This window comes from Chitinimonas lacunae (assembly GCF_042650885.1).
In the GTDB taxonomy this organism is placed as follows: domain Bacteria; phylum Pseudomonadota; class Gammaproteobacteria; order Burkholderiales; family Chitinimonadaceae; genus Chitinimonas_A; species Chitinimonas_A lacunae.
Map to the genome: position 1 here is coordinate 2125896 of NZ_JBHSBU010000001.1, position 57671 is coordinate 2183566.

49 protein-coding genes (2 of these 49 cut by a window edge) are annotated in these 57671 nt (G+C 62.2%); 17 read left to right on the forward strand and 32 right to left on the reverse strand.

The features are described from left to right. The 6 genes from ccoP to ACFOW7_RS08695 all read left to right on the forward strand — a co-directional run. Positions 1-522, forward strand: the 3' portion of a protein-coding gene (gene ccoP, locus ACFOW7_RS08670; RefSeq protein WP_378163160.1) for a cytochrome-c oxidase, cbb3-type subunit III. The gene continues 408 nt to the left of window position 1, outside the view; the window shows 522 of its 930 coding nt (coding positions 409-930); its start codon lies off the left edge, out of view; its stop codon occupies positions 520-522. A gap of 82 nt (positions 523-604) precedes the next feature. After that, positions 605-2092, forward strand: coding sequence for a cytochrome c oxidase accessory protein CcoG (gene ccoG / locus ACFOW7_RS08675; RefSeq protein ID WP_378163162.1), 1488 nt, complete (start codon positions 605-607; stop codon positions 2090-2092). A gap of 4 nt (positions 2093-2096) precedes the next feature. Next, positions 2097-2591 (forward strand): FixH family protein, encoded by a 495-nt coding sequence (locus ACFOW7_RS08680; RefSeq protein WP_378163164.1) that lies wholly within the window; start codon positions 2097-2099, stop codon positions 2589-2591. 475 nt (positions 2592-3066) lie between these two features. Then, complete coding sequence (locus ACFOW7_RS08685; RefSeq protein ID WP_378163166.1) at positions 3067-3468, forward strand: hypothetical protein; 402 nt, start codon at positions 3067-3069, stop codon at positions 3466-3468. 54 nt (positions 3469-3522) lie between these two features. Next, a complete protein-coding gene (locus ACFOW7_RS08690) occupies positions 3523-5052 on the forward strand; it encodes a methyl-accepting chemotaxis protein (RefSeq protein WP_378163168.1) in 1530 nt (509 codons plus the stop codon). A gap of 255 nt (positions 5053-5307) precedes the next feature. Next, on the forward strand, positions 5308-5787 hold the full coding sequence (locus ACFOW7_RS08695; RefSeq protein ID WP_378163170.1) for a YegJ family protein: 480 nt from the start codon (positions 5308-5310) through the stop codon (positions 5785-5787). 140 nt (positions 5788-5927) lie between these two features. Here ACFOW7_RS08695 and ACFOW7_RS08700 read toward each other — a convergent pair whose 3' ends face one another. The 12 genes from ACFOW7_RS08700 to ald all read right to left on the reverse strand — a co-directional run bounded on the left by ACFOW7_RS08700 (position 5928) and on the right by ald (position 24057). After that, a complete protein-coding gene (locus ACFOW7_RS08700) occupies positions 5928-9152 on the reverse strand; it encodes an EAL domain-containing protein (RefSeq protein ID WP_378163172.1) in 3225 nt (1074 codons plus the stop codon). Then, positions 9130-9969, reverse strand: coding sequence for a response regulator (locus tag ACFOW7_RS08705; RefSeq protein WP_378163174.1), 840 nt, complete (start codon positions 9967-9969; stop codon positions 9130-9132). Before ACFOW7_RS08705 ends, ACFOW7_RS08700 begins: the two co-directional genes overlap by 23 nt. Before the next feature lie 14 nt (positions 9970-9983). Then, the gene (locus ACFOW7_RS08710) at positions 9984-11828 is read right to left on the reverse strand and encodes a PAS domain S-box protein (RefSeq protein ID WP_378163176.1); all 1845 of its coding nucleotides are present in this window, start codon (positions 11826-11828) and stop codon (positions 9984-9986) included. Positions 11829-11845: 17 nt separating this feature from the next. Further along, positions 11846-14284 (reverse strand): CHASE domain-containing protein, encoded by a 2439-nt coding sequence (locus tag ACFOW7_RS08715; RefSeq protein WP_378163178.1) that lies wholly within the window; start codon positions 14282-14284, stop codon positions 11846-11848. Positions 14285-14585: 301 nt separating this feature from the next. After that, entirely contained in the window at positions 14586-15488 is a 903-nt protein-coding gene (locus tag ACFOW7_RS08720) for an ABC transporter permease subunit (RefSeq protein ID WP_378163180.1), read from the reverse strand. Continuing rightward, positions 15485-16429, reverse strand: a complete 945-nt coding sequence (locus tag ACFOW7_RS08725; protein ID WP_378163182.1) for an ABC transporter permease subunit — start codon at positions 16427-16429, stop codon at positions 15485-15487. The genes ACFOW7_RS08720 and ACFOW7_RS08725 overlap by 4 nt, the downstream gene beginning before the upstream one ends. Further along, a complete protein-coding gene (locus ACFOW7_RS08730; RefSeq protein WP_378167994.1) occupies positions 16426-17526 on the reverse strand; it encodes an ABC transporter ATP-binding protein in 1101 nt (366 codons plus the stop codon). Before ACFOW7_RS08730 ends, ACFOW7_RS08725 begins: the two co-directional genes overlap by 4 nt. A 92-nt stretch (positions 17527-17618) precedes the next feature. After that, positions 17619-18698: an extracellular solute-binding protein gene (locus ACFOW7_RS08735; protein WP_378163184.1), complete on the reverse strand. Its 1080-nt coding sequence runs from the start codon at positions 18696-18698 to the stop codon at positions 17619-17621. Positions 18699-19197: 499 nt separating this feature from the next. Continuing rightward, on the reverse strand, positions 19198-20634 hold the full coding sequence (locus ACFOW7_RS08740) for an aspartate aminotransferase family protein (RefSeq protein ID WP_378163186.1): 1437 nt from the start codon (positions 20632-20634) through the stop codon (positions 19198-19200). 74 nt (positions 20635-20708) lie between these two features. Then, the gene (locus tag ACFOW7_RS08745) at positions 20709-22037 is read right to left on the reverse strand and encodes a glutamine synthetase family protein (protein ID WP_378163188.1); all 1329 of its coding nucleotides are present in this window, start codon (positions 22035-22037) and stop codon (positions 20709-20711) included. Between the two features lie 93 nt (positions 22038-22130). Next, positions 22131-22883, reverse strand: a complete 753-nt coding sequence (locus ACFOW7_RS08750; RefSeq protein ID WP_378163190.1) for a gamma-glutamyl-gamma-aminobutyrate hydrolase family protein — start codon at positions 22881-22883, stop codon at positions 22131-22133. A 58-nt stretch (positions 22884-22941) separates the two neighbouring features. Next, complete coding sequence (ald, locus tag ACFOW7_RS08755) at positions 22942-24057, reverse strand: alanine dehydrogenase (RefSeq protein WP_378163193.1); 1116 nt, start codon at positions 24055-24057, stop codon at positions 22942-22944. Positions 24058-24350: 293 nt separating this feature from the next. Here ald and ACFOW7_RS08760 point away from each other — a divergent pair, with 293 nt between their 5' ends. Next, positions 24351-24905 carry a cupin domain-containing protein gene (locus ACFOW7_RS08760; protein WP_378163195.1) on the forward strand — a complete coding sequence of 185 codons (555 nt, stop codon included), beginning with the start codon at positions 24351-24353 and terminating at the stop codon, positions 24903-24905. 46 nt (positions 24906-24951) lie between these two features. Further along, positions 24952-26442, forward strand: coding sequence for an aldehyde dehydrogenase (locus tag ACFOW7_RS08765; protein ID WP_378163197.1), 1491 nt, complete (start codon positions 24952-24954; stop codon positions 26440-26442). Positions 26443-26843: 401 nt separating this feature from the next. On the opposite strand, the gene ACFOW7_RS08770 is transcribed toward ACFOW7_RS08765, so the two are convergent. Then, entirely contained in the window at positions 26844-27260 is a 417-nt protein-coding gene (locus ACFOW7_RS08770; RefSeq protein ID WP_378163199.1) for an ester cyclase, read from the reverse strand. Then, positions 27257-28237, reverse strand: coding sequence for an alcohol dehydrogenase catalytic domain-containing protein (locus ACFOW7_RS08775; RefSeq protein ID WP_378163201.1), 981 nt, complete (start codon positions 28235-28237; stop codon positions 27257-27259). The genes ACFOW7_RS08770 and ACFOW7_RS08775 overlap by 4 nt, the downstream gene beginning before the upstream one ends. Positions 28238-28334: 97 nt before the next feature. Between ACFOW7_RS08775 and ACFOW7_RS08780 the strand changes: the two genes are divergently transcribed. Further along, complete coding sequence (locus ACFOW7_RS08780) at positions 28335-29273, forward strand: LysR substrate-binding domain-containing protein (protein WP_378163203.1); 939 nt, start codon at positions 28335-28337, stop codon at positions 29271-29273. Positions 29274-29393: 120 nt separating this feature from the next. Here the strand turns inward: ACFOW7_RS08780 and ACFOW7_RS08785 are convergent, their stop codons facing one another. The 4 genes from ACFOW7_RS08785 to ACFOW7_RS08800 form a co-directional block, all read right to left on the reverse strand. Beyond that, positions 29394-29972 (reverse strand): YiiX/YebB-like N1pC/P60 family cysteine hydrolase, encoded by a 579-nt coding sequence (locus tag ACFOW7_RS08785; RefSeq protein WP_378163205.1) that lies wholly within the window; start codon positions 29970-29972, stop codon positions 29394-29396. 55 nt (positions 29973-30027) lie between these two features. Continuing rightward, positions 30028-30249 (reverse strand): YgaP family membrane protein, encoded by a 222-nt coding sequence (locus tag ACFOW7_RS08790; RefSeq protein ID WP_378163207.1) that lies wholly within the window; start codon positions 30247-30249, stop codon positions 30028-30030. Positions 30250-30494: 245 nt separating this feature from the next. Next, a complete protein-coding gene (locus ACFOW7_RS08795; protein ID WP_378163210.1) occupies positions 30495-31994 on the reverse strand; it encodes a CoA-acylating methylmalonate-semialdehyde dehydrogenase in 1500 nt (499 codons plus the stop codon). 346 nt (positions 31995-32340) lie between these two features. Further along, positions 32341-33660: an aspartate aminotransferase family protein gene (locus tag ACFOW7_RS08800; RefSeq protein ID WP_378163213.1), complete on the reverse strand. Its 1320-nt coding sequence runs from the start codon at positions 33658-33660 to the stop codon at positions 32341-32343. Between the two features lie 211 nt (positions 33661-33871). On the opposite strand from ACFOW7_RS08800, the gene ACFOW7_RS08805 reads away from it, so the two are divergent. Continuing rightward, positions 33872-35251 (forward strand): aminotransferase-like domain-containing protein, encoded by a 1380-nt coding sequence (locus tag ACFOW7_RS08805; protein ID WP_378163215.1) that lies wholly within the window; start codon positions 33872-33874, stop codon positions 35249-35251. 232 nt (positions 35252-35483) lie between these two features. Here ACFOW7_RS08805 and ACFOW7_RS08810 read toward each other — a convergent pair whose 3' ends face one another. The 5 genes from ACFOW7_RS08810 to rpsT form a co-directional block, all read right to left on the reverse strand. Beyond that, positions 35484-36308, reverse strand: coding sequence for a phosphate/phosphite/phosphonate ABC transporter substrate-binding protein (locus ACFOW7_RS08810; RefSeq protein ID WP_378163217.1), 825 nt, complete (start codon positions 36306-36308; stop codon positions 35484-35486). A gap of 44 nt (positions 36309-36352) precedes the next feature. Beyond that, positions 36353-37057, reverse strand: a complete 705-nt coding sequence (locus tag ACFOW7_RS08815; RefSeq protein WP_378163219.1) for a type 1 glutamine amidotransferase — start codon at positions 37055-37057, stop codon at positions 36353-36355. A 228-nt stretch (positions 37058-37285) separates the two neighbouring features. After that, complete coding sequence (locus ACFOW7_RS08820) at positions 37286-38875, reverse strand: sensor histidine kinase (RefSeq protein ID WP_378163221.1); 1590 nt, start codon at positions 38873-38875, stop codon at positions 37286-37288. Positions 38876-38879: 4 nt separating this feature from the next. Continuing rightward, entirely contained in the window at positions 38880-40025 is a 1146-nt protein-coding gene (locus tag ACFOW7_RS08825; protein ID WP_378163224.1) for an FIST signal transduction protein, read from the reverse strand. A 149-nt stretch (positions 40026-40174) separates the two neighbouring features. Beyond that, positions 40175-40453 (reverse strand): 30S ribosomal protein S20, encoded by a 279-nt coding sequence (gene rpsT, locus ACFOW7_RS08830; protein ID WP_378163227.1) that lies wholly within the window; start codon positions 40451-40453, stop codon positions 40175-40177. A 117-nt stretch (positions 40454-40570) separates the two neighbouring features. Here rpsT and murJ point away from each other — a divergent pair, with 117 nt between their 5' ends. Next, a complete protein-coding gene (gene murJ / locus ACFOW7_RS08835; RefSeq protein WP_378163229.1) occupies positions 40571-42121 on the forward strand; it encodes a murein biosynthesis integral membrane protein MurJ in 1551 nt (516 codons plus the stop codon). Between the two features lie 61 nt (positions 42122-42182). Next, positions 42183-42686 carry a GNAT family N-acetyltransferase gene (locus tag ACFOW7_RS08840; protein WP_378163231.1) on the forward strand — a complete coding sequence of 168 codons (504 nt, stop codon included), beginning with the start codon at positions 42183-42185 and terminating at the stop codon, positions 42684-42686. A gap of 125 nt (positions 42687-42811) precedes the next feature. On the opposite strand, the gene ACFOW7_RS08845 is transcribed toward ACFOW7_RS08840, so the two are convergent. The 8 genes from ACFOW7_RS08845 to ACFOW7_RS08880 form a co-directional block, all read right to left on the reverse strand. Continuing rightward, positions 42812-43324: a pyridoxamine 5'-phosphate oxidase family protein gene (locus tag ACFOW7_RS08845; RefSeq protein WP_378163233.1), complete on the reverse strand. Its 513-nt coding sequence runs from the start codon at positions 43322-43324 to the stop codon at positions 42812-42814. Between the two features lie 781 nt (positions 43325-44105). Continuing rightward, positions 44106-46046, reverse strand: a complete 1941-nt coding sequence (rpoD, locus tag ACFOW7_RS08850) for an RNA polymerase sigma factor RpoD (RefSeq protein ID WP_378163235.1) — start codon at positions 46044-46046, stop codon at positions 44106-44108. A gap of 224 nt (positions 46047-46270) precedes the next feature. Then, positions 46271-48067: a DNA primase gene (dnaG, locus tag ACFOW7_RS08855; protein WP_378163237.1), complete on the reverse strand. Its 1797-nt coding sequence runs from the start codon at positions 48065-48067 to the stop codon at positions 46271-46273. Between the two features lie 230 nt (positions 48068-48297). Continuing rightward, the gene (locus ACFOW7_RS08860; RefSeq protein ID WP_378163239.1) at positions 48298-48738 is read right to left on the reverse strand and encodes a GatB/YqeY domain-containing protein; all 441 of its coding nucleotides are present in this window, start codon (positions 48736-48738) and stop codon (positions 48298-48300) included. 125 nt (positions 48739-48863) lie between these two features. After that, complete coding sequence (gene rpsU / locus ACFOW7_RS08865; protein WP_378163241.1) at positions 48864-49076, reverse strand: 30S ribosomal protein S21; 213 nt, start codon at positions 49074-49076, stop codon at positions 48864-48866. Between the two features lie 161 nt (positions 49077-49237). Beyond that, complete coding sequence (rsgA, locus tag ACFOW7_RS08870) at positions 49238-50104, reverse strand: ribosome small subunit-dependent GTPase A (protein ID WP_378163243.1); 867 nt, start codon at positions 50102-50104, stop codon at positions 49238-49240. Beyond that, complete coding sequence (locus ACFOW7_RS08875; RefSeq protein ID WP_378163245.1) at positions 50101-50409, reverse strand: 4a-hydroxytetrahydrobiopterin dehydratase; 309 nt, start codon at positions 50407-50409, stop codon at positions 50101-50103. Before ACFOW7_RS08875 ends, rsgA begins: the two co-directional genes overlap by 4 nt. Positions 50410-50430: 21 nt before the next feature. Beyond that, a complete protein-coding gene (locus ACFOW7_RS08880; RefSeq protein WP_378163247.1) occupies positions 50431-51675 on the reverse strand; it encodes a M48 family metallopeptidase in 1245 nt (414 codons plus the stop codon). Positions 51676-51745: 70 nt separating this feature from the next. On the opposite strand from ACFOW7_RS08880, the gene orn reads away from it, so the two are divergent. The 4 genes from orn to hslO are packed head-to-tail and all read left to right on the forward strand — an operon-like array spanning position 51746 to position 54321. Then, a complete protein-coding gene (gene orn / locus ACFOW7_RS08885) occupies positions 51746-52291 on the forward strand; it encodes an oligoribonuclease (RefSeq protein WP_378163249.1) in 546 nt (181 codons plus the stop codon). 19 nt (positions 52292-52310) lie between these two features. Further along, positions 52311-52817, forward strand: coding sequence for a CinA family protein (locus tag ACFOW7_RS08890; RefSeq protein WP_378163251.1), 507 nt, complete (start codon positions 52311-52313; stop codon positions 52815-52817). Between the two features lie 24 nt (positions 52818-52841). Then, positions 52842-53420, forward strand: coding sequence for an MFS transporter (locus tag ACFOW7_RS08895; protein ID WP_378163253.1), 579 nt, complete (start codon positions 52842-52844; stop codon positions 53418-53420). A gap of 25 nt (positions 53421-53445) precedes the next feature. Then, positions 53446-54321 (forward strand): Hsp33 family molecular chaperone HslO, encoded by an 876-nt coding sequence (hslO, locus tag ACFOW7_RS08900; RefSeq protein WP_378163255.1) that lies wholly within the window; start codon positions 53446-53448, stop codon positions 54319-54321. Positions 54322-54815: 494 nt separating this feature from the next. Here the strand turns inward: hslO and ACFOW7_RS08905 are convergent, their stop codons facing one another. Next, entirely contained in the window at positions 54816-56699 is a 1884-nt protein-coding gene (locus ACFOW7_RS08905) for a DUF3857 domain-containing transglutaminase family protein (RefSeq protein ID WP_378163258.1), read from the reverse strand. Between the two features lie 287 nt (positions 56700-56986). Between ACFOW7_RS08905 and ACFOW7_RS08910 the strand changes: the two genes are divergently transcribed. Further along, positions 56987-57671, forward strand: the 5' end (the start) of a protein-coding gene (locus ACFOW7_RS08910; RefSeq protein ID WP_378163260.1) for an exo-alpha-sialidase. 770 nt of this gene lie beyond the right edge of the window; 685 of the gene's 1455 nt are visible here — the first part of the coding sequence; its start codon is at positions 56987-56989; the stop codon falls past the right edge of the window.

A 57671-nucleotide genomic window follows, 5' to 3' on the forward strand; every position in this document is an offset into this window, starting at 1 on the left:
CTGACCTACTGCATGCAGTGCCACGGCTCGGATGCCCGCGGTGCCAAGGGCTTTCCCAACCTGACCGACCACGACTGGCTCTACGGCGGCACGCCGGAAAAGATCCAGGAGACCATCAACGCCGGTCGGCAGGGTCAGATGCCGGCATTCGGCGCAGCCTTCGGTGAAGAGAAGGTCAAGGACGTGGCCAACTATGTGCTCAAGATCGCCGGCCGCAAGGAAGGCGTGGGCCCGGGTGAGTTCGACGCCCAGCGTGCCGTGCGCGGCAAGGCGACCTTCGACCAGGTCTGCGTCGCCTGCCACGGTACCGAGGGCAAGGGCAGCCAGGCACTCGGCGCCCCCAACCTGACCGACAAGGTCTGGCTCTACGGCGGCACCAAGACCACCATCGTCGAGACGATTACCAACGGCCGCAAGAACTATATGCCGGCCTGGAAGGAATTCCTCGGCGAAGGCAAGGTCCACCTGCTGGCCGGTTACGTCTACGGTCTGTCGCAGCGCAGCGGCGATACGCAGCCCTAAGCTGATCACGGCCATGCCTCACGGCATGGCCGTTTTTCCAGACAGATGTTTTCCGCCAACCCGTGCGGTTGCCGAAAAATCTTTGTCCTCCCCCTCCCCGATCATGACCCAGTCATTCAAAAACATCCCGATCAAGGTGGTGCCGGCTGCCCCTGCGCCGGATCCGGCTGTACCGGCCAGTGAAGAGGTCGAGCTGGTCAAGCTGTATGCGGCGGCCAAGAAGGTCTATCCGCGCTGGATCAACGGCCGCTTCACCCAGTGGCGCTGGTTCTGGGTGGTGGCGACCCAGCTGTTCTTCTATGGCGTGCCGTGGTTGCAGTGGAACGAGCGCCAGATGATGCTGTTCGATCTGGTCGAGCGGAAATTCTACGTTTTTGGCCTGGTGTTCCTGCCGCAGGACTTTATCTATCTGACCGCGCTGCTGCTGATGAGCGCGCTTGGCCTGTTCGTCTGGACCTCGATCGGCGGCCGCCTGTGGTGTGGCTATTCCTGTCCGCAGACCGTCTATACCGAGATCTTTCTGTGGATCGAGAAGCTGGTCGAGGGTGACCGCAATGCCCGCATCAAGCTCGATGCCGCCCCGCTGTCGCCACGCAAGTTCCGTCTCAAGCTCACCAAGCATGCGCTGTGGATCGCGCTCGCCCTGTGGACCGGCTTCACCTTCGTGGGCTACTTCACCCCGATCCGTGAACTGGCCGACAAGCTGCCGTCGCTGAGCTACGGGCCGTGGGAGACCTTCTGGATCCTGTTCTACGGCTTTGCCACCTACGGCAACGCCGGCTGGATGCGCGAGCAGGTGTGCAAATATATGTGCCCCTATGCCCGCTTCCAGAGCGTGATGTTCGACCCCGACACGCTGCTGATCAGCTACGACGCCGAACGCGGCGACCCGCGCGGCAGCCGGCGCAAGGACGCCGACTACAAGTCCGAAGGGCTGGGCGACTGTATCGACTGCAAGGTGTGTGTGCAGGTCTGTCCGGTCGGCATCGATATCCGTGACGGTCTGCAATACGAGTGCATCGCCTGCGGCGCCTGCATCGACGCCTGCGACTCGATCATGGACAAGATGAATTACCCGCGCGGCCTGATTCGCTATACCACCGAGAATGCGCTGGCACACAAATATCCCGACAGCCAGATCGTCAACCATATCGTGCGGCCTCGGGTGGTGATGTACTCGGCGGCGCTGCTGATCGTGACGGCCGGGGTGGTCTTCTCACTGCTGACCAAGTCGCCGATCGTGGTCAATGTGACGCGCGACCGCAATACCCTGACCCGCGAGACCGACGAGGGGCTATACGAGAACAGCTACCGTATCCAGATCCAGAATACCGACGAGCTGCCGCACCGCTTTGCCATCCGCGCCGATGGTCTGCCCGATCTGCGGGTGATCACCGACCATGGCGAAGTGATCAGCGTGCCGGCCAATGGCACGGCGGTGGTCGGGGTGCGGGTGCAGGCCGAACCCCAGCATGTGTCGCGCGGCTCGAAGAAGATCTATTTCGAAGTTCAATCGGCCGATGACTTGACCCTCAAGGTCAAGGAGAAGGCCAGCTTTATCGGCAGGTGATCTGATGCAAGACAAGTCGCAGGGCTGGCAGCGCCAGCCCATGGTGTGGCTGTTTCTCGGTGTGCTGGCGCTCAGCCTCGTTGGCTGCGCCGTGATGCTGTGGCTGGCGCTGCGCAGCAATGACGGGCTGGTGGCCGACGACTACTACAAGCGTGGCCAGGAAATCGGCATGGAACTCAAACGCGACCATGCCGCGCGCGAGCTGGGGCTGTCGGCCCAACTGCTGCTGGGCGAAGACGGCCAGACGCTGCGGCTACAGATGCCGGGCAAGGAAACCCAGTTGCAACTGCGGCTGGTCCATCCGACCCGGGCCGGTCTGGACCGCCAGGTCGAGCTGCGCCCCGAAGCACCGGGCCTCTATCTCGGCCGCCTGAACGAGCCTTTGCCGCACCAGCGCTGGCTGGTGCAACTCGAGGACCCGAGCGGTCACTGGCGGCTGCGTAGCGAGGCACTGCTCGGCCCCGGACGGACCGCCTTGCTGCAACCGCCGCCGCGCTGAGGGCGGGCGAAACTTGTCTAGCGAAGAGTTGCGCTGTGTTCTAGACAGGTTTCGCGCAAAGCGGGCCGGGACAGTAGCGCATGCATTGCCAGCAATTTCGTCCTTTATATTTCCTTTTCTTAAAAATACATCATCTAATCTTGCAAGTTTTTTGCTTAATTTTTTCTAAATCCCCTCTTCCCTGAACAGGGTCTTGTGCTGGCTGCTGCACGGATCGGGTGCTAGCGCTTTGGCAGGATTTTGCCAATCGGGGGAAATCCCTAAGCCAACGACACTGGTCTTGCCGAGCCCAAAAAATTAGAATTCTCTTGTTTTCTAATTAATATATTTTTTCGGGCCCACGCCAAAGCCGCCGATAGGTTCTATCCTTCGGGCTGACCCTCTATCTTCCGGCCAGGTGTGGTGCATTCCGGAGCCTGCGCCCATGCAAGCCAGACAGCACAAAACCCATACGCCGGGACTGGATCTGTCGTCCATGTTCAAGTCGCATCAGCCCACCCAGGAACTGGTCCAGCCACGCGCCACGCGTTACCCGGCGCATTGGCGGGTCGCCGTCCTGCTCGATGAGGAGCGGGTGATCGAAGCGCGTAGCGTCAATATTTCGCGTACCGGTATTGCGCTGCATTGCCAGCAGACCTTACCGGGGAATTTTCATGGTTGGCTGTATATCGAAATCCCGCCACGCTTTCCCCTCTCGGCCGGTGGGGTCCGCCAGATCGTGCAAACCCGGGCCCAGATAATCTATACCGTACACGACAGCAAGGCGCAGTGTTTCCGCAGCGGGATGCAGTTCAGTGCTTTTATCGGCGACGCTGAAAAAATCCTGGCACGGGAGCTGGAGCAGCATTTCTCCGGCTACCGCGACCGCAGCGCCTGATTCGTCGGCAGCAAGCTGCCGGGGTTTCCCATCCATCTTTACTGGGAGTTTGCGATGCACTTCTTTCACAGCATCCAGGGGCGTCTCAATCTTCTGTTTGTGGTGATCGTCACGACGGTTCTGGCGCTGCTGGGAGCCTATAACGGCGCCGTCACCCGCGACCGGCTGGAGAAAGGGTTGGCCGAGCAGCAGCGGGCGCTGGCCGGCCGGCTGCAACTGAGCCTGCCCGAGGCAATCTGGAACTTCAATGAAGGCCAGATCGGCAAAATCCTCGAAGCGGAAATGGGCGAATCCATCGTGCATGGCATTCTGCTTGAGATGGACGGCAAATTCCTGGGCGGCCGCAAGCGCGGCAGCGACGGCAAACCCACCCCGGCGGCCAAGGACGACCAACTCAGCGGCACGCCCTTTAAGGTCGATCTGATGTTCGACGACAGCGGCACCATGAAGAAGGTGGCCACCGCCCATGTCTATGTGTCGCGCGACGAAGTCGAGGAAGCGGTGCGCGACAACTGGATCGCCCTGCTGATCCAGATTGTGGTGCTCGATGTGGTGCTGCTGGTAGCGCTGTCGCTCAGTCTGTCGGCGGTGGTGCTCAAACCGCTGAGCCGGCTCAACCATGCGCTTCATGCTATCGCCTCGGGCGATGCCGACCTGACCCGCCGGCTCGAAGTCCAGGGCAAGAACGAATTCGCCGAAGTCTCGCGCTCCTTCAATCTATTTGTCGCCCGCTTGCAAGGCGTGATGCAGCAAGTGGCCGAAACCGCTATCCAACTGGCTGCGGCCGCCGAGCAGACTACCCGGATCACCGAACAGGCCAACGTCGGTATCCAGGCACAGCAACAGCAGACCGACGAAGTGGTCAGCGTGGTATCGGAGCTGGGCCACCAGATCCATGAAATCTCCAACAGCACCGCCAAGGCTTCCGAAGCCGCCGCCTACGCCGACGAAGAGGCCAAGCGCGGTCATAGCGTGGTGGCCGATGCGATTCAGACCATCAGCGAAGCCACCAGCGAGGTACAGAACGCAGCCGAAGTGATCGAGCAGTTGTCGCGCAATAGCAAGAAAATCGGCACGGTGCTGCTGGTGATCAACGATATCGCCAAGCAGACCAATCTGCTGGCACTCAACGCCGCCATCGAGGCTGCACGGGCGGGCGAGGCAGGCCGTGGCTTTGCGGTGGTGGCCGACGAGGTACGCACGCTTGCCAACCGCACCCACGAATCCACCACCGAAATCCAGGAGGTGATCAGCGAGCTGCAACAGGGCACCGAAGACGCGGTAATGGCAATGAAAAACAGTCGCGGCAAGGCCGATCTTGGCTTGAAGCGCGCCCATGAAGCCGGTTCGGCCATCGAGCGGCTGGCCGATTCGGCCCGGCAGATCGCCCAGCTCGACGACGAAATCGCGCTGGCCAGCGCCCGCCAGGACAAGATGGTCGATGAAATGACCGGCAATATCCGACAGATTCGCAATATCGTCGGCGAAGCCGCCAGCGGCGCCCAGCAGACCGCCATCGCCAGCGAGGAAGTGGCCCGACTGGCGACCCGGCTACAGATCGCCGTCGAGCAGTTCAAGATTTAAGCGGAGGGAATCGGAACGGGGAAAACTGCCAAACTTGTCTTTAGGAAAATTTCCAGACAGATGGCTTCTAGATCTATAGCCATAAGAAAATAGAAATTAATCTTTTTTCAAGCAAACTTCTACAGACTGCGCTGGCAGTTTTTCTCTTGGCGCGCCGCCGGGGTCCGGTTAGGCTGTGCCCGCTTTGTTAGCAAGACGTCCACCCTATCAAAATGTCCGCCACCCAGGCGACACCGCTCAATCGGAAAATTCCCCATGTTCAAGCTCGCCGCTTCGCTGCTGCTGACCCTGCCACTTCTGGCCCAGGCTGCCGATGCCCGTACCTTTATCAAGGTGCAGGAAAAAGACCCCGAGATGGTCGCCGCCATCGAGCGCGCCCGCGCCTCGCTCGACGAATTCCTGGCCATCAACGCCAAGCCGCCCAAGGAAGCCAGTGATTTCCGGCTCAAGGTGATGGTGCAAGACGAAAACGGCACCGAACATCTGTGGGTCACACCGTTCAAGTCGCTGGGCCAGGACCGCTTCAAAGGCATCATCTCCAACCAGCCACGTATCGTCGATAGCGTCGAAGGTGGCCAGGAATACGAATTCAGCCGCGCCCAGATCTCCGACTGGGGCTATGTCAAAGACGGCCGCCAGATCGGCAGCTATACCGTCTGCGCCCTGTTCAAGCAGATGTCCAAAGCCGAAGTGAAGTTCTACCGCGAAAAGCATGGCTTCGAGTGTAAGGACTGATCCGCCCCTCTCCCCTCTTGCCACCGACGGCGTTAATGCCGGCAAGGTGGGTTAGTGCATTTCCGCGTCAGATCGTCCGGACACCCAGCGTCAGGTTCCAGTCTGATCCCGGAAATGCCCTAGCCACCCAGCACGGCCCGCTATGCCTCTCCAGACAAGGCGGTCAGCGTGAGCTTGCAACCGCTGCACAATAGCGGGCTGAAATCCTCGGCCTCCAGAGGCCGGCTGAAATAGAAGCCCTGCATCTCGTCACAGCCATGCCGGCGCAGGAAATTGAGCTGTGCTTCGGTCTCCACCCCTTCGGCGACGGTACGCAACTTCAATTGATGGGCCAGGGCGATAATCGCCGTGGCAATGGCGGCGTCGTCGGCGTTGCGGGTCAGATCGGTGACGAATGCCCGGTCGATCTTGAGGCAATCGAAGGGAAAGCGCTTGAGATAGGCCAGTGAGGAATAGCCCGTGCCGAAGTCGTCGAGCGACAGTTTGAATCCCAACTCGCGAAAAGCGTAGAGCAGACGGATCGCCCGGTCTGGATCGCGCATAACGGCCGACTCGGTCAGCTCAAGCTCCAGGTAATCCGACGGCAGCTTATGGCGCTCCAGCGCCGCCTGGAGCGTCTGCGGCAGATGGACATCGTTGAACTGCACCGCCGACAGATTGAGCGCCACCGGCACTATCGGCAGCCCTTGTGCCAACCAGATCGCTTGCTGGGCACAGACGGCATCGATGACCCATTCGCCCAGGGGCACGATCAGTCCGGTTTCCTCGGCCAGCGGAATAAAGCGGGCGGGTGAAATCTGCCCGTGGGCGGGATCATTCCAGCGCAGCAGCGCCTCGGCACCGACCATCTCGCCTCGCACCAGATCGATCCTGGGCTGGTAGTACATCTCGAAACGACGCTGTTCCAGCGCAAGCCGCATCGCCTCTTCCAGCGCCAGCTTCTCCGTCATCACCGCATGGGTAGCCAAGTCGTAGTAGAGATAACGCTCGCCGATCAACTTAGCCTGCTTGACCGCGCTCTCGGCATTGCGCAGCAGGGTGGGCGCATCGTCAGCATCGTCGGGAAACAGCGCCACGCCAGCCCGGGCATCGAGTCGTAAGGCGCGCTCTCCGGTCTCGAAAGGTTGAGCCAGCGCTGCGATCAATTGCTGCCCTAGCAAGGAGGCAGCCTCGGCCTTATGGTTCAGATCGGTCAGCACCACCGCAAACACATCGGCCTCCAAGCGGGCCAGACAGGCCGGTTCGGCCAATACGGCACGCCAGCGCTGCGCCACCTCCTGCAATAGCTGGTCGCCGATATGCCGGCCGCTGTGGTCATTGATCTGGCGGAAATGGTCGAGATCGAGCACCAGCACCGCCAACTGACGCTGTTCGTGTCGGGCGGCGCCAAGCAGCAGGGTGAGTTGATCGAGCAGCAGCTTGCGGTTGGGCAGACCGGTCAGCGGATCGTACAGCGCCAGATAAGCGAGCTGCCTTTCCCGCTCGATATAGTCGAGGCCGAAACACAGATCGCCGACCAGTTCACCGAGCAAGCGCAGTTCATCGGCATCGAAAAAGCCGGGTTCGCCGGCATACAGCACCATCACCGCCCCACCATGGCCCTCCTGCCGCCACGGCAAGGCCGCAATCGCCCGAAAACCGTGTTGCAGCTCACGCCCGCAGAACGGCAACAGCTGCGGGTCGAGCGTCAGATCATTGCAGATCACCGGCCGTTGCAGCCGCAGCGCCTGATTGGCCGGATAGTAGGCATCGGGGCTGTCGGGCGCGCTGCTGAGCAGCAGCCGGTCGGTCGGATCGCACTGACCGCCGCGCCAGGCCACTACCCGGCCGGTATTGCCTTCATCAAGTTCGCCGATCCAGGCCAGCAGGAACTCGCCTTTATGCACGGCGATATCACAGGCTTCCTGCAACAGCTCCTGGCGGTCGCGGATACGCACGATGGCCGAATTGATCCCCGACAACACGGCCAGAATCCGGCTCAGCCGCGAGATACGGACATTGCGCTCATGGCGCTCGGTAATGTCTTCGCAGATGCCGGCCAGCCGGTAGACCTTTCCCTGGGTGTCATAGACCGGAAAAGACCGGTTCTGCACCCAGCGACAGCTTCCATCAGGCCGGATTAGCCGGTATTCCATCTGCAAAGGCTGTGGCAGGGAATCAGGCCCGATGGCCGCGATCACCCGGGACACATCATCGGGATGGATGGCACTGAACCAACTCTCGGGCTCCTGGTAGAGCTGCTGACAAGGAATCCCCCAGATCGCTTCGAAGGCCGGGCTGATATACAGAATCTGGCTCAGATCGGCTGTCACCAGATAGAACATCTCGCGGATATTGCCGGCGACCTGTCGAAAGCGCGATTCGCTCTCTTGCAGTGCCACCAGCGCCAACTGACGCTCGGATACCTCGATTTCCAGCTGCTCGGCATGACGCTGCACCTGCTCCAGCACTTCGAGATTCTCGTAGCACTGGGCCAACTGCGCCGCCAGCGCCAGCGCAAGCTGTTCGTCGGCGTCGTCAAAGCCGGCTCCATTGAGCCTATCGGCCAGATAGAGCCAGCCATAGCAGCGCTGACTGGTGTGCAGCGGCACCACCAGCATATGCCGCACCGGCGGATGACCCGGCGGCAATCCGGCAGCGGCGGTCTCCGCTTCATCAAGCCGCACCAGCCTGCCGCTGCGCAGCGCCATGCCCCACGGGCCGGCGCAGGGGTCGATGGCCTGCAACAGGCGGCGGTCGGCCAAACCTTGCGTCGCGTGCCGCTGCAATTGGCCCGTTTCACCCACGATGGCGACGCCGCTGCAGCGTACGGTCAGGATGTCCTGCGCCGCCCGGCAACACAGCTCGATCAATTGTTGCGGGTCACGTTGCAGATTGAGTTCGAGTCCGAGTTCCAGCAAGGCCGACAGCCGCAGGCTCAGGCCCTCGGTATCGTGCGGGGTCGGGGCCAGCTCGGTCGGCGCAGCGTCTTGCAGTGGTTCGGACGGCCATCTGGCCCGGTCGCCCAGCACCTCGGCCACCGTGTCGAGGATCACTTTCGGTTCGGCAGGCTTGGCGAGCACCCGGGCGGCGCCGCAGGTGGCGGCCAGTTCCTGGGCATCACGCAGCCGGTAGGTCGCGGTGTAGAAGATGATGGGCAGATGGGCCAGGCGCGGATCGGCCCGCAGACAGCGGGCCATTTCAAGGCCATTCATCCTCGGCATCAGAATATCGGCGATCAGCAGATCGGGCCGCTCGGTCCACACCTTCTCAAGCGCCACATCGCCATCGTCGGCTTCGATGGTCTGATAACCGCCATAGCCAAGCAGTGTGCGCAGAAACTGCCGGTTGATGGCCCGGTCGTCAACGATCAGGACGGTCGCCATAGGCATCCTCGTCGCTTGCTTGCAGACAGGCGGCAATCTCATCGAGCAGACGCTGCGGTTCGATCGGCCGCTCGATAAAGCGGGCAGCGCCCAGACTCAGGGCAGCCTGGCGGTCGCGGCTACCCCAACAGGAAGAACTGAGCAGCACCACTGGAATCGCCGCCAGCGCCGGCTCAGCCTTGACCTGGCGAATCAACTCGAAACCATCCTGACTTGGCATCTGTTGATCGGACAGAATCAGATCGGGCCGGATCTGCCATATCAGCACCAGCCCTTCGACCACCTCGCCAGCCAGCCAGACCTGATAGCCCGAAGGCTCCAGCGTCTGACGCAATAGCTCGCGATTGACCGGGTTATCGTCTACCGCCACGATGCGCGCCCCATCCTGCCGTAGCTTGCCCGGCTGCGCCGATAGCTGCCAAGCGGGCGATGGTGGCGGCAGTGATGGCACGCTATGCCACAGATGGCTCTCCAGTTGGCCGACAAAGGCTTGCGGATCGATCGGCTTGGTCAGATAGCCATCAAAGCCCCCGGCCAGCACCCGCTCACGATCACCGACCATGGCCAGCGCCGTCACGGCAATCAGGGGAATCGACGCCAGCGATGGATTGCGCTTCAGTCGCTTGGCCACCGCATAACCGTCGGCGTGCGGCAGGTGAATATCACAAACGATCAGATCGGGCGGCGACTCGGCTGCCATCTGTATGCCCTTTTCGCCATCGCAGGCAGTCAGGGTCTGATGGCCGAAGGCCTTGAGCAGATAGGTCATCAACTCCAGATTGTCGGGGTTGTCCTCGATCACCAGAATGCGTGCCATCGTCGCTCCTTCCGCTAGCGTTCGCCGCAGTCATCGGGCAAGGTCAGCACGAAGGTACTGCCCCGGCCCGGCTCACTGTCGCAGGTAATCAGGCCGCCCAGCAGCCGTGCCAGCTTCTGCGACAGATAAAGCCCCAGCCCGGTCCCTTCGTGATCGCGCCCATCAAGCCGGGAGAAGGCCTTGAACAGCGTCTCGCGCTGCTCGGTGGCGATACCGCAGCCGGTGTCGCGCACGCTGACCTCATGATAGAGACGACCCTTGTCCGCATACTGATGCAGGCTCAGCGTGACCTGGCCACCAGTTGCGGTGAATTTGATCGCGTTATTGGCCAGATTGAGGATGATCTGGCTCAGGGCACGCTGGTCGGTATAGGCGGGCTGCACGGTCCGCGGCAATTGCACCGTGAAGTCAACCCCTTTCTCCTGGGCAAGCGGGCGCAGCACCGACATCGCTTGTTCGAGCACCGCTCGATAGCACAGCCGCTCCAGCCGCAGCTCGACCTTGCCCGACTCGATCTTGGCCAGGTCAAGCAGGTCGTTGATCAGGGACAGGAGATGCTTGGCGCTGCCCGACACGGTGTGTAGCTGCTTTTCCTGCTCGGCCGTAAGCGGGCCGGGCAGACGCATCAGCAAGGTGCCGGTAAAGCCGATGATGGCGTTGAGCGGCGTGCGCAGCTCATGCGACATATTGGCCAGGAAACGGTCCTTGGCCTCGGCTGCCGCTTCGAGTTCGAGATTCTTTTCCCGCAGCATCTGCTCGAAATCGCGCCGCTCGCTGATATCACGAATCGCACTCGATACCAGCATCCCCTCTTCGGTATCGATAGGGCTGAGGCTGATTTCGACCGGGAATTCGCTGCCATCCTGGCGCAGCCCGTACAGCTCCAGTCCGGCTCCCATGGCACGGGGACGTGGGTTGGCAAAAAATCCCTGCCGAAAGCCCGGATGACCACGGCGGAAACGGTTCGGTATCAGCAATTCGACCGGCTGCCCCAACAGGGCTTCGCGCCGGTAGCCGAACAGCCGCTCGGCCTGTGAGTTCACCAACACGATAATGCCTGCCTGGTCAACGATCACCATGGCGTCGGGGGCCGATTCGAGCAGACCACGGAATTTGCGCTCGGCCTTGAGCCGATCGCTGATATCGCGTACCGCGCTGATCACCAGCAGCCCCTCGTCGGTTTCAAGCGGTCTCAGGCTGATCTCGACCGGAAATTCGCTGCCATCCTGGCGCAGCCCGAACAGTTCGAGCCCGGCCCCCATCGAGCGCGGCCGTGGTTGGGCGAAATAACCGCCGCGATAGTCGATATGGCGGCGCCGGTAACGCTCGGGTAGCAGCAGCTCAAGCGGCAGGCCACGCAGACCGCCAGGCGGATAGCCGAACATCTGCTCGGCCTGGGTATTGACGCTGATAATCCGCCCGGTCGGGCCAGAGACCATGATGCCGTCGGGTATCGATTCAAGCAGATCGCCAAAACGCGCATCGATCAGCTTGGCCAGCCGCAGCACCTTGAGTTCGGTGACATCCTTTTCACTGCACAGCAGATAGCTCTGCCCAGCCTGCACCACCGTGCGACAGGAACTCAGCACATAGACCAGACTGCCGTCCTCGCGCCGTCGCAGCACTTCACGGGTCAGATCGCCCCGGGTAAAGGCCGTGGCAAGCAGCTGGCGCTCGCTAGCGCAGCGTTCAGGCGGCACCAGCAGCTCGACAAAGCTGCGGCCCAGCGCAGCAGCCGGCTCATAGCCATACAGTACGGAGGCCCCGCCGCTCCAGTGGGCCACCGTCCCATCCTCAGCAAGCAACACCACTGCGTCGGGTTGCTGATCCCGATATAACTGGACGATATCGATCTCCATCGATTGCCGCCTTCATCTCAAAGCGCCGGCAGCGTGACGGTAAATACGCTGCCTTGGCCGTATTCGCTCGAAAAGGTGATCTGCCCGCCCAATAGCTGAGCGAACTTTTGCGATAGATAAAGCCCCAGTCCGGTCCCGTCGTGGCGCCGGGTGGTCGAGTCATCAAGCTGACCGAAGGCTTGAAACAGCCGGGCCTGGTCCTCGGGGCGGATGCCACAGCCGGTATCACTGACCCGGATCTCCGCCAGCTTCGTGCCTGCCACTTCACTTTGTCTGACCTCGACCCGGACTTCGCCCTGCTCGGTATATTTGATCGCGTTGCTGATCAGATTGATGACGATCTGCGCCAGCGCCCGCCGGTCGGTATGCACGCTGACCGCTTCCCCACCGGGCAGCAGCGCCAGCTGCAGGCCCTTCTCCTCGGCCAGTGGCCGCAGGGTTGGCAATACTTCTTCCAGTACGTCGCAGCACCGTACCTTCTCCAGCGCCAGTTGCACCTTGCCCGATTCGATCCTGGCCAGGTCGAGCAGATCGTTGATCAGCGACAGCAGATAGCGCGCGCTGTGCTGGATCGTCTGCAACTGCCTTTGCTGCGCCTCGTTGAGCGGACCGGGCAGGCGCATCAGCAAGGTGCCGGTAAAGCCGATGATGGCGTTGAGCGGGGTGCGCAGCTCATGCGACATGCTGGCCAGAAAACGGTCCTTGGCCGCATTGGCGTGTTCGAGTTCGAGATTCTTCTGCTGTAGATCGCGCTCGCTCTCGCTGCGCCGGCTGATTTCCTCGGTCAGGCGCTGGTTGCTCAGCGCCAGCTCCTCGGTACGCTGCTCGACCAGCGAGGCCACCCGGCTGGCGCGGCCGGTCAGCACCATCATGAAGGCGCCGACGATCCCGGTGAACAATAGCCCGCTCGCCAGTACCGCCCAGGCATGCCAGCTTCGGTTGGCCGCCAGATAGCCTGGGGTCGGCCAGGCCTGCAAATCCCATTGCCGCCCGGCCACTTCGACCGTCAGCGAGGCGCCAAACAGCTTGCGTACTTCGTTGAGCGGCGGCGAATACCAGTGCGGCCGGCCGCCGACACTGAAGAAATGCAGGGCGCTCGATTGCGGCAGCGCACGGTCGTGCAGACGGAATTCGATCTGCTCGAACCGCTGATCCTCAACGGCCGCCGCCACCAGATCGGTCAGACGGAAGCCTCCAGCCAGATAGCCCTGTAGAGGGCGGGGATTTTCCGCCGCAGTCGCCGGTGTTCGGTAGATCGGCACATAGATGATCACCCCCACCTCATCAGGCCGGCTAAGCAGCGGCACCCAGGCCGTCGCCGTCGATTGCCCGCTTCTTGCTGCCTGTCGCAGGGTTTCGGCCCGGGCGGGCTCGGTCAGGAGATCAAAACCACGCATGGGCCGGGACGACCCGCTACGGTTAAGCATCAGGTCAAGCGGCACATAGGCCTCGCGCATGGTTGCCTTGACCATCTGACCGTCCTTCTGCCTTTCGAGAATCTGTAGCGGTTGCCCCATTTCTTCACTGAGCAGGCGCTCAAACTCGGCCCGCCCGGCTGCCGGCACCCAGGGCACCCACGACAGGCTCAACATGTCCGACTCGCGTGCCAGCAGGTTTTCCGCTAGCGGCAGAAAGATCGCCCGATCGAAGCGGGGCCTGAGCTGCTGAACATCGCGGATCAATTCAAGCTCGGCGATATAGCGGCTGATCCGGCTCTGCATCATGTCCTGGAAGTCCTCGGACCGTTCGATGAACCACTGGCGCTGCCGCACCACTTCCCAATGATTGACCTGGAAGAACACCCAGACCGTCAGCGCAAAACACACCGCCAACGGCAAAGTGATCAATAGCCGGCGCCGCCGCCATACCCGGGCCGAGCCCGGGTGCCAGATCAGGGTCAGCGGCGCGAAGATCAGTACGCCGATGGTGTCGCCGACCCACCAGGTCCACCAGCTATAGCCGTAGGCGCTCGGCGAGATCGAGCCTGCCGCCACCAGAACGGTCACGCTCCAACTGGCATTGATCATGCAGGCCAGCGGCCCGCCCAGCACCAATAGACCGGCCACCGCCCGCTCGTCGTCAAGCCTAGCCGGCTGCCCCAACAGCCGTCGCGTCAATATCGCCCCCACCAGTGCTTGCACGGCGGCACCGAGCGAGATGCTGACGGCGATCAGTCCTGATTCGTGCCAGTCCTGTTGAGCGCTGCTATCGACTGCCACACCGAAATTCAGCAGCAGCGAGCCCACCAGCACAGCCGGCCAGTAGCGGTAGCCGCCCAGCAGCAGCGCCGCCAGCGCAATGCCCGACGGCGGCCAGACGGCCGTGGCATAACCGGGCGGAATCGCCAGCAGCAGCCCAAGACGACCGGTCAGATAGTAGGCTGCGGCGATCAGCACAAAACCGGGCAGATAGCCACCGACGCGACGCCGGAATGGAAGCGGACTGGAATGAGGCATGGGCTCGCTTTGTTTGAAGACACGACCCTTAGCCGCCCCTGCTACCCGGCTGCGGCGGCGCGGTGTTCCCGACTTATCGCTTCAGTATGGTCAGGCTTTGGGCACCTATCATCCTCCATCAGGATGATGGGGCTGACCATTTGTCCGAGGCGGACAGGCAACCAGGTGTCCGCTGTCGATGAATTCAGGGTAGCTATGCATTTTTTATATAGCTATCGGCGCATATGCCAGATACAGTCTCGAATTAAAATAAAAAAGCCATGCATAAAATGCATGGCTTATTACTCAGGCCAGGTCGGGCTTATTCCTGCTTATCGGTCCCTGCGGCCGCGGCCTGGATGGCACGGTCACGTTTGGCCTGGGCCGACAGCATCAGCCGGTTGGAAATCACCACAAAGCTGGTGACGATCACGATCACGATGGTGGCCAGTGCATTGATCTCGGGCGTGAGACCCAGCCGGATCGAGGAGAAGATCCACTGTGGCATGGTGGTTGACCCCGGGCCGGACAGGAAGGCGGTCAGCACATAGTCGTCGAGCGACAGGGTAAAGCTGAGCAGCCAGCCCGCCACCAGCGCCTGCGAAATCACCGGCAGGGTGATCACGAAGAACACCTTGAACGGATGGCAACCCAGGTCCATCGCCGCGTCTTCGAGCGACTGGTCCATTTCCTTCAGTCGCGACTGCACCAGCACCGCCACATAGGCCATGCAGAGCGTGGTGTGGCCGATCCAGATCGTGATCATGCCGCGCTCGCCGAACAGCCAGCAGCCCAGCCGCTGCAACAGCCCCATCTGAGCCGGATCGCCGCAGGCCAGGCCCGTCTGCAAGGCCACGAACAGCAGGAGCATCGACAGGCCGACGATCACCTCGGGCATCACCATCGGTGCCGTGGTCATCCCGGCAAACAGCGAATGTCCGCGGAAACGGGTAAAGCGCGCCAGTACGAAACCGGCGATCGTCCCCAGCACCACGGCCAGCGTGGCCGACAGGAAGGCAATCTGGAACGACAGTTTGGCGGCCGCCAGCAGCACATCGTCGTTGAGCAGCACCTCGTACCATTTGAGCGAGAAGCCGCCCCAGACCGTGACCAGGCGCGATTCGTTGAACGAATAGATCACCAGGCTCAGGATCGGCGCATACAGGAACAGAAAGCCCAGCCACATATAGAGCTTGTTGCTGAGCGGCATACGACGGGCGCTCATTTGCCGGCCTCCTGCTGCTTCATCTCGAAACGATGGAACCAGATGATCGGTGCGATCAGCAGCGCCAGCATGGTGACCGCCACGGCAGACGCCTGCGGCCAGTCGAGGTTGGCGCCGAAGTCGTCCATCAGCTTGTTGCCGATAAACACCACATCGCCACCGCCCAGCAGGGCCGGGATCACGTACTCGCCCACGGCCGGAATGAACACCATCATCGAGCCGGCGATAATGCCGGCTTTCGACAGCGGTAGCGTGATCGAGACAAAGGTGGTCCAGGGCTTGGCACCCAGATCGGCCGCCGCTTCGAACAGCCGACCGTCGAGTTTGGTCAGATGGGCATAAAGCGGCAGGATCATGAACGGCAGATAGTTGTACACCATGCCCAGCAGCACCGAGAACGGGGTATAGAGCAGTTGCAGCGGCTCATCGATCAGCCCCAGCCCCAGCAGCAGATTATTGAGCACCCCGTTGTCCTTGAGGATGCCGATCCAGGCGTAGACCCGTAACAGGAACGAGGTCCAGAACGGGATCATCACCATCATCAGCAGGGTATTGCGGGTGGCCTCGTCGGCGCGGGCGATATTGTAGGCCAGCGGATAACCGATCAGCAGACAGCAGACAGTGGTCAGGAAGGCGAGTTTGAGCGCATTCCAGTAGGCCACCACATACTGGCTCTGGGTCTTGGCCTCCTCCCAGTCGCCCGTGGCAAACGCCTTGATCTCGTCGCTGATGGTCTGATACTTGGTGGTATCGAGCGTCAGGGTGATCTTGTTGTCGACCTGCTGCACCAGCGGGGTATAGGGCGGCTGGGTGATGTCGGGCTCGGCAAAGCTGATCTTCAGCACGAACAGAAACGGCAGCACAAAGAAGAACAGCAGCCACACATAAGGCACCGCGATCACCGCAAAGCGCCCTGACGGCAGAAAGCGGCGCAGCTTCATGATGTCAGCACCACCCCGGCGTCGTTACGCCAGCGCAGGAAGATCGGCTCGCCCCAGCTGGCCGGGCTCTGGTCGCCCCAGTGGCTCGACGGCACGCTGACGATCACCACCCGACCCGACGGCAGCTTGATATGGTAGGTCGAGTGGCTGCCCATATAGGCAATATCGTGGACTTCGCCCTTGAACCAGTTGTAGCGGCCTTCGGGCTGCTGGCGGCACAGCACGATGTCCTCGGGCCGCACCGAGTACCACAGCTGCATGCCCTGCGGCCCGGTCACGCCATGATCGACATAGACCTGGTTATGCAGCTCGGGACAATCGATGATGATATGGCCCGGCTCATCGACGGCCAGCGAACCTTCGAAGATATTGGTCGAACCGATGAATTCGGCGGTAAAGCGGCAATTGGGAAACTCGTAGATCTCGCGCGGACTGCCGACCTGCTTGAGCTTGCCCTCCGACATCACGGCGATGCGCTTGGACATCGTCATCGCCTCTTCCTGGTCGTGCGTCACCATGATGCAGGTGACGCCGACCGACTCGATCACATTGACCAGTTCAAGCTGGGTCTGCACCCGCAGCTTCTTGTCGAGCGCGCCGAGCGGCTCGTCGAGCAGCAGCAGCTTGGGGCGCTTGGCCAGCGAACGAGCCAGCGCCACACGCTGCTGCTGGCCGCCCGACAGTTGATGCGGCTTGCGTTGGCCATACTGGCGCATCTGTACCAAATCGAGCATCTTTTCGACCCGCGCCTCGATCTCGTCGCGCGGCAGCTTGTCCTGCTTCAGGCCAAACGCCACGTTCTGGGCCACGGTCATATGCGGAAACAGGGCATAGGACTGGAACATCATATTGACCGGGCGCCGATACGGCGGCAGATCGGTGATATCTTCGCCATCGAGCAGAATGCGCCCGTCGGTCGGCGTCTCCATCCCGGCCAGCATGCGCAGCAGGGTCGATTTGCCCGAGCCGGAGCTGCCGAGCAAGGCGAAGATTTCATTCTTCGGAATCACCAGATCGACATCGTCGACCGCGTAGAAGGCGCCAAACTTCTTAGTGACGCCCTTGATCTGCAAATAATTTTGTCGACCGGCGTCCAGGCCGGCCGGGGTCGGTTCCACCGCCACGATCACAACTCCCTCACTGAGGCCCGAGGAAACAATCGGCCGGTCTGATAACCGGCCGACAGCGCTTACTTCGATGCTTTGAATTTATTGAAATAGCTGATGATCAGCTTCTGATCCTTGGGTGCCAGCGGTTTTCTCGGCTGTAGCGTAGCCAGCGCCTTGGGCGTCAGGTAGATCTTGGGATCGGCCGCGATCCTCTTGTCGACAAAGGGCGTCGCCTTGAGGTTGGGATTCGCGTAATTGACCTTGTTGGATATCTCGGCCGCCACCCGGGGTTCGAGGATATGGTTGATCCACTTGTGCGCCCATTCGGCATTCTGCGCATCCCGGGGAATCGCCATGCTGTCGATCCACACCACCGTTCCCTTGGATGGCACCACATAATCGATATTTTGCCCGTTCTTCGCCTCGATGGCACGGTTCCTGGCGATATAGACGTCGCCGCTGTAGGCCATCGCCACACAGACGTCGCCATTGGCAAGCAGATCGATCGGGGAATTATTGAACAGCCGGATATCGGCTCGGACCTTTTTCAGCACTTCGTTATTGTGCTTGAGCGCCGCTTCGGAGAAATCGTTGGCGTCGCGCCCCAGGTGGATATTGAGCATGGCGTAGGCGTCGCTGCCGCCATCCATCCAGGCGATGCCGCACTGGCGCAGCCGCGAGGTGTAGCGGGGATTGAACAGCAGCTCCCACTCGTCGCTGGGCAACGGCTCGTTGCCCAGTGCCTTCTTGACCTTGTCGACATTGATGCCGAAGGCCGTGGTGCCCCACATATACGGCACCAGATACTGATTGCCCGGGTCGGCCACTTCGACCTTTCTGAGGATTTCCGGGTCGAGATTGGGCCAGTTGGGCAGCTTGCTGCGGTCGAGCTTGAGATAGACGCCCGAGGCCACTTGCTTGGCGGCGAATTCCAGCGTCGGCACCACGATGTCGTAGCCCGATTTGCCGGTCATCAACTTGGCCTGCAACACCTCGTTGCTGTCGTAGACATCGTATTTGACCCGCACCCCGTGCTGCTTCTCGAACTCGGCCACCGTGTTGTCGCCGATATAGTCGCTCCAGTTGTAGATATTGAGCCGGCCTGCGGCCTCGGCGGTGGTGGCCAGCGCAAGCGAAGCGGCCAGTAGACTGCGCAACATAGAAGACTCCCTGGGCTGGACCGGCAGGGCGACGCCCTGCCCGGTCGCCGCAGCCGCCATCGGCGGCCGGCGGGCGGGTTGACGGGTGTTGCTACGGCAATCCTACAGGGCAGGCGGAAGGTTACGACAGAAAATATTTAATATTCAATAATCATCGCAATATATCTTGCAATGAGTTAGACATATTATTTTCCATATAAGTCACCCCCACCCATTTGCCAGCCAAACCGGCAGGCTGATACCGATCCGCTTCCCTTCAGCGTCCCAGCGCCCTGGCTTGCAGGGAAAGCCGGCTCGAAGCCGTCATCCGGTCTTGCTCTCACGGCCATGACAGCAGGACCACCTGGCATGACGCTGCGGGTGACAGCAAGTCAGACAATGGACGCCTGCCGGTCCCTCCGGCCGCTCCGGAACGTTGTCAGGTTCCGGACCGCCCGTGATCAGGCCCGATCGACCGGTTGGTCGGGGGCCGGGACGCCATGGCTGGCGCAAAGCGGTATCAGGCCTTGCCCAGCTCGCGGGCGGTGAGGCCGATACAGCGGGCGGCTTTTTCCACCAGCTCGTCGATTTCGCTGCGGTTGATCACCAGCGGCGGCGACAGCAACATCCGGTCGGCGGTGGCCCGCATGATCAGGTTGTTCTTGAAGCAGAAGTCGCGGCACAGCGTACCGATCTCCCAGGCATTCTCGAACCGGCCACGGCTGGCCTTGTCGCTGGTGAGCTGGATACCGGCCACCAGACCTGCGCCGTCCACGCCACCGACCAGCGGCGAATCGGCCAGCGCTTCGCGCAGTGCCTGCTGGAAGTACGGACCGGTGTCGGTCTTGACCCGCTCGATGATGCCTTCGTCACGCAGCAGCTTGATATTGGCGATGGCAATGGCGGCAGCGACCGGATGGCCCGAATAGGTCAGGCCGTGGTTGAAGTCGCCGGCGGCGATCAGCACATCGGCCACATGGCGCTTGAGCGCCACCGCCCCCATCGGCACATAGCCCGAAGTGAGGCCCTTGGCCAGCGTCATGGTGTCGGGGGTGAAGCCGAAATGCTGATGGGCGAACCATTCGCCGGTACGGCCAAAGCCGCCGATCACTTCGTCGGCGCACAGCAAGATGTCGTACTTGCGGCAGATCCGTTCGATCTCGGGCCAGTAGTTGGCCGGCGGGAAGATCACCCCACCCGCGCCCTGGAACGGCTCGCCGATAAAGGCGGCCACCTTGTCGGCGCCGAGTTCGAGAATCTTGGCTTCGAGCTCACGGGCGCGGGCGAGGCCGAATTCCTCCAGCGTCTGCTCGCCGCCTTCGGCATACCAGTAGGGCTGGTTGATATGCACGATATATGGCACCTGGGCCGGCATCTGCTCATGCATATAGCCCATGCCGCCCAGGGTGGCACCGGCGATGGTCGAGCCGTGGTAGCCGTTGCGGCGCGAGATCACATACTTCTTGTCGGGCTGACCCTTGGCGCGCCAGTACTGGTGGACGATGCGCAGCGTGGTGTCGTTGCCTTCGGAACCCGAGTTGCAATAGAAGAAGTGTTCGAAACCTTCGGGCGCCACCTCGGACAGCAGCTGCGACAGCTCGATCACCGGCGGGTGGGTGGTCTTGAAAAAGGTATTGTAATAAGGCAGTTCCAGCATCTGCCGATAGGCGATCTCGGCCAGATCGGTGCGGCCGTAGCCGACGTTGACGCACCACAGCCCGGCCATGCCATCGATAATCTTATTGCCGTCGGAATCCCACAGATAAACGCCCTGGGCGCGGGTGATCACCCGGCTGCCGGCCTGGTTGAGCGCGCCCATATCGGAGAACGGGTGCAGATGGTGGGCGGCATCCATGGTCTGCCATTCGCGGGTCTCGCGGGCGGCGTAAAGGCCGGCGGCCTGCTGCCGCGACTCGGCGACAATGGCGGGACGACGGTTGTCGAAAAGCGGATTCATTATTTTCTCCTATACCCGGCCGTCTGTAGCGGACGGCCGTAACACGACTCGGCGCCGGCGCGGCGCGCCGAGCATCATACGTGCAACAGCAGGTGCTGACGTTCCCACGAGCTGATCACCCGGAAGAACGTGTCGTATTCCTTTTCCTTGACCGCACAGTAGGCATTGACGAAGTCGCGGCCCAGCACGCTGGCGATATCGGTCGAGTCGCGCATCATTTCGATCGCGTCCTCCAGATGGCGTGGCAATTCGTAGTCGAGGTCATAGCCCGAGGTCGACATCGGCTCGGTCGGCTTGAGGCCCTGCACCATGCCCAGATAACCGCAGGCCAGGGTGGCGGCCATGGCGAGATAGGGGTTGACGTCGACGCCAGGCACGCGGTTTTCGATCCGCCGGGCCTCGGGGCTCGAATTGGGCACCCGGATGCCCACGGTGCGGTTGTCGTAGCCCCATTGCAGATTGATCGGCGCAGCGGTGAAGCGGCTCAGGCGCCGGTAGGAATTCACAAACGGCGCAAAGATCGGCATCAGCTGCGGCATATAGGTCTGCAAGCCGGCGATATAGCTATGGAACAGGTCGGACGGGCTGCCGTCGGCATTGGAGAAGATATTGCGGCCGCTGGCGTCGACGATGCTCTGGTGCACATGCATGGCGCTGCCGGGCTCTTCCTGCATCGGCTTGGCCATGAAGGTGGCGTAGATGTTGTGGCGCAGGGCCGTTTCGCGCACCACGCGCTTGAACAGGAACACCCGGTCGGCCAGATCGAGCGCATCGCCATGGACGAAGTTGATCTCCATCTGCGCCGCGCCGACTTCGTGGATCAGGGTGTCGATATCGAGCTGCATGGCGTCACAGTACTCGTAGACATCTTCAAAGAACGGGTCGAACTCGTTGACCGCGTCGATGCTGTACGACATGCGTCCGCTCTCGGCCCGGCCGGTACGGCCGATCGGTGGCCGCAAGGGCTCGTTGGGGTCGGTATTGCGCTCGATCAGGTAGAACTCGAGTTCGGGTGCCACCACCGGCTGCCAGCCGCGCGCCTCGAACAGCTTGAGGATCTTGCGCAGCACATAGCGGGGCGAGATTTCGACCGGGCTGCCGTCGAAATGGATGCAGTCATGGATCACCAGCGCAGTCGGGTCTTCGGCCCAGGGCACCATCCGCACGGTGGCGGGGTCGGGCACACACACCATGTCGGGGTCGGTCGGGCCGGTGATATTGTCGTCGTCGGGCCAGTCGCCGGTGACGGTCTGAATGATCACCACCTTGGGCAGACGCATATTGCCCGAGTTGAACTGGGATTTCGGCAAGATCTTGCCGCGTGCCATCCCGGTCATATCGGGGATGATGCACTCGACTTCGGTAATGCCGTGGTCTCGGAAGAATTCCTGGAACTTGTCCATATCGCAAACGCCGCCGGGGGGCGGCCCTCCGCTAAGCCACTTGGCAAGCCCGCCGGGACACGGCGGGTTTGCCGAGTCGCTCGGTTGATGGCGCTAGCGCGCCGCCTGATGACGCCGACAGGCCTCGCCGAATGCCGCAAACAAGGCAGTGGACAAGGGGTTGTCAGCGTACTTCCATTCGGGATGCCACTGGGTCGCGAGGGTAAAGCCTGAGGCATTGCCGACCGAGAATGCCTCGACCAGGCCATCGGGCGCCACCGCTTCGGCCACAAGGCCGGCACCCAGGCGCTCGACGCCCTGGTTATGGATCGAATTCACCGAATATTCGCGCAGGCCCGTCAGCCGCTCGACCAGACCACCTTCCGGGAAACGTACCGGATGGGCCGGGCCGTACTGGATGTCGAGATCGGCCGCCTCGTCTTCGCGATGGTCGAGCATGCCGGGCGTTTCATGCACCTTCTGGAGCAGGCTGCCGCCGTAGGCCACGTTCATTTCCTGAAAGCCGCGGCAGATCGCAAACAGCGGCACGCCGCGCGCCACGGCCGCCCGGATCAGCGGCAAGGTGGTGGCGTCGCGGTCGGTATCGAGCGTCTGGCCTTCGGGCAGCAGCGGGCCGCCGTAATGGCGCGGCTCGACCATCGAAACGCTGCCGGTCAGCAGCAGGCCGTCCACCATCTCCAGCGTCTGCTCGAGGTCGAGCCGGTCGCCAAAGGCGGGCAGCAAGATGGCGTGACAACCGGCACCGCCTACCACCGCATCGATATATTTATGGCCGACGCAGTGGAAAGGATGGGCGCCGAGCATCTTGCGATCAGCGACCAGGGCGACTACCGGTTTGCGCGACATGGTGAATTCTCTCTTTCTGGAAATCGCCGCGACAGGCCCCGCCCGTCGCGGCCGGGGGTCAGTTCAGGATTTGCTCGGCCGGGACATAGACGTAGCCCAGATCCTGGGCCACTGCTGCATAAGTCACCTTGCCTTCGCAGACATTGAGGCCGTTGCGCAGATGGATATCGTCGCGCAGGGCCTGACGCCAGCCCTTGTTGGCCAGTGCCACCGCAAACGGCAGCGTGGCATTGGTCAGGGCCATGGTGGAGGTGCGGGCCACGCCGCCTGGCATATTGGCCACGCAGTAGTGGGTGATGCCGTCCACCACATAGGTCGGATCCTGGTGGGTGGTGGCGCGCGAGGTTTCGAAACAGCCGCCCTGGTCGATGGCCACATCGACCAGCACCGAACCCTGCTTCATCAGCGCCAGCATGGCGCGCGTCACCAGCTTGGGCGCGGCCGCGCCCGGGATCAGCACGGCGCCGATCACCGCGTCGGCCTCGCGCAGTTCGTTTTCGATGGCGTCCTGGGTCGAATAGAGGGTCTTGATCCGGCCGCCGAAATCGTTGTCGATCTCTTTGAGCCGGGGCAGCGAACGGTCGAGCAGGGTGACATCGGCACCCAGGCCGGCCGCCATGCGGGCAGCGTTAATACCGACCACCCCGCCGCCGATTACCGTGACATGGCCAGGCGCCACCCCTGGCACGCCGCCCAGCAGCACGCCCGAGCCGCCCTGGGATTTTTCCAGCGCCCGCGCGGCGGCCTGGATGGCCATCCGGCCAGCCACTTCCGACATCGGCGCGAGCAGCGGCAGACCGCCACGGGCGTCGGTCACGGTTTCGTAGGCAATCGCGATGGCACCCGAATCGACCAGGCCACGACACTGTTCGGGATCGGGTGCTAGATGAAGATAGGTAAAGAGGATCTGGCCCGGACGCAGCATGGCGCATTCGACCGGCTGCGGTTCCTTGACCTTGATGATCATATCGGCTTCGCCGAACACCGCCGCCGCGTCAGGGACGATACGGGCGCCAGCGGCGATATATTGCTGGTCGGAAAAGCCGATGGCAGTGCCGGCATTGGCCTGGACCAGCACTTCATGGCCGTGGCCATGCAATTCTTTGACGCCAGCCGGGGTCAGGCCGACGCGGTATTCATGGTTTTTGATTTCCTTGGGCACGCCGATGCGCATGATGTCGTCTCCGATTTTTATGGTCGCGGCGCCGACCTCCCCGGTCGGGCGATGGCACCGTGTGGGTGCGTCCAAGATATTGAACGCACTCGGGCGGGGCATTGTAAAACATATTGAACAACCCCCCGGGCACCTGCGGGATAATCATGCCTGCTGCAACGCAACAATCTATTTTTTAAGCACTTTTTCCCGAGTCGCTGGTCGATTCTAGCTTGCGGCCGTATAATTTTGCAACCGAGGCCGTTTAGAATTTTCGACAGGCGGTTATGGCAGGATTCAGCGAGGAAAAACTCATGTCAGTCGAAGTCAGTACCCGGCTCCGCTTCCTGCGCGAGAAGCACGGTCTATCCCAGCGAGAGCTGGCCAAACGTGCCGGCGTCACCAATAGCACGATCTCCCTGATCGAACAGAACCGGGTCAGTCCGAGCGTCTCCTCACTCAAGAAGGTGCTCGAAGGACTGCCGATGACTCTGGCCGAATTTTTTACTTTCGATCTGGAGCAGCCAGCTCAGCCATCTCCCTTCTTTAGCCGCGACGAGATGCCCGATATCGGCGGCGACGATGTGGCCTTCTTTCTGGTCGGCCACGGCCTGAAAAACCGCCAGATCACCATGCTGCGCGAAATCTACGAACCGGGCAGCGACACCGGCGCCGAAATGCTCAAGCACGAAGGCCAGGAATGCGGCGTGGTGGTACGCGGCGAGATCGAGCTGACCGTGGGCAACCAGTCGCGCATCCTCAGCCCGGGCGATGGTTATTATTTCGAATCGAACCAGCCGCACCGTTTTCGCAATATCGGCCACGAAGAAGCCGAGATCGTCAGCGCCAATTCCCTTCCCAATTTCTAGATCCGCTCCCGCCTGGGCGGGATCGGCTTTCCCACGGAGACAGCAGATGCCCCAACAAGACCTCGCCTTCTGGCAGTCCCGCGCCGCCGCGCTCGCGATCGAAGGCCGCGCCTTTATCGATGGCAGCTACCGCGACAGCGCCAGCGGCCGCCAGTTCGATTGCATCAGCCCGATCGACGGCCGCCGGCTCACGGCCATTGCCGACTGTGCCGCCGCCGATGTCGATGCCGCCGTCGCCGCCGCCCGCCGCAGCTTCGAAGCGCGCGAATGGGCCGGACTCAAGCCACGCGAACGTAAAAAGACCCTGCTGCGCTTTGCCGCCCTGATCCGCCAGCATGCCGAGGAACTGGCACTGCTCGAAACGCTCGACGCCGGCAAACCAATTGGCGATACCACCAGCGTAGACATTCCCGGCGCCGCCTACTGCGTCGAGTGGTATGCCGAAGCCATCGACAAGGTCGGCGGTGAAGTGGTGCCGGCCGATCCGCATCTGGTCGGTCTGGTGACGCGTGAGCCGGTCGGGGTGGTGGCCTGTGTGGTGCCGTGGAATTTCCCGCTGCTGATGGCCGCCTGGAAATTCGCCCCGGCACTGGCGGCCGGTAATTCGGTGGTGCTGAAGCCGTCGGAGAAGTCGCCGCTGACCGCGATCCGGGTCGCCGCCCTGGCGCTTGAAGCCGGCGTGCCGCCCGGTGTCTTCAATGTGGTGCCCGGTGGAGGCGAAGCCGGCAAGCTGCTGGCGCTGCATATGGATGTCGATTGTCTGGCGTTCACCGGTTCGACCGCGGTCGGCAAGCAGATCATGCAGTATGCCGGCCAGTCGAATCTGAAGCGGGTCTGGCTGGAGCTGGGCGGCAAGTCGCCCAATATCGTGCTGCCCGATTGCCCCGACTTCGACCGCGCCGCCCGCTCGGCCGCCGGCGCCATCTTCTACAACATGGGCGAGATGTGTACGGCCGGTTCGCGCCTGCTGGTCCATCGCGATATCAAGGAGATGTTCCTCGACAAGGTGCTGGAACAGGCCGCGCAGTGGAAACCCGGTCATCCGCTCGACCCGAACACCGCCATGGGTGCCATCGTCGACCAGATCCAGCTCGACCGCGTGCTTGGCTATATCGAAGCAGGCCGGGCCGAATCCAGGCTGCTGTGCGGCGGCACCCGTACCCTGAGCGATAGCGGCGGTTTCTATATCGAGCCCACCGTATTCGACGCCCGGCCCGAACATCGCATCGCCCGTGAAGAGATTTTCGGCCCGGTGCTGTCGGTGATCGGTTTCGACGACCTCGACCAGGCGATCGGGCTCGCCAACGACAGCGAATACGGCCTTGCCGCCGCCGTCTGGACCCAGAACCTCACCACCGCCCACGAAGTCTCGCGCCGTCTGCGCGCCGGCACGGTCTGGGTCAATTGCTACGACGAAGGGGGCGATATGAACTTCCCGTTCGGCGGCTACAAGCAGTCGGGCAACGGCCGCGATAAGAGCCTGCATGCGCTGGAGAAGTACACCGAACTCAAATCGACGCTGCTGCGTCTGCGCTGAGCCAGCACCCTCCTGTCGATCTGACCGGATCGGCAGAGTGCAAGAGGAGAGACGCTCCAGGCATGACGCCAGGAGCCTCTCCCACAACAAAATTAAAATAATATGAAAACTCATTGCAAGTATTATTGCCACGCACAGACAAAAATAAAAGCCAGGCTGATTTCCTGTCTTTCTCCTCCCCACCCTTCCTTGATCCCACAGAAAACCGGTCTCCAAGCTCTGCAAGCGCCAGCCCGTCCTCTGCCTCATCCCCGCCCCACCGCTCAACGACTTCCGCACAGACCGCTTCGCCTTGATACACGGTCCAGGTAAATCGTTTACGGAGGCGTAACGGTCAGGTTGGCAGGGCTGCTGAGGCGGAGTCAGAAAGCGAGGCCGGACACACCGAGAGGTCGTCTTGCTCAGGCTGCCATGGATTCCCTGATCTGTAGCGCCTTGCCCATGCGGTCGATCTGGATGTGATAGGCGACGATCTGGCCGTACTCGACCCGATAGACCGCGCTGGCGATTTCCGTCAGTGGCACCTCCTTGCCATCGCCGAGCCGGTGCCAGCCTGTCTGTTGCCAGCGCACATAGACCTTGTCGCCTTCGGCCAGCAATTCCTCGATCTCGACTTCGAACGGCCCGTGCGCCGCCCACATCTCGCGCACATGCCCGGCATATTCAGCCGGACTGAGGCTTACCCTATGAGGCGCCTCGGCCTGGACCTGATGGGCCCGCACCAGCGGCGCCATCCAATGGGCTGCCCGTTCGGGCTGGCGGCCTGAGCGCACTTCTTCGATAAAGCGGCGCACCACTTCCTTGGGGGTCAGGCTCATTGGGCCGCTCCGATATGGAGCAGCAGCTTGCCCTGGCGCTGGCGCGATGCCAGTTCGAGATGGGCAGCGGCGGCTTCTTCAAGCGCAAAGACGCCGGCGACCTGCGCCAGGGTTGGCGACTGGCGCAGCTGGGCGAATACCCGTTCGGCCCGCTCGGCCAGTCGTAGCGGATCGCGCAGGAAGTGAGGCAGGGTCGGTCGGCTCAGCGTGGCGGATTTGGCCATCAGGCGCAGTGGATCGACCGGTGCCACCGGCCCGCTGGCGGCACCGTACAGAATCAGATGACCACACGGGGCCAGCGCCGCCAGCGACTGGTCGAAGGTGGCAGCGCCTATGCTGTCGAAGATCCAGCGCAGGCCGTCGTGCCCGGCCGCCTCGCAGGCCAAGGCCGGCCATTGCGGATCGTTGCTGGAGAGCGCCGTGGCCCCTGACTGCTCAAGCCAGGCCCGTTTCTCGGCAGTGGAAGCCAAGGCAATGACCGGTACGCCGCGCGCCACCAGTTGCGGCACCAGCCAGCGGCCGACCCCGCTTGTGCCGGCATGGACCAGCGCCCAGCCCGGACGCTCGGGCGTAACCGTGGCCACATCGCGCAGCAGCATGTCGGCGGTCATGCCCTGCTCGAGCACGGTGGCGGCATCACGCAGTGAAATATCCTCGGGAACGGCGACCAGAGCCCCCTCGGGCAAGGCAATCTGCTCGGCATAGCAGCCTTGGCCCAGTGCGGCGCAGGCCACGCGGTCGCCCACCGAGAAGCGGCTGCCAGGCGGCGCATAGGCGACCCGGCCGGCAGCTTCGATACCCAGCGTCAAGGGCAATTCCAGACCGGGATAGCGGCCTTCGCGCTGGTAGGCGTCGACAAAGTTGATGCCGGCGTAGGCAATGTCGATCACCACCCGGCTATGCTGTGCGGGGGCGGCGATCGATTCGGTGACGATGACTTCGGGTCCGCCGTGGCGGTGGAGTCGGGCTGCACGCATGATGGGCTCGCGGAAGTGGATTACCACGCCATCTTGCTGTGATATATACCGGCAAAAAAGCCGAATTTCGGCACAATCATCGTGAGCAAAACGCACAATGAAACCGCTTCCGACTTTGACCTGCCTGCAAGCCTTTGAAGCGGCAGCGCGCCTGGGCAGCTTTACGGCAGCGGCCCGGGAAAGGCATCTGAGCCATAGTGCGATCAGCCGGCATATCCAGACGCTGGAACACTGGTGCGATGCCCCGCTGTTTGCACGCGAAGGGCCAAGGATCGCCCTGACGCCCGCAGGCCATGCGCTGGCGCAGCGACTGGCCGATCCGCTGCATTCGCTCTATCAGGCGCTGTGCTCGCCGCAGGAAGTGCTGGCGGTGCAGCCGCTCAAGGTATTCACCTTGTCCTCGATTGCCGGCAGTTGGCTATTGCCACGGCTGGCGGCGTTCCAGCAGCGCCATCCGGCCGTCGAGCTGTCGATCGAGACGGGTCACGAGATGATCAATCTGCCGCCGCACCAGCCAACCGTGGCGCTGCGCTACGGCACCTTCAGCCGGGCCGGGCTTGCCACCGATCTGCTGTTCAGCGAACGGTTCAGCGTGGCGGCCACGCCGGCCTGGTTCGAGCAATACGGCACCCAGCCCGAACACTGGCCTGCCCCCCAGATGCTGCGCCACCAAAGCACCCCCTGGCCCAGCCACGCCCCCGGCCCAGGCCGCCAGCGCCCGGCTCTGCCGCTGGCCAGTGGCATCGAATTCAACGACATGATGCTGCTGATCGAAGCGGCAACGCAGGGGCTGGGCGTAGGCTGGATGCGCACGGGGCTCGCCCAGTCGTATTTCCGCTCGGGGCAGCTGCGCAGGCTCGAAGGATTCAGCGCCGACAACGACAAGTTCTATTGGCTGGCCTATCGCAGCGAACTCGCCAGCCACCCGACCATTGCCGCCTTTCGCGATTGGTTGTTGCAGGAAGCGCGTGGAGGGTTTGGCACCGAACAGCCTGCTGAGCCAGGACAAACCGCACCGGCCCGGAACCCGGGCTAGTACCTTTGCGGAAGAGTCGGAGGTCAGCAGGTCCAGCCACCGCGTATCAGGTTGAGACCATCAAGCCCTCGGCATGGCCTTTCCGTCTGCTCAGCCAGCCGATGCAGTTTGTCCTCCCATTTAGGACAACAACTCGAACAAAGGCCGCACCTTCTCATCGGCGGCGATATTTTCGGGGAACAGAAAGCCATGGCGGTTGGGCTGGAAACGCACGCCGATATCGCGAAAGCACACATCGACGAATTCGGAGCAGATATAGGCGTCGTCGTCGCGGTGCTTGCCCAGGCCCAGCGTGATGCGGGCCAGGATCCGGCCGATTTCGTTCTTGTCGTAGCGGCGGTTGAGCCGGTCGGTGGCGTTGCCCATCATCAGATCGAGCTGGCTCTCGCTGAAGGCCTGGTCGTAGCGGGCAAGGAACAGGCGGCCGCTGTAGGGCTCACCCGAGTTTTCGTAATCGTTGAGGTAATGGCTGAGCGGCACGGCGCGCACGCCGTCGTCTTCGACGCTCTCCAGCAGCAGAATGCGCGACTTCCAGAAAAAGATAATGCCGACATGGCTGAAGATCGAATCGGAGAAGTGCTCGATGATCCGACTGACGGGATAGTTGCCCGAGGCCAGGAACAAGTCGCCCGGCCGGATCAGACTGCGCACGTCGGCATAGCGCCGCTGTTCGATCTGCTGGAATTTCTGGGTGCCCATGATCGTCCTCCTCCTGCTTGGCGGTGGTGCCCTGCCCGCTTCAATCTGGCACGACTCAGCGCAGGAAGGGGAAGCGTCGGCCGATGACCGCGCAGGTCGGGCAAAAGCCGGTCAGGCCGGTAAATACCGCCGCGCCCGCCACGCCCAGTACCGGCCAGCGCAGCCAGGCTTCGGCGATGTCGTAGCACAGCAAACCAAGCGTCACACCAGCCACCACCCGCACTATCCGCTCCCACAAGGGCAGATTGCTTGGGAACTTGCCTTGGATCGTCATCATGGTCCTGTCCTCCTGGACGGGTAGCCTCACTACCCTCGTCTGCATGCTTGGATACTAGCAAGCACACCGGAGAATGCAGGAAAAGGACTAATGGATAAAATAATCAGCCAAATCTATTCAATGCCCTTATCCGAACAATTAAATTTCATAAAAAATATTGGCATCGACTCATCAATTGATTCTACTCACTCCCGTTCCACCGTCGAGCAGGGCAAGCCAGCCGGTCCACCCTGCCCTTCACAGCCTCAGCGTACCGTCGGCATGGTGAACTCGGCCCCGGCGCGCAAGCTGGTCGGCCAGCGCTCGGTGACGGTCTTCAGACGGGTATAGAAACGTACCCCTTCGGGTCCGTAGATATGATGGTCGCCGAATAGGGAAGCTTTCCAGCCGCCAAAGCTATGGAAGGCCATCGGTACGGGAATGGGCACATTGACCCCGACCATGCCGACCTGGACCCGGCTGACGAAGTCGCGGGCACAGTCGCCGTCACGGGTGAAGATGGCGCCGCCGTTGCCGTAGAGATGGCCGTTGACCAGGGCCAGTGCCGACTCGTAATCGGGCACCCGCATCACGCACAGTACCGGGCCGAAGATCTCCTCGCGGTAGATCGACATCTCGGGCCGCACCCGGTCGAACAGCGAGGCACCGAGGAAAAAACCCGCCTCATAGCCCGGCACGCTGCGCTGCCGGCCATCGACCACCAGCTCCGCCCCTTCGGCCACACCAGCCTCGACATAGCCCGCCACCCGGTCACGATGTTCGCGGCTGATCAGCGGCCCCATCTCGGCCTCGGTCCATTCTCCCGGACCGATCCGCAAAGCCGCGACCCGGGGTGCCAGTCGCGCGACCAGTGCATCCGCCATCGCATCGCCCACGGCCACCGCCACTGAAATCGCCATGCAACGCTCGCCGGCCGAACCGTAAGCGGCGCCAAGCAGCGCATCGGCCGCCAGATCGGGGTCGGCATCGGGCATCACCACCATATGATTCTTGGCCCCGCCCAGCGCCTGGACCCGCTTGCCGGCAGCCGTAGCCGCCGCGTAGAGCGTGCGCGCAATCGGGGTCGAGCCGACAAAGCTCAGTGCAGCGACATCGGGATGCGCCACCAGCGCCTCGACTGCCACCCGATCGCCCTGGATCACATTGAATACCCCCTCGGGCAGACCCGCCTCCTGGAGCAGTCGAGCGAGCAAAAGCGAGGCCGACGGGTCGCGCTCGGACGGTTTGAGCACAAAGGTATTGCCGCAGACCAGGGCCAGCGGCGCCATCCACAGCGGCACCATGGCCGGGAAGTTGAACGGGGTGATACCGGCCACCACGCCCAAGGGCTGACGCAGTGCATAGCCGTCGATGGCGGTGCCGAGATTGTCGGAATATTCGCCTTTCAGCAGTTGCGGCGCGGCACAGGCGAATTCGACCACTTCGATTCCGCGCGCCAGCTCGCCGTGGGCATCGGCCAGCACCTTGCCGTGTTCGCGCGAAATGGCGCCGGCCAGCTCGTCGGCGTGCTCTTCAAGCAGGGCCTTGAAGCGGAACATCACCCGTGCCCGCTTGAGCGCCGGCGTGGCCGCCCAGGCCGGGAAAGCCGCCTGGGCGGCGCTCACTGCGACCGCCACTTCATCGGCGCCGGCAAACGGCACCCGGGCGATCACCTCGCCCAGCGCCGGGTTGTAGACATCGCCGAAGCGACCCGAACGACCGGCGACAGGACGGCCGCCAATCCAGTGGTGAAGCATGCTTGCCATGGTGGAATTCCTAGCGGTTCTGCGGGGTATCAGTCGTGCCCGGCCGGCTGGCGCGGGACAGTGGGCCGGAGAGGGTTCCCCGGCCACAACGGTTAATCGATGACTTGCTGGAAAGTCGGCCTTAGCCTCGACTGGGCCATATTCGCCTCCAATACGGCGTCCAATCCGGCCAGCACCGCACGATGGGCCAGACAGCGGCCCATAAGCGGCGAGTGTCTCCACAACGATCCCCAATCAGGGCAGATGCTGTGAGGCACTACATCGTTTCGTGGCTGCCGGTACTTACGGCCCGGTGGTTATTGGACGCCGGTTTCAGCGCAAAGACAGTCGGCGCAGTCGATAATCGCTAGCCCGCTGCGCGGATCGACTCGCCGAGGATCTCGACCATGCGCTTGAGCTCCTCGGGGGTCGAGATAAACGGCGGGCCCATGGCGATGATGTCGCCAGTGAAGCGGAACATCACCCCACGCCGCAGCGCCTCTTCGAACACCTTGATCGCCCGCAATCCAGGCTTGCCTTCGATCGGCGCCAGCTCCACCGCAGCGGCGAGCTGACAGTTGCGGATGTCGATCACATTGGGCTCGCCTTTGAGGCTATGGATGGCCGTTTCCAGCACCGGCGACAGTTCGTTGACCCGGGCATAGATATGCTCGTCGCGCACCACATCGAGCGTGGCATGGGCGGCGGCGACCGCGAGCGGGTGGCCCGAATAGGTGTAGCCGTGGAAGAACTCCACCATATGCTCCGGCCCCTGCATAAAGGCCGCGTGGATATCTTCGCGCACCACCACCCCGCCCATCGGCACGGTGCCGTTGTTGACGGCCTTGGCAAAGGTGATCAGGTCGGGCGTCACCTCGAAATGCTGGGCGGCGAAAGGCTGGCCCATCCGCCCGAAGCCGCAGATCACCTCGTCGAAGATCAGCAGGATGCCGTGCTTGCTGCAGATCTCGCGCAGCCGCTTCAGATAGCCCTTGGGCGGCACCACCACCCCGGCCGAGCCCTGCATCGGTTCGACGATCACGGCGGCGATGGTGGAGGCATCGTGCAGTGCCACCAGCCGTTCCAGCTCGTCGGCCAGATGGGCACCCCAGTCGGGCTCGCCGCGCGAGAAGGCCATCTGGCCCAGATGATGGGTATGCGGCAGATGGTCGACCCCGGTCAGCATGGCCGACGGGTACATCTTGCGGTTGGCCACCATACCGCCCACCGAAATGCCGCCGAAGCCGACGCCGTGATAGCCCTTTTCACGGCCGATCAACCGGGTACGTTGACCCTGGCCGTTGAGCCGGTGATAGGCCAGCGCGATCTTGAGCGCGGTATCGACCGCTTCCGAACCGGAATTACAGAAGAACACCTGCCCCATGCCGGCCGGTGCCGCCTCGACAATGCGCTGCGCCAGGGTGAATTGCGGCCGGTAGCCCATCTGGAAGGCAGTGGAATAGTCGAGCGTATCGAGCTGGCGCTTGACCGCCTCGACGATGCGCGGGTGGCGATGGCCAAGGCCGCAGCACCACAGGCCCGACAGCGCATCGAACAGCCGCTCGCCTTCTTCGGTGATGTAGTAAGCGCCCTCGGCCTGGGCCAGCAGACGCCGCTCGTGATGCTGCTTGAAGTAACGCTGATGGGTGAACGGCATCCAATAAGCGTCGAGTTCCTGCTCCGACATGATCTTCTCCGTCTTGGTCTGTATAGGGTTTGCGCTAGAGTATGCAGAGCGCTGGACGGGGCAGACAGATACATGGCGCCAGCCTTTTGCACTATCTGTACAGGCCATCTGTCCTGTACGGTAGCCACGCCCCAACGCGCGCTCGTCCACCCCGCTGCTCGTCCATTGTTGGCCAGTGGCGGTTTTTTGCAATCGGCCAGCAGGACCCGCCATGTTGACGCTCGACCATGCCTCCCCTTACTCGCTGACGGAACAGATCGTGCGCGCCCTGATCGACAAGATCGGTCGCGGTGTCCTGGCCAGCGGCAGCCGTCTGCCCTCGGTGCGCGGGCTGGCGGCGCAGACGGGCGCCAGCACCTTTACCGTGGCCGAAGCCTATAACCGGCTGGTGGCGAGTGGCTGGGTCGAAGCGCGGCGGGCGCGCGGCTATTTCGTGGCCTCGGCCCGCACGGCGCCGCCCGTGCCGACCGCACGGCCACCGGTCGACGATGCCTGGCTGTTGCGACATATCTATGAAGACCCGGGCCTGATCGTGCCGGCCGGTTGCGGCTGGCTGCCCGAGGACTGGCTCTACGGCGCCGGCGTGCGGGCGGCACTGCGCCGTTCGGCCCGGTCCGCGGCCGTGGCGGGTTATGGTCATCCACAGGGCCTGCCGGCCTTACGGCGTCATCTGCAATGGCGGCTGGCGCTGCGCGGCATCGACGCGGCACCCGAACAGTTGCTGCTGACCCAGGGAGCCAGCCAGGGGCTCGATCTGGCGATGCGTAGCCTGGTGCGGCCTGGCGAAACGGTTCTGGTCGATGCGCCGGGCTATTCCAATCTGCTTGCCGCACTCCATAGCCATGGTGCCCGCCCGATCGGCGTGCCGCGCACCGCCCACGGACCCGACCCGGACGAACTCAACCGGCTCGCGCAGCAATGGCGGCCGGTGGCTTTCTTTACCAATAGCGCCCTGCAGAATCCGACTGGCAGCAGCACCACGGCGGCCACGGCATTCCGGATATTGCAGACGGCCGAGCGCCACGATTTCCGGCTGGTCGAAGACGATCCGTTCGCCGATCTGGCGGTCGAGCCGCAGGCAACGCTGGCCAGTCTCGATGGACTCAGACGGGTAGTACATATCGGCAGCTTCTCCAAGACCGTATCCCCCGCTCTGCGCCAGGGCTTTGTCGCCGCCGATGCCGCCACCATCGCCGCCATGACCCGACTCAGAATGGCGGTCGGCCTGACCGGGTCCGAGATCATGGAGGCGACCACCCTGGCCATCGTCGAAGATGGCCGCCACCGTGCCCATCTGGAACGGCTGCGCGAACGGCTGGGAGAAGCGCAGGCCAAGGTGGCGGAGCAGCTCGACCGGCTCGGCTGGCAGCTCTTCATGCGGCCACGTGCCGGCATGTTTCTGTGGGCAGCAGCGCCTCAGGGAACCGACCCCGACGCCTTGACCGACCGCGCCGCCGCTGCCGGCATCGCGCTGGCACCGGGCCGCTTCTATCTGACCACGTCTGAACGGAGCAACTGGTTCCGCTTCAATGTCGCCTGGGCCGACGACTCGCGTCTGTACGATTTTCTGCTCCGGGCGGAAAGCCGTTAGACCATGAGGCGTCGTGGTGTCCGAACCCGAATAACGGATGCCTGCTGCTCGACGAGTCTGCCTGCAACGGCAATGCGCCAGACCCCCAGATTGTCCGCTGGTGCAGATCGACGCGGGGCCGGTGCCGAGGCCGGACGGATCACGATCGTTTCAGGCTGGATTTTTATATTTCTTTATTAATTCAGCACCCAGATTTGAAATAGAAAATCACAAATTTTTAATTAAAGCAAAATTAAGCAGGATGGGCCTTACGCCAGGCCGGATAGGGCTGCAATTCCTCCAGTTCGACGCGCAACTGCGGCAGATAGCGATCAAGCGGCTTCAGATCGGCTTCGCGCGGTGGCGACATGCCACCGTAGCCCGTGTCGAGCAGAAAACGTTGGCCGGCAAACGAATGGAGCAGGAAATCCTGCACGGCCTCGACAAAGCGTCTGACGGCACCGGCCGGCAAGCGGTGATGGGCCATCAGGGCCAGATAAGGAACGCCGGGGGTGCGCAATACCACTTCGAGCCCTTGCTTGGCTTCGGGGGTCAGTGCGGCGAGCACGCCGGTCGAGACAAAGGCCGCCACCACCCTGCCCTGGCGCAGGCCCAGCAGTGCCGAGAGCTGGCCGCTGCTCTCGACGATGCGGACATCCTGGAACGGGGTCAGACCGGCCTGGCGCAGGGTGTCGAGTCCAAGCAATGTGGCCATCGACAGATGATCGGGCGTGGCCACTGCGTGGCCGCGCAGGTCGGTCAGCCGTTTGATGGTGCCGGTGCGCACCACCAGACTGGCCGACAGATCGCGTTCGATCCGAAACAGCGGCTGATAGCCCAGGTCGACCTGCAAATAGCGGCAGACATGCGGCGGCGCCAGCACGATATCGAACTCGCCACCCAGGGCACGCAGCAGGAAACGGTAGTAATCGGGTGCCGTGGTCAACAGCACCCGCAGACGCCGCCGGGCCAGATGCTCGGCCAGCGGCGCATAGATCGAAATGATGCGGCGCGGACTCAGATAGGGGTCGAGTCCGAAACGCCAGGGCGCCGGCGTTTCTCCCCATGCCGCCGCCATAGACGCCCCCAACAGTGCAAGGACGCAGCGGCGACGGCCGGGATTCACCGTGCCAGACCCTCGATCCAGGCGGCGTAGAGGTCGTCGGCGATACGGCGACTTCCCTCGATCGCCTGATCGAGATCGGCCAGCAGCGTCGCCACGGGCTGCACCCCGGGTGAATCGCTGCGGGCAATCTCGTCCTGGCCGGCATCGAGCCAGTGACGCACCTTGGCCGCATCGACCTCGACATGGAATTGCATGGCCAGATGCTTGTCGCCCACCGAGAACGCCTGATTGGCGCAGTGCCGGCCACGCAGCAGCCAGCGGCCGTCGCTTGGGATCGAGAACGACTCGTTATGCCACTGGAACAGGGACAGCCGCTCACGGCCGCCAAACCAGCGCGCCCCGGCCCGGTCGATCAGCTCCAATTCGCTCCAGCCGATTTCGACCGCCGGCGCCGCCGTCACCCGGCCACCGAGCGCCTTGGCCATCAACTGGCCACCCAGACAATGGCCGATCACCGGCAGATCGGCCGCCATCGCCTCCTGGATCAAGGCCAATTGCCCTGCCTGATAAGGCAGGCCGTCATTGACGCTCATCGGCCCGCCCAACAGGCACAGGCCCGAATAATCGCGGATGGACGCCGGCAAGCCATCACCCTGATCAAGCCGGAAAATCCGGAAAGGCAAACCGGCACGGTGCAGGAAGACGGCGAAATGGGCCGGGCCGTCATGGGGATCGTGTTGGGCAATGGCGATGGGTTTCATGGGGCAATTCCGCAAGCGGCCGCACCGGAAGCGGCGGGCACAAAGGCGCATTGTAGCCCCGCCGGACCGCCTGCCGGCACTCAGGAATAACCCAGCTTCGCCTGCCGCCAGACTCCACCGTCCACACAGCGGCGTCTTGACGGCAAGGGTTGGGCGGAGGGCCAAATGGAAAATTATCTGCATAATCTTCGCAACACCCTCAGCCATATTTATCAAGTTTAGAAAAAACTAAAACTGATCCGGCAAAGTAAAGTAGAAGGTGGCGCCGGAATCAGGCGAGGACTCTGCCCAGATCCTGCCGCCATGGCGTTGGATCACCCGTTTGACCGTCGCGAGCCCGACGCCGGTGCCTTCATATTCCTGATCGTTATGGAGGCGCTGGAACGGGGCAAACAGCTTGGACGCCCATTGCATATCGAAGCCCGCGCCGTTGTCGCGCACGAAAAAGGCCACCGTATCCTGGGCACTGGCCCAACCGACCTCGATCTGCGCCACTTCGCGGCTGCGGGTGAATTTGATGGCGTTGCCGATCAGGTTTTCCAGCACCAGCCGCAATAGCCGCGGATCGGCCTGAGCATGGAGGGAAGGCATCACATTGAGCCGGACATCGCGGCGGCCGATCAGATGATGCTGCGAGGAAAACACCTGTTGCGCCAGCACCGCCAGATCGACCGGTTCACGCTGTACCGAGGCTTTGGAAGCACGCGCCAGCGTCAACATATCGTCGATCAGCTGGTTCATCCGCCGCGCGGCGGCGATGATGCGCTGGAACAGATCGGCATGTTCGGCGTTGAGCTGATCAGCCAGTTCCTCGTTCAGGATCTGGGTAAAGCCATGGATCGCCCGCAACGGCGAGCGCAGGTCGTGCGATACCGAATAGGAGAAGGTTTCGAGTTCCTTATTCAGGCCTTCCAGCTCGGAAGTGCGCCGCGTCACCCGCTGCTCCAGCTCCTCATTGAGCGACAGGATGCGCCGCTCGAAGGCATAGCGCTCGGAGATGTCGCTCGCCACCGTCAGTACCGCTTCTTCGCTGCTGCCGGGCAGTCGGAATGGCAACTTGGCCAGTTGGAATACTCGCCGTTCGCTGCCGCGCTCCTGGAGCGCCAATTCAGCGAGCACCAGCGACTGGCCATTACGCTGTATCGAATCATTGCCCTTGCGCGATACGGTGCGCCAGGTCTCACTGAGCGCCAGCTCGGACTCGCCGCGGCCAAGCAGCGCCTCGACCGGCTCATCGAGCAGCCGGGCAAAGGCGGTATTGGCCAGCAGCACCCGACCTTGTAGGTCGGTGGCATAGATCAGTTGCGGCATCAGATCGACGATCTGGCGCAACCGCGATTCACTGTCGGCCAGCTCGCGCTGGGCTTCCAGCAATTCCTGGACTTGGGTTTGCAGACGCGAGGTGACGCGCTGGTAGTCGCTGCGCACCGTATCGAGGTCAAAACGGGTCCGTTCGAGTGCACAGGCGATTTCGATATTGGTTTCACGCTGGGCCGCCAACTGCCCCACCGTGTCGAGCAATGCCTGCAATAGCGGCCGCAGCGAACCGAGCAGATCGGGCGGCGCGCTGACCTGCCATAGCAGCGGACCGAGCCGCTTCTGTCCGACCTGATCGGCCGGGGTCACGATGACGCCCTGCACCCGTTCGGTAAAGCCGAAGACCAGCGGCAACAGTCTGTCCAGGCTGTCGGTATAGACCGCCACAGGCTGGCCCATCAGATCACGCTTTTCCAGGGCCACGGTACGAAAGCCGACGGGCGCGGGCGTGATGACGCTCAGAAAGCGATCGTCGGGCTCGGCGGCGGCGACGCTCGTCATCGTGCTAGCTTCCGATCAATAGCAGAACATAGGTCATATTGTGGAATAACGTGCGGCTATAGCCTCCGTCCTCCTTGAGCGGCCCGATCTCGCCAAATGAAGGAAAGCCCGCGACCGCCAGACTGCCTGGCAAGGCACGGGTGATCGCGGCCACTTCCTCGGCGATACCGCTGTCGAGAATGGCTTTGCGGCCGATGCAGCTGACGATCAAGGCGGCAACCGGTCGGAAATCGAGAGTGGTCGCCTGTTCGGCCAGGCGTCGCACTTCGCCCAGCAGCGCTTCCGGGTCGGCCAGACAGACCTGGACCGAACGGCCGGTTTCGATTCCGCCGTAGAGGCCGACCGTGCTGTGACTGCTGCTGAAGTCGGGCACGATGGCACGCAGGCGGCGCCGGCTGGGCCGGTGCGGGTCGATCACCGTCAAGGCCACCACCCCACGGTCGCTTTGCAGGACCGGCTTGCCGGTTTCGCGCTCGATAAAATCCATCGCGGCCAGACCGTCGATCTGGTACAGCTCGGTTCCGGCGGCGGATTCGACCATGCCACTATTGCCCAGCACCGTCAGGGCATTGCCCACTCCTATGTCGTAGCGCAGCGGCCCGTAAGCCGCCAGCGTCACCACGGCGTCACGCAATACCCGCTTGCCGGCGAACAGGAAACATTGCTCCATCTGGTTGGCATCGGCAGCAAAACCGCCGACCACCGGGAAGGCCAGATCCTCGTCAAATGCGGCTTCGAGCCGGCTTGCGTCGGTGCGGAAGTCGGACAGCAGATAGGCCAGCGTCGGGGTTTCCTCAGCCTGCAATTCAGCCAGACAGGCCCGGGTGGTGCCTTCGGGATCGCTGCCGACGCCATGGCCAACCGCCAGCCGCCAGCGCACCGCCCCGTCGGAATTCAGGCCCAGCGCCGCCGCGCCGTAGTCGCCAGTGTGGCCGCTTTCGTAGAAGCCATCGCCGGTATTGCCGAGCAGCACGACCTCGTCATGGCCAAGGCCGGCGTAGAAGCCGGCCAGCAGTTCATGGAAATCGGAGAAATGGATGGAGCAGAACAACAGCACCACTTCAGGGGCCAGCGGCGCCAAGCCTTCACCGAGTGCCAGGCCGGCCCGGTAAGGGTCGGACAGCAGGGTATGCAGTGACTGTGCGCGCATGACTTTGCCTGACAGGAAGCGATTTTCTTGAGTGTAGTTCAGCCATCAGGCGAAATCGGCAGGCAACAAAAAACCCCGCATTGCTGCGGGGTTCTTTAGACATTCGACGCTGGCCAGCTTATCGATCTGTCTCGGGGTTCCTGCGGAACTTAGGCTGCCTTGGCGGCCGACATGGCCTTGATCGCGGCGGCCAGACGGCTCTTATGACGAGCGGCCTTGTTCTTGTGGAAGATGCCCTTGTCGGCGATGCGGTCGATCACGCTCACCGAGCTCTTGAAGGTTTCGTTGGCGGCGGCTTGGTCGCCGGCCTCGATGGCCTTCAGGACTTTCTTGATCGCAGTACGGAACGCCGAGCGTTGGCTGGCGTTATGAAGGCGCGCTTTAGCGGCCTGACGGGCACGCTTACGAGCTTGAGCGCTATTTGCCATTGGGAAAAACTCCTTAACCGGTAAAGGACTTTTGCGGAAACCGCGCATTATGCCGCATCGGCGTGCAACAGGCAATAATCGCGTACACTGCGCCGTCCTTCCTTTAGCGCTATCACCATGAATCTGCTTAAAACCCTGGCCCGCACCAGCAGTATGACCATGCTGTCGCGCGTGCTCGGCCTGGTGCGCGAAACCCTCAATTCCCATCTGTTCGGCGCCGGCGCGGCCATGGATGCCTTCAATGTGGCCTTCCGCCTGCCCAACCTGCTGCGCCGGATATTTGCCGAAGGCGCGTTTTCCCAGGCTTTCGTTCCGATCCTGGCCCAGTACAAGACCCAACGCGGTGACGATGCGGCACGCGAGCTGATTGCCCATGTGGCCGGTCTGCTGACCCTGGTATTGGCGCTGGTGACGCTGCTGGGCGTGGTCGGCGCACCGCTGATCGTGCTGCTGTCGGCCCAGGGCTTCAGCAGCCAGCCCGAAAAATTCGCCCTGACGGTCGAGCTGACGCGCTGGACCTTTCCCTACATCCTGTTGATTTCGCTGTCCTCCCTGGCGGGCTCGATCCTCAACACCTGGAACCGCTACAGCGTGCCGGCCTTTACCCCGGCCCTGCTCAATATCGCCTTTATCGGCTGCGCCCTGGCGCTGGCGCCGCATCTCGATCAGCCTATCTTTGCGCTGGCGATCGGCCTGTTGCTGGGCGGCGTGGCGCAGTTGCTGTTCCAGCTTCCCTATCTGCGCCAGATTCGCATGCTGCCGCTGCCACGGCTGAATCTGCGCGATCCTGGCGTGTGGCAGGTACTCAAACAGATGGGACCGGCGATCTTCGGTGTTTCGGTCTCGCAGATCAGCATTCTGATCAATACCAATTTCGCCTCCCACCTTCCCACCGGCAGCCTGTCATGGATGGCCTATGCCGACCGGCTGATGGAACTGCCGACCGGGGTACTTGGCGTCGCGCTTGGCACCATTTTGCTGCCGAGCCTGGCCAAACTGCGCAGCCAGGGGGCCGAGGACGACTATTCGGCGCTGCTCGATTGGGGATTGCGGCTGTGCTGGCTGCTGGCCCTGCCGGCAACCGTGGCGCTGGCAGTCATCGCCGAGCCCCTGGTCTCCACCCTGTACCAGAGCGGCCATTTCCGGCTGTTCGACAGCCAGATGACGCAGCGGGCACTGCTGGGCTATGCCGTGGGCCTGATGGGACTGATCGTGATCAAGGTGCTGGCGCCGGCCTATTATGCCCGCCAGAACATGCGCACCCCGGTGCTGATCGGCATCGCCACGCTGATCGTGACTCAGGCGCTCAACCTGCTGTTCGTCTTCGGGCCGCTGCGCCTGCCCGGCTGGGAACATGCCGGCCTGTCGCTCGCCATCAGCCTGGGCGCCTGCTTCAATGCGGCCTTGCTCTATGTCGGCCTGCGTCGCAGCGGCGTCTATCGGCCGCAACCGGGTTGGGTCGGTTTCGCCGGCCGACTACTTGTCGCCGTCACCGTGATGATTGTTGTGCTGCTGCTGGCTCAGCATGGTCTGGGCGACTGGCAGACCGACCGGCTGGTGCGGGTCGGCAAGCTCGCGCTGCTGGTGACGCTCGGCGCCGCTGCCTACTTCGGCGCTCTGGGTCTGCTCGGTTTTCGGCCGGCCGACTTCCGCCGCCGGGCAGCTTGACGAATCCGGCAGGGCAATCGGACTATTCCGGCTTCGGCTTCGCCTGTTACGGAGAGTCCCGATGTCCCTGCACTGCGATATCCGCCCGGCCCAGCTCGATGATCGGCCAGCCATCATCGCCCTGGCTGACCAGATCTGGCGCGCCCACTACCCTGACATGATCAGCGTCGAACAGATCGACTATATGCTGGCCCAGCGCTACCACCCCGAAGCCCTGCGCGAACAGATCACCGGCCCCGATCAATGGTTCGATCTGGTCTTTGTCGAGGGCGAATTGTCGGGTTTTGCCCAGTATCTGCTCAAGGAACCGGGTGAGATGAAGCTCGATAAGCTCTATCTGCTGCCCAGCCTGCACGGTAAAGGCTACGGCAGCCGGCTTATCCACCACGTCAAGAAAAAGGCCAGGGAGCAGGGGTGTGAGCGGTTGGTCTTATCGGTCAACAAACAAAACCAGAAAGCCATTGACGCTTATCTGCGCAATGGCTTTCGAATCCGCGAATCGATCGTGGTCGATATCGGCGGGGGTTTTGTAATGGACGATTATGTGATGGAAAAAGACCTGTAGCCCAGCGACCGTTTCCGCCGCGCAGCCGCGGTGTTCAGTGGTTCAAGGTCGTGGACGAGCCGGAAATCGTCCTTTTTCAGCGCCTTCGGGCTCGCTTCGACCGCTCTTCCGCGTCCAACCTGGCGCTAAGGATGCATCACCTTCTCATGCTCGGCCGTCGGCGTATCGCGGCCGTCCCCGCCAAACAGGCTCTTGAAGAACGAGAATAGCTGGGTCATGGCGCCGGAGGCTGCATCCCAGTATTCCGCTTCATCGACCTGGATACGAATCAGCACCAGCTTGGGGTCGTCCAGACCACCCGGAAACCACGCCTTGTAGAGCGGATTCCACAATTCCTTGGCCTTGGCCGGGTCACGCACCACCTCGGCCTTGCCCGATACCGAGATATACACATTGTCGTCAGGGTTGGCATAGCTGACATTGACCGAAGGATGCTGGCGAATATCGACACAGGCGTGCGAATCCTCAGCGCTGAAAAACCAGAGTTGGCCATCGAAAGCGACCTGCTGGTTGGTCATCGGCCGGCTGCGCAGGATATGGCTGTCAGGACCATGGGTGGTCAGCATGCCGAACTTGATATCTTTGATCTTTTCCCATAGATGGGCCCGGGCCTGTTCCCGGTCGTTATCGTTGCTCATGACGCATCCTCCTGATCGCACGGCAACCCCCATGGCGCCGCTGCCTGACCAAGGCAGCAAGCGTTGTTCCCCGCTGATCGGGATCGGAAAATCTATGAGTAGGGCTTTACCCTGTCCGCAGGCCGAATGGGTGAGGAGGCCGTGGAAAGGGACGCTCCAATATGGGCAAAGCAATTCAAGGCATATTTCCACACAAATTCTTTAGTTAAGTCTATATACCTTGCAGATTGTTTTCCTAAAATTTTAGTATTCTGAATCCTCCGCTTCGCGGGCAATAAAAAAGCCGCATGGTTCATACCATGCGGCTTCTCGATGATTTGGTGGGCCCCCCGGGAGTCGAACCCGGCACCAACGGATTATGCTTACCAGCTACGGCTTTCGCCGCCCCTTTCGGGTTTGTGGTCTGGACTGTCTCTTGTCTTTACGACCTGCCCGTACAGTCTCTACACGTTCTCTTGCGAGCTTCGCTCGGGATTACCACGGCAGATGCCAGAGGCTTCCCCGACTTTGAGCAGTTCTACCTGACAGCAGAGTCAACTTACTCTCAGGCAACCCATTCGATGTCGAACCGTAGCGCCGGAGCGCCTTAGGTACACATCCCTTAAGTCCGCTGCTCTAACCAGGCATGAGCTAGAGGCCCAATCTACTGCAAAATTTTCGAACCCTTGCCGAACCGAGTCGTTGTGCGATGTTGCTGCTGACAACGATGGCCTCGCTATAAAAGATTCGGCGGCTTGGTTCGAAGCCGCCGAATTTTACCTGAAAACGCTTGGGCGGCGAATCAGGTTTCGCTAGCTATGCTGTCGAGGAAGCTCTTGAGCCGCTCGGAGCGGGTCGGATGACGCAGCTTGCGCAGCGCCTTCGCTTCGATCTGACGGATACGCTCACGGGTAACGTCGAACTGCTTGCCGACCTCTTCGAGGGTGTGGTCGGTATTCATTTCGATGCCGAAACGCATACGCAGCACCTTGGCCTCACGCGGGGTCAGGGTATCGAGCACCTCGCGGGTGGCGTCGCGCAGACTGGCGTAAACCGCTGCATCGACCGGCGCCATATTGTTCTGGTCTTCGATAAAGTCGCCCAGATGCGAATCGTCGTCGTCGCCGATCGGGGTTTCCATCGAGATCGGCTCTTTGGCGATCTTGAGGATCTTGCGGATCTTTTCCTCGGGCATCTCCATCCGATCGGCAAGCGTGGCCGGATCGGGTTCCAGACCGCTTTCCTGCAAGATCTGGCGCGAGATACGGTTCATCTTGTTGATGGTCTCGATCATATGCACCGGGATACGGATGGTGCGTGCCTGGTCGGCGATCGAGCGGGTGATGGCCTGACGGATCCACCAGGTGGCATAGGTCGAGAATTTGTAGCCACGGCGGTATTCGAACTTATCGACCGCCTTCATCAGACCGATATTGCCTTCCTGGATCAGATCGAGGAATTGCAAGCCACGGTTGGTGTACTTCTTGGCGATCGAGATCACCAGCCGCAGGTTGGCTTCGATCATCTCGCGCTTGGCACGACGGGCCTTGGCCTCCCCGGTGGACATCTGGCGGTTGATCTCCTTGAGATCCTTGATCGGGATCATCGCCTTCTGTTGCAGCTCGGCCAGCTTGGCCTGCTTTTCCATCACCGCGTGCTGATAGCGCTCGAGTGCCGTGGAGTAGTTCTTGGCAAGACCGATCTCATCCTTGACCCATTCGAGGTTGTCCTCGTTGCCGGGAAAGGTCTTGATGAAGTGCTCGCGCGGCATCCGCACCTTCTGTACGCAGATGTCCATGATCTCGCGCTCGAAGCCACGGATCTCGTCCACCATATTGCGCACGTTGTCGCACAGCGACTCGACCTGACGGGCCGAGAAGCGGATCTTGAGGAATTCGGCCGAGACCTGGTTTTGCAGCTCGATATACTGCTGGCTCTGGGTGCCGTGCTTTTCCAGCGCCTTGAGCATGGCCTCGTACAGCTCGCGCACCACAGCAAAGTGTTCGCGGGCCTTGTTCTTGAGTTCTTCGAGGTTGGCGTTGGAGACGTCGGCACCTTCGCCGTCTTCGTCTTCGCCTTCCTCGCCGCCTTCGAGGGTGACTTCCTCCTCGCTGTCGGCGTCGGGCAGTTCGGCTGGTTCGGCTTCTTCGACGGCGTTGGGGTCGATGAAATCGTCGACCACTTCGTCGATACGGATCTCATCGGCCAGGGCGCGGTCGACCAGGGTCAGAATTTCGCCGATGGTGGTGGGACAGGCCGAAATGGCCTGGATCATGTGCTTGAGGCCTTCTTCGATCCGCTTGGCGATTTCGATTTCGCCTTCGCGGGTCAGCAGCTCCACCGTACCCATTTCACGCATATACATGCGGACCGGGTCAGTGGTGCGGCCGAATTCGGAATCGACCGTGGACAGCGCGGCTTCAGCTTCTTCGACGGCGTCGTCGTCAGCGACCGACGGGGTGGCGTCGGACATCAGCAACGTATCGGCGTCGGGCGCCTCATCGTAGACCTGAATGCCCATATTGGTGATCATGCTGATGACGCCTTCGATCTGTTCGGCGTCTAGCATGTCTTCGGGCAGATGGTCGTTGATTTCGGCGTAGGTCAGGTAGCCGCGCTCCTTGCCCAGCACGATCAGGTTCTTAAAGCGCGCCTTGCGGGCTTCGTTGTCGAGGCGTGCTTCGCCGTCACGCGCCCGCGACTCTTTGGGTTCGGACTTGTCGAGGTCTTGATCTGCCGCCATGTGCCTTATCTCGGGAGCTGAGATGTGAAACGTTAAACAATACCATGAATTTCTGGAGTTTGACCAGAAACCGGCGCTGAAATTCCCGCTGCGATGGTCGGAAAGTACCGGCGGGAATCCCTGTCGAAGCAAGCCTTTACGCGCCGGACAGCCTGATAGCTGCTTGTTCCAGTGTAGGCATAGGCGCCAGGCTTTGCTGATGAAACTTGTGGCAAAAAAGTGCCTTAACGTAAACCGGTCAAGCGCAGAAATTCGGCCTTTTCCGCCTCGCTCATCTGCGAGGGCCGCTTGGTCTGCAACTCGGCCAGACGGGCTGCCGCTTCGGCCTGTTCCAGGCTTTTGAGGAAACGGGTCAGGCCATCCCGCCAGGCCTGGCGGATCTCTTCTTCGCTTGAGCGACCATAGTGTTCTTCACCCAAGCGCAGCGCTTCGCTGAGCAGACCGTGGTATTCGCTGTCGCGTAACGCTTCGAGCATATGGACGCCCAAAGGCGGCACAATCTGCTCCACCACGAAATCGACCACCCGGACAATCGCCTGTAGACGCGGATTGTCGCTATCGTGCGGCAAGGCCGACTGCGGTACTTCCAGGGCCAGATGTGGGGCCACCAGCAGCAATTGCAATAGCTCGCGACCAAGATCGGCGGCTGGTTTGACCGATGGCTGCGGATCGAGCGACCAGCGCCGCCCGCCGCCACGCTCGCCACCGCTCACCGGGCCGCTGGCCCGGCTGCTCGCGCCGGTCAGGCGGGCCACTTCATTGGTTTCCAGCTCGACCAGCTCGGCCAGCCGTTTGCGCACCAGCGTCCCCAGGGCCGGTGCCTGGATCTGCTCGACCAGGGGCTTGGCCAGATGGAGCAACTTGGCCCTTCCCTCCTCGCTGGCCAGATCGACCTGGCTCGCCAGTTCGCGGGTCAGGAAAGCGGCCATTCCCAGCCCGGCATCGGCCACCAGCGCTTCGAACGCCTCGGCGCCATGGGCGCGGATATAGCTGTCCGGATCGTGCTCGGGCGGCAGAAACAGAAAGCTCAGCTTCTTGCCATCGACCACCTGCCCTACGCTGTTTTCCAGCGCCCGCCAGGCGGCGCGGCGGCCGGCATTGTCGCCGTCAAAGCAGAACACCACTTCATCAGCAAGGCGCAGCAGCTTGCGGACATGGTCGGGCGTGCAGGCAGTGCCAAGCGTGGCCACCGCATACTCGACCCCCAACTGGGCCAGGGCCACCACATCCATATAGCCCTCGACCACCAGCACCCGTCCTTTGGTGCGCACCGCCTGGCGCGCCTGCGGCAGGCCGTACAACTCCAGACCCTTGTGGAACAGCGGGGTTTCCGGTGAGTTGAGATATTTGGGATCGCCCTGATCGATCACCCGGCCACCAAAGCCAATCACATTGTGCTTGCTGTCGAGAATCGGAAAGATGATCCGGTCACGGAAACGGTCATAACGGCGGCCGCTGTCTTCATGGTCGATCACCAAGCCTACTTCCTTGAGCGCCGGATTGGTCGCGTAGTCGCCGAACACCTGAGCCAGTGGGTGCCAGTTGTCCGGCGCGTAACCGAGGCCGAAACGAGCGGCGACCTGGCCGGTCAGGCCACGCCGCTTCAGGTAGTCGATGGCACGTGGACTGTCCTTGAGGCATTGGCGGTAGAACTGCAAGGCGCGGGCATTGAGTTCGACCAGGCTGACATCCTTAGCGGGCCGCCGTACCGGCGTGCCGCCTTCGCCGCGCGGCACCTTCATGCCGACGGATTCGGCCAGCTTCTCCACCGTATCCTGGAAACCCAACCCTTCATATTCCATGACAAAGCCGATGGCCGAGCCATGCACACCGCAGCCGAAACAGTGATAGAACTGCTTAGTCGGACTGACGGTAAACGAGGGGGATTTCTCCTTATGGAAGGGGCAGCAGGCCATATAGTTCTGGCCGGCCTTCTTAAGCGGCAGATAGCGCTCCACCACCTCGACGATGTCGAGCCGGTTGAGTAGATCCTGGACGAAGTCTTCGGGAATTCTGGCCATAGTCTCCCCGTCGGCGCGGGAATCTAAACTGTTTCGACCCCGCCAACGGGGAACAGAATACGCCATCCCGAGCGTACCGCTTACGCAGCGCGGCGGGGGCGATAAACGCCCGACGGGTAGCCGCCGGGCGGGAAGCAATTACAAATAAACAGAATCAGCCATATCTGTGCAAGGCACAGTCAGGCTTTTGACAGAAAATTAAGAAATCTATATCAGATAAGCCGCACAACTCAGGCCAAACGCGATTTGACCAGCGCCGACACCTTGCCCATATCGGCACGACCGGCCAGCTTGGGCCGGATTTCACCGATGATCTTGCCCATGGCGCTGCTGGCCGTGCCGTGGAGGGCGATGGCTTCGTCGATGATGGCGGCGATTTCGGCTTCGCTCAGTTGGGCCGGCATATAGACCGACAGCACACCGACCTCGAATTTTTCGATATCGGCCAGATCCTGACGATTGGCGTTTTCATATTGGATGATCGAGTCGCGCCGCTTTTTCAGCTCTTTGTCGATGATGCTGTGAATATCGGCGTCGCTCAGTTCGATGCGCTCGTCCACTTCGCGCTGTTTGATGGCGGCGAGCAGAAGGCGGATGGCGCCGAGGCGGGCGCTGTCCTTCTCGCGCATGGCAGTTTTCATATCGTCGGTAATACGTTGTTTCAAGCTCATGGTGTGACTTTCATTGTTATCAACAGAATGCCGCCTGATGGCGGTCTTGCTCCCCCGGACCAAAAGCACAAAGCCGCCAGATTACTCTGAGCGGCCTCGTGTTGCGTAAGTACGCGGAACAGCGCTTAGTACAGCTTCGGCGGCAGTTGTTGGCTGCGCAGACGCTTGTAGTGACGCTTCACGGCCGCAGCCAGCTTGCGCTTGCGCTCGGTGGTCGGCTTTTCGTAGAACTCACGGGCGCGGAGTTCAGTCAGCAGGCCGGTTTTTTCCACCGCACGCTTGAAGCGGCGCAGAGCGACTTCAAACGGCTCGTTTTCCTTGACGCGTACGCTAGGCATGAAGATCAGTCCTACTTTCTGTAAAAGAAGAAAATTAAAGGGAGTAGAAGCGAGATTGTAGCAGCGCAGTCCAGCGAATAAAAGCCTGTTTAAGCAAACGAATCAGGGTTTCGCCTTCGCTGTCGGCGCTGCAACACAGCCGTGCAGCCTGAACGCCACGCTCAGGCAGAGGCCTCGCCATGGAGCTTGCGCAGCAGTTGCAGCCGCTGCGCCAGGATTTCGCCCCGCCCCAGCGCCTCGCTCAAGGCACAGCCCGGTTCGCGATCATGGCGGCAGTTGGCAAAGCGGCAGTCGCCGATAAACGGTCGAAATTCGGGGAACAATTCGGTCAATCGCTGCGGATCGAGATGACGCAGACCGAATTCCTGCAAACCTGGCGAATCGATCAGCTCCCCACCTCCGGCCAGCCGGTACAGCGTGGCATGGGTGGTGGTATGGCGGCCTGAATCGAGCGCCTCGGAAATCTCGCCGGTCCGCGCACTGGCTTCTGGCACCAGGGCATTGACCAGGGTCGATTTGCCCATTCCCGATTGGCCGACGAAGACCGTCAACTCACCCACCAGATAAGGCTTGAGTGGCTCGATGCTCTGCTTGGCCGACAGTTCGACCATCGGGTAGCCCAGCGCCCGATAAGGTGCCAACTGGGCGCGTGCCGCTTCGGTCTCGGGCAGATCGGCCTTGTTGAGCACGATCAGTGCCTTGATGCCGGCATCCTCGGCCGCCACCAGGCAGCGGCTCAGCAATTCCTCGTAGAAACTCGGCACGGCTGCCAGCACCACGGCGATCTGGCTGACATTGGCGGCGATCAGCTTCTCGCGGAAGGCGTCGGAGCGGTACAGCAGGCTGGCACGCGGCCTGACGGCTTCGATCACCGCCTGTTCTGCATTGATGACCCCCACCTCGACCCGGTCACCTACGGCGAAATCGGTCTTTTTGCGACGGGCGCTGGCGATCCAGCGCCGTCCGTCTTCATGCTCGACGATAAACGCCTTGCCATGGCTTTGGACGATACGGGCCTCGAGCTTCACAGTGCGTCGAGCCGGGCTGCGCAGATAAAGTCGTTGCGGCTCAGGCCATCGACCGAATGGGTGTCGTAGGCCACCCGGACCCGGTCGTAAGTCACCAGCAGCTCGGGATGATGGTCTTCGCGGTGCGAGACAAAGGCCGAGGCATTCACAAAGGCCAGCGTCTGGTAGTAGTCCTTGAAGCGGAAGGTCTTGACCAGCTTGCCCGACTCGATGCTCCAGCCGGACAGTTGGGCCAGCAGCGCCTCAGCCTCCGTATCGGTCAGCTTGGGTACGGTGGCCTCGCAATGTTCTTGGGCGAGCGACATGGGATTCTCCTGGCGATAGGGTCAGGCCCGCTTCATGGCAGCAATGCGCAGGAAAGCAGGCGGATGGGAATCGTAGAACAGTGAATGGAGCGGGTCGGGCGTCAGCGTCACGGCATTGTCGCGGTACATCTGCACCAGCCCCTCGATCAGCGGTTCGCGGCCAGTCTGGGCCACGGCGTAGCGGTCGGCCTCGTATTCATGCCGGCGCGAGCCGTAGCTGGCGATCCAGCCAAACGGGAAGATAAAGACCGGGATGGCAGTAAAGAACAGCACCAGCGCAGCGGCATCGGACGGGGTGGAAATCCCCAGACCTTCAAAGAACCAGGACTGGCCCTTGAGCCAGCCAAGCAGCCCCATGAACAGCAGGCCGATACCGAACAGCACCACCAGTCGCTTGATCAGGTGGCGATGGACAAAATGGCCCACTTCGTGCGCCAGCACGGCTTCGATCTGGTCGTGGTTGAGCTTGTCGATCAGGGTGTCGTAGAACACGATCCGCTTGGTGCGGCCAAAGCCGACAAAGAAGGCATTGCCGTGGCTCGAGCGCCTGCTGCCGTCCATCACAAAAACGCCCGAGGCCTTGAAGCCGCCGCGCTCGGCCAGCGCCTCGACCCGGCGCTTGAGGGCCTGATCTTCCAGCGGAGTGAAGCGATTGAACCAGGGCAGGATCACCGTCGGGTAGATCGCCATCGTCACCAGCCCGACCACCACCCAGGCGGCCCAGGCATACAGCCACCACAGCGAGCCGGCATGGCCGAGGAACCACAGCACCAGCGCCGTCAGCGGCAGCAGCAACAGTGCCTGGATCACGGCGTGCTTGAGCATATCGACCACAAACAGACCTGGGGTGGTCTTGTTGAAACCGAAGCGCTCCTCAATCACGAAGGTGGCCCACAGCGTAAACGGCAGATTGACCAGCGCCATCGCGACCGACAGCAGGGCAATCATCAATACGCCGCCGGCGATGCCGCCGCCCACCCACTGCCGCGCCAGCGAATCGAACCAGGCGATCAGGCCGCCGTAGGTCAGCGCCAGGACCCACAGCGCCTCCCATACCACAGCGATACAGGCGAGATTGATCTGGCTGACCGTATAGTCGGCGGCCTTGCGGTGATCGTCGGGCGTGATCACCGCGGCGAATTCGGCAGGTACCCGCTCGCGATGGGCCAGCACATGGCGGCGATGGCGCCACTTGAGCCATAGCTGGAGCGAGACGCTAAGCACCAGCGCCGTCAGGAAAATCAGGGTGAAGGTATCTGCGGACATGGCAGGATCAGGCCGGGCGCTTGCTTCCCGGTTGTGAGAAAATTGCGCCATTTTCAAGGAATCCCCCCCCATGGCACAAGACCAAAACCGCCTTATCTGGCTCGATATGGAAATGACCGGCCTACGACCGGAGCAGGACCGCATCATCGAACTGGCCGTGGTCATCACCGACAACGATCTCAATACCGTGGCCGAAGGTCCGGTGCTGGTGGTCCACCAGCCCGATTCGGTACTCGATAATATGGACGCCTGGAATACCGCCACTCACGGCCGCACCGGCCTGACCGGCCGGGTGCGCGCCTCCACCCTCGACGAGGCAGCCGCCGAGCAGCAGATGCTCGATTTCCTGGCCCAGTATGTGCCCAAGGGCGTCAGCCCGATGTGCGGCAACACCATTCACCAGGACCGCCGTTTCATGGCGCGCTGGATGCCGACGCTTGAAGAATGGTTCCACTACCGCAATCTGGACGTCTCGACCCTCAAGGAACTCGCCAAGCGCTGGAAACCCGAGGTGGCACGCGGCCTGGTCAAGCAGGGCCGTCATGAGGCGCTGGCCGATATCTACGAATCGATCAACGAACTCAAGTATTACCGCGAACATTTTCTCAAGCCCTGACCAGGACCCCGTCATTGCCATGACCGAGCCATCGTTCTCCACCTATCCGCTGGCCGAGCGCCTGGGTCTGGCCCTGGCTGCACGCGGCTGGCGGGTCAGCGCGGCCGAGTCCTGCACCGGCGGCGGCATCGCGGCGGCCATTACCGATATTCCCGGCTCCTCGGCCTGGTTTGACGCCGGTTTCGTCACCTATGCCAATTCGGCCAAGACGGCGCTGCTTGGCGTCGATGCCGCGACCCTGGCCATGCATGGCGCCGTCAGCGAAGCCACGGCACGCGAGATGGCCATGGGCGCCCGTCGGGTGGCGGCAGCCGATCTGGCGGTGGCGGTATCGGGCATCGCCGGCCCCGCTGGCGGCACGCCGGAAAAACCGGTGGGTACGGTCTGTTTTGCCTGGGCCGGTCCTGGCTTTGTCGACAGCGAGCAATGCTGCTTCGAGGGCGACCGTGCCGCCGTGCGGCAGCAGACGGTGCGCCATGCGCTCGAAGGTCTGCTGGCCAGGCTGGAGCGCGATGCCGCGCACTGAACCCCTCTTCTTGGATTTTTCCCGATGACCACCATCGTCGTCGTCCGCAAAGCCGGACAGATCGCCATCGCCGCCGATACCCAGTCGACCTTCGGCGACACCCGTCTGACCGAGGCGCACGACGCCCGGCCCGACAAGATTTTCGCTTCCCACGACGGCTATTTCGCGATTTCGGGCGCAGCGGCCCACGATCTGGTGCTGCAAGGTGCACTGGCGCGCCACAAGACCCTTGATTTCAGCCACCGCCGCGCCATTTTCGAGAGCTTCAGAAAGCTCCATCCCAAATTCAAGGAAGACTATTTCCTGCGTCCCGAGGAAGAGGAAGACGACCCCTACGAATCGAGTCAGATGACCGTGCTGCTGGCCAATCGCCATGGCATCTTCGGTGTCTACTCGATGCGCGAAATCTATGAATACCGCCGCTTCTGGGCCATCGGTTCAGGTCGCGACTTTGCCATCGGCGCGATGCGGGCCGTCTATGACGACCCGGCGCTCGACGCTGCCGCCATTGCCCGCATCGGGGTCGAGACCGGCTGCGAATTCGATGTCAATTCCTCGCTGCCGCTGACCCTGTTCACGCTCGACGCCAGCGAGCCTGCCTAAGCAGCCCCTTACCAGGATCACTCCCATGTCCCAAGATACCCTGCAACGTTTTCTGTTTGATGCAGCACCCGTGCGCGGCGAGATTGTGCGCCTTGACCATACCTGGCGCGAAGTGCTGATCCGGCGCCAATATCCGGTGCCGCTGCAAAAGCTGATGGGCGAACTGCTGGCTGCAGCCTCGCTGCTGTCGGCCATGCTCAAGTTCGACGGCTCGCTGATCATGCAGCTCCACGGCGACGGCGCGGTCAAGCTGATCGTGATCGAGTGCGAAGCCGATATGACCATGCGCGCCACCGCCCGCTGGGATGAAAATGTAGAAATCGAAGATAAGCCGCTACCAGACTTGCTCGGTCATGGCAAATTCGTGATTACTCTTGACCCGCGCGAAGGCGGTCAGGCTTATCAGGGCATCGTCGGCCTGCAAGGCGGCTCGATCGCCGCGATCATCGAGCACTATATGCAGTCGTCGCAGCAGCTCGATACCCGGCTGTGGCTGGCCTGCGATGGCCAGACCAGCGCCGGCCTGATGGTGCAGCGCCTGCCCGCCGGCCACGGCGACCCCGATGGCTGGAACCGCATCAGCCTGCTGGCCGACACCATCACCCCGGCCGAACTGCTGAGCCTCGCCCCGACCGAAGTGCTGCAACGACTGTTCCATGAAGAGACCGTGCGGCTGATGGCCGAGGATCACCCCCATTTCGGTTGCCGCTGCTCGCGTGAGCGGGTGATCAATATGCTGCGGATGATGGGGCTGGAAGAAGTCGAAGCGATCCTGGCCGAGCGCGGCCAGATCGATGTGTCGTGCGAATTCTGCCACCAGGCGTACTGCTTCGACGCAGTCGATGCCGCCCAGGTGTTTGCCAGCGATGCGGTGATCGAAGCACCGACCACGCGGCAGTAGAATAAAAATTCATGCAAACCAATTGCCAATCAGTTTGCTGGTTTCATTGAAAAATAAATATTTCAGCACAAACAAGCAATCGGCATCACCGATAAACCGGTGAGCGGCCTCTCCACTCGGCGTCCTCATTGCGACCTTCCCTGAAGCAACGACGACGCCGATCTTCCATCGACTGATGCGCGCTCAAGACGGCGTCCAAGCCATCAAGAAGACCGAGGCTCAAGCCATCATCATGTCGGCCCGTGAACGCCCATTTAGGCAATCACGATGATGTTCCACAGCGAAGCCAGCGCATTTCCAGCCAGTGCGGAATCAGCGTGTCCAGCCCTCAAAGCGCAGGCATACAGCGCTCCACCAGGCTTGGCGACCATTCCGATCCAGCTCCCGCCTCCTCGCTCACCGAGGCTAGTCTACGAGGCGGATAACCGAGCATTCAGCCAGAAATCCGCCTTCCAGCGAGCACCTCCATGGCCGGGATATTTCCCTCGACTTCGCTAGCGATAGATCACCTGTGCCCGTAGATCACGGGCGATGCCACGGAAGAAATCGGCGTGGCGATTCCATTCATCGGCCGGGCAGATCGGCTCGGGATAGTCGGCCACAAATTCGCGCCGCACCGTCACTTTATTGCCATCGCGCCGATAGCTGGCCAGATAGCGGTAAGGCCCCGATTGCAGGCGCACATCGCGCGGCAGGAACTGGATGTGGCTGCTACGCGGCAGTCGCAGCACGGTGCGCTCGGAGACCTTTTCATTGCTGCAAACGTATTCGGTACGCCGTGGCCCGAGGTCCTTGAGGTAGCCGCCAACCCAGTTGCGGATGGTCAGCGGCGCGTCGAGATTGGGCAGTGCAAAGCCGTAGGGGCCCGGCACCGGCGCCAGTTCGAGCACCTGGCCGCGCAAGGCATAGCTGAAGTCGCGGTCGAGCCGGTAGGGGTCGCCCAGATCGACCAGTTGGCCGCTGCCGTTGAGGCCGGAGCGGTTCATCCAGTCGCCGGTGAAATCCTGCCGGGTTCGGGGCTGGATGGTGGCAAAACCGCTGCGCAGGCCCTGGGCGCTCGGTCCTGCCACAGTGAAGCGGACCGAGATAGCGGCGTTGCCATCGCGCTGGAGCACGATTTCGGCATCACGGCTGACGGCACTGCCAAGCGGCCCGCGATGGGGAATGCGCTTGATCTCGCCGCTATTGACCAGCAGGGCCGGCTTACCGGTTTCAGTCAGCGGCAGCGTGCCGTAGGGGACGAAGGTCGCGGTCGAATCGAGCCACAGATCGAACTCGGGGATATAGGTGATGATGTGATCAAAGCTCAGGAAAGCCACCTTGGGCAGCCGATACAGCCGCCCTGAACCATCGACCAGCGCCCCGGTGCTGGCAATGCCCTTGGCGGCAAGCAGTGCCTCCAGCAGCACCACATGGCCCTTGCAATCGCCGTAGCGCTGGCTCAGCACCTGTTCGGCGCTCATCGGCACCACACCGCCTGCGCCGACATAGATCGCCACATAGCGGATATTGCGGCTGACCCATTCATAGAGCTTGAACGCCTGCTGGCGCCGGTCGCTGATGCCTTGGGTGACTTCGTCGGCCAGTTTCTGGATTTCCGGGGTAATCCGGCTCTTGTCGGCCGAGCGCTTGTGAAAGGCGGTGGCCAGGTCGGCGTAGTCGCGGAAGCTCGATATCAGCAGACGCGGCCCGCTCAGCAGCGGCGACAGCTCGCCGGCCTCCTGGGCGATACGGGTCTGGTTGCGGTAGCGCCAGACGTGGATGCGCTGATTGCCCTGTTCGCGCACCGGCTCGGCTTCCATGGCCTCCACCTCGATATTGAGCGGCCAATCCTTGGGCGCGCGCAGTTCATAGCGGTAGTCATCCACCAGCACATCGCGGCTGTAGGTATCGAGTTCACTGAATTGGCCCGGGAACAGCGGGGTATGGACCCGTTGGCGGGTGCGGCGGTGGAGGATGTCACCGACTTGCAGATCGGGATAGACCAGCAGCTTGAAGCGATCCTGGGTCAGCATCGGCGCCAGCAGGCCGGAGTTCTGCGAGCGGTCGAATAGCCCGGTTTTCAGATCGACATCGACGCGGCGGCCATCGGGCTTTTCCACCCAGGCTTCCAGCACTTCGAGTTCGTTGAGGTCGGGGTTGTAGTTCATGGCCATCTGGCCAAGCCGCCGCGTTCCTTCCTCGCTGACCAGTTTGAGCGCCAGCATCCGATCGGCGCTGTAGCGGCCGTCGCGTTCGACCTCGACCACGGTATGGTTCTTCAGTACCCGCACCCAGGTATTGTCCGCATCGGCCGCCCCGACCAGGGCAGCCGCCAGACCGGCCAGCGTCAGCCGCAGCAGCACACCGGTCGCACAGAGCAAGCGTTGGATCGACATCGTTTTCCTTTCCCGATCTGTGGCAAGGCAGTGGATAAAACTGGCATCGCCATGAGAAGCAAACTGAGCATTCAGCCTGAGAAATTTATTTTCTTATGAATACCAAACTGGTCCTTGCAGATATTTTTCTCATTATTTTAATAACAGCCATCCAGTGCTCCGTTCTCTCCCTGCGCCCCCAAGCGGCAGGGTCAGAGCGAACCAGAATTAGAGCATGAGCCATTGAGGCTGGCAGCGTTTCGGGAAAAAAGCTATCCAGATAACACCCCTACCGTCCGGAGCCCGCCATGTTCCGCCTGCTGCGTCTGTTCGCGTTTTGCCTGCTGACTTGCTATGCCACCGCCCACGCCGCGCTCAGCGGCATCTGGCGTGATGCCAATGAACGCTACTGGCTGCTGGCCCAACCGGTGGGCGAGAGCACGGTGTATGGCCTGCAACTGAGCACCGATCTGACCAGTGCCAGTATCTGGCTTGGCAGCACCACCAGCAATGGACTGCGACTTGCGAACCTGGTCGAACCCGGCCTGACGCTCGAAGCCGTGCTGAGCGAGAGTCAGTTGTCGGGCACGCTGGCCGGTGCGGCCTTTAGCGGCCGTCAGCTATTTGCCCAGCAAGGCCATATCGTCGATGGGCTGTGGCAGACCACGGACGGCGGCTATCAGCTGGTGATGAATCTGGCCAGCGGCAACGGTCGCATCGGGCTGGTGCTGAGTCTGACGCCCAAGGATGGGCGCTTTGAGCACGATGTGTTTCTTGGGGCGGAAACCAGCGAGCGCTTCGATGGCCTGTCGCTGCGCGATAGCCGGCGCAGTTTGCAGATACAGTTTGCCGGCCGCCAGGCAACGTTCAACGGAAACAGCGGCAGCCGCTTGCGCCGGCTGGCGGTCGCCTCCGACTTCACCCCGCCGCTAGGCAAGGTGGTGATCGAGGGCGAGGGACCATGGGATAAGCGCCTGTTGTCGGCCCGCTCGA

What these genes read in the sequence shown, in the direction of transcription:
- ACFOW7_RS08680 (WP_378163164.1), top strand. Translation starts at nt 2,097, where the DNA reads ATGCAAGACAAGTCGCAGGGCTGGCAGCGCCAGCCCATGGTGTGGCTG.
- ACFOW7_RS08685 (WP_378163166.1), top strand. Translation starts at nt 3,067, where the DNA reads ATGTTCAAGTCGCATCAGCCCACCCAGGAACTGGTCCAGCCACGCGCC.
- ACFOW7_RS08690 (WP_378163168.1), top strand. Translation starts at nt 3,523, where the DNA reads ATGCACTTCTTTCACAGCATCCAGGGGCGTCTCAATCTTCTGTTTGTG.
- ACFOW7_RS08695 (WP_378163170.1), top strand. Translation starts at nt 5,308, where the DNA reads ATGTTCAAGCTCGCCGCTTCGCTGCTGCTGACCCTGCCACTTCTGGCC.
- ACFOW7_RS08700 (WP_378163172.1), bottom strand. Translation starts at nt 9,152, where the DNA reads ATGGCGACCGTCCTGATCGTTGACGACCGGGCCATCAACCGGCAGTTT.
- ACFOW7_RS08705 (WP_378163174.1), bottom strand. Translation starts at nt 9,969, where the DNA reads ATGGCACGCATTCTGGTGATCGAGGACAACCCCGACAATCTGGAGTTG.
- ACFOW7_RS08710 (WP_378163176.1), bottom strand. Translation starts at nt 11,828, where the DNA reads ATGGAGATCGATATCGTCCAGTTATATCGGGATCAGCAACCCGACGCA.
- ACFOW7_RS08715 (WP_378163178.1), bottom strand. Translation starts at nt 14,284, where the DNA reads ATGCCTCATTCCAGTCCGCTTCCATTCCGGCGTCGCGTCGGTGGCTAT.
- ACFOW7_RS08720 (WP_378163180.1), bottom strand. Translation starts at nt 15,488, where the DNA reads ATGAGCGCCCGTCGTATGCCGCTCAGCAACAAGCTCTATATGTGGCTG.
- ACFOW7_RS08725 (WP_378163182.1), bottom strand. Translation starts at nt 16,429, where the DNA reads ATGAAGCTGCGCCGCTTTCTGCCGTCAGGGCGCTTTGCGGTGATCGCG.
- ACFOW7_RS08735 (WP_378163184.1), bottom strand. Translation starts at nt 18,698, where the DNA reads ATGTTGCGCAGTCTACTGGCCGCTTCGCTTGCGCTGGCCACCACCGCC.
- ACFOW7_RS08740 (WP_378163186.1), bottom strand. Translation starts at nt 20,634, where the DNA reads ATGAATCCGCTTTTCGACAACCGTCGTCCCGCCATTGTCGCCGAGTCG.
- ACFOW7_RS08745 (WP_378163188.1), bottom strand. Translation starts at nt 22,037, where the DNA reads ATGGACAAGTTCCAGGAATTCTTCCGAGACCACGGCATTACCGAAGTC.
- ACFOW7_RS08750 (WP_378163190.1), bottom strand. Translation starts at nt 22,883, where the DNA reads ATGTCGCGCAAACCGGTAGTCGCCCTGGTCGCTGATCGCAAGATGCTC.
- ald (WP_378163193.1), bottom strand. Translation starts at nt 24,057, where the DNA reads ATGCGCATCGGCGTGCCCAAGGAAATCAAAAACCATGAATACCGCGTC.
- ACFOW7_RS08760 (WP_378163195.1), top strand. Translation starts at nt 24,351, where the DNA reads ATGTCAGTCGAAGTCAGTACCCGGCTCCGCTTCCTGCGCGAGAAGCAC.
- ACFOW7_RS08765 (WP_378163197.1), top strand. Translation starts at nt 24,952, where the DNA reads ATGCCCCAACAAGACCTCGCCTTCTGGCAGTCCCGCGCCGCCGCGCTC.
- ACFOW7_RS08770 (WP_378163199.1), bottom strand. Translation starts at nt 27,260, where the DNA reads ATGAGCCTGACCCCCAAGGAAGTGGTGCGCCGCTTTATCGAAGAAGTG.
- ACFOW7_RS08775 (WP_378163201.1), bottom strand. Translation starts at nt 28,237, where the DNA reads ATGCGTGCAGCCCGACTCCACCGCCACGGCGGACCCGAAGTCATCGTC.
- ACFOW7_RS08780 (WP_378163203.1), top strand. Translation starts at nt 28,335, where the DNA reads ATGAAACCGCTTCCGACTTTGACCTGCCTGCAAGCCTTTGAAGCGGCA.
- ACFOW7_RS08785 (WP_378163205.1), bottom strand. Translation starts at nt 29,972, where the DNA reads ATGGGCACCCAGAAATTCCAGCAGATCGAACAGCGGCGCTATGCCGAC.
- ACFOW7_RS08790 (WP_378163207.1), bottom strand. Translation starts at nt 30,249, where the DNA reads ATGATGACGATCCAAGGCAAGTTCCCAAGCAATCTGCCCTTGTGGGAG.
- ACFOW7_RS08795 (WP_378163210.1), bottom strand. Translation starts at nt 31,994, where the DNA reads ATGGCAAGCATGCTTCACCACTGGATTGGCGGCCGTCCTGTCGCCGGT.
- ACFOW7_RS08800 (WP_378163213.1), bottom strand. Translation starts at nt 33,660, where the DNA reads ATGTCGGAGCAGGAACTCGACGCTTATTGGATGCCGTTCACCCATCAG.
- ACFOW7_RS08805 (WP_378163215.1), top strand. Translation starts at nt 33,872, where the DNA reads ATGTTGACGCTCGACCATGCCTCCCCTTACTCGCTGACGGAACAGATC.
- ACFOW7_RS08810 (WP_378163217.1), bottom strand. Translation starts at nt 36,308, where the DNA reads ATGGCGGCGGCATGGGGAGAAACGCCGGCGCCCTGGCGTTTCGGACTC.
- ACFOW7_RS08815 (WP_378163219.1), bottom strand. Translation starts at nt 37,057, where the DNA reads ATGAAACCCATCGCCATTGCCCAACACGATCCCCATGACGGCCCGGCC.
- ACFOW7_RS08820 (WP_378163221.1), bottom strand. Translation starts at nt 38,875, where the DNA reads ATGACGAGCGTCGCCGCCGCCGAGCCCGACGATCGCTTTCTGAGCGTC.
- ACFOW7_RS08825 (WP_378163224.1), bottom strand. Translation starts at nt 40,025, where the DNA reads ATGCGCGCACAGTCACTGCATACCCTGCTGTCCGACCCTTACCGGGCC.
- rpsT (WP_378163227.1), bottom strand. Translation starts at nt 40,453, where the DNA reads ATGGCAAATAGCGCTCAAGCTCGTAAGCGTGCCCGTCAGGCCGCTAAA.
- murJ (WP_378163229.1), top strand. Translation starts at nt 40,571, where the DNA reads ATGAATCTGCTTAAAACCCTGGCCCGCACCAGCAGTATGACCATGCTG.
- ACFOW7_RS08840 (WP_378163231.1), top strand. Translation starts at nt 42,183, where the DNA reads ATGTCCCTGCACTGCGATATCCGCCCGGCCCAGCTCGATGATCGGCCA.
- ACFOW7_RS08845 (WP_378163233.1), bottom strand. Translation starts at nt 43,324, where the DNA reads ATGAGCAACGATAACGACCGGGAACAGGCCCGGGCCCATCTATGGGAA.
- rpoD (WP_378163235.1), bottom strand. Translation starts at nt 46,046, where the DNA reads ATGGCGGCAGATCAAGACCTCGACAAGTCCGAACCCAAAGAGTCGCGG.
- dnaG (WP_378163237.1), bottom strand. Translation starts at nt 48,067, where the DNA reads ATGGCCAGAATTCCCGAAGACTTCGTCCAGGATCTACTCAACCGGCTC.
- ACFOW7_RS08860 (WP_378163239.1), bottom strand. Translation starts at nt 48,738, where the DNA reads ATGAGCTTGAAACAACGTATTACCGACGATATGAAAACTGCCATGCGC.
- rpsU (WP_378163241.1), bottom strand. Translation starts at nt 49,076, where the DNA reads ATGCCTAGCGTACGCGTCAAGGAAAACGAGCCGTTTGAAGTCGCTCTG.
- ACFOW7_RS08875 (WP_378163245.1), bottom strand. Translation starts at nt 50,409, where the DNA reads ATGTCGCTCGCCCAAGAACATTGCGAGGCCACCGTACCCAAGCTGACC.
- ACFOW7_RS08880 (WP_378163247.1), bottom strand. Translation starts at nt 51,675, where the DNA reads ATGTCCGCAGATACCTTCACCCTGATTTTCCTGACGGCGCTGGTGCTT.
- orn (WP_378163249.1), top strand. Translation starts at nt 51,746, where the DNA reads ATGGCACAAGACCAAAACCGCCTTATCTGGCTCGATATGGAAATGACC.
- ACFOW7_RS08890 (WP_378163251.1), top strand. Translation starts at nt 52,311, where the DNA reads ATGACCGAGCCATCGTTCTCCACCTATCCGCTGGCCGAGCGCCTGGGT.
- ACFOW7_RS08895 (WP_378163253.1), top strand. Translation starts at nt 52,842, where the DNA reads ATGACCACCATCGTCGTCGTCCGCAAAGCCGGACAGATCGCCATCGCC.
- hslO (WP_378163255.1), top strand. Translation starts at nt 53,446, where the DNA reads ATGTCCCAAGATACCCTGCAACGTTTTCTGTTTGATGCAGCACCCGTG.
- ACFOW7_RS08905 (WP_378163258.1), bottom strand. Translation starts at nt 56,699, where the DNA reads ATGTCGATCCAACGCTTGCTCTGTGCGACCGGTGTGCTGCTGCGGCTG.